At 66.4% G+C, this 56070-nt stretch carries 59 protein-coding genes (3 of these 59 cut by a window edge); 32 read left to right on the forward strand and 27 right to left on the reverse strand.

Annotated features, from left to right (window positions below; all coding sequences use genetic code 11):
* Position 1, forward strand: a 1-nt sliver of a protein-coding gene (locus KY49_RS32880) for a hypothetical protein (protein ID WP_042588419.1). Its footprint begins 380 nt before the window's first position; just 1 of its 381 coding nucleotides falls inside the window; its start codon lies beyond the left edge, outside the window; the stop codon is cut by the window's left edge — 1 of its three bases falls inside, at position 1.
* Positions 1-1575: the 3' portion of a patatin-like phospholipase family protein gene (locus KY49_RS32885; RefSeq protein WP_042588420.1), read on the forward strand. It extends 3 nt beyond the left edge of the window; only the last 1575 of its 1578 coding nucleotides appear in the window; its start codon lies beyond the left edge, outside the window; the stop codon is at positions 1573-1575. Before KY49_RS32880 ends, KY49_RS32885 begins: the two co-directional genes overlap by 4 nt.
* The gene (locus tag KY49_RS32890) at positions 1572-3173 is read left to right on the forward strand and encodes a GMC oxidoreductase (RefSeq protein ID WP_042588421.1); all 1602 of its coding nucleotides are present in this window, start codon (positions 1572-1574) and stop codon (positions 3171-3173) included. Before KY49_RS32885 ends, KY49_RS32890 begins: the two co-directional genes overlap by 4 nt.
* A gap of 69 nt (positions 3174-3242) precedes the next feature.
* The gene (locus tag KY49_RS32895; protein ID WP_052495823.1) at positions 3243-3914 is read left to right on the forward strand and encodes an MlaC/ttg2D family ABC transporter substrate-binding protein; all 672 of its coding nucleotides are present in this window, start codon (positions 3243-3245) and stop codon (positions 3912-3914) included.
* 497 nt (positions 3915-4411) lie between these two features.
* Complete coding sequence (locus tag KY49_RS32900; protein ID WP_042588928.1) at positions 4412-5293, forward strand: M24 family metallopeptidase; 882 nt, start codon at positions 4412-4414, stop codon at positions 5291-5293.
* 35 nt (positions 5294-5328) lie between these two features.
* The gene (locus KY49_RS32905) at positions 5329-7116 is read left to right on the forward strand and encodes an SDR family oxidoreductase (protein WP_042588422.1); all 1788 of its coding nucleotides are present in this window, start codon (positions 5329-5331) and stop codon (positions 7114-7116) included.
* A gap of 42 nt (positions 7117-7158) precedes the next feature.
* Positions 7159-8064, forward strand: a complete 906-nt coding sequence (locus KY49_RS32910; RefSeq protein WP_042588423.1) for a metal-dependent hydrolase — start codon at positions 7159-7161, stop codon at positions 8062-8064.
* 68 nt (positions 8065-8132) lie between these two features.
* Positions 8133-8420: a hypothetical protein gene (locus KY49_RS32915; protein ID WP_042588424.1), complete on the forward strand. Its 288-nt coding sequence runs from the start codon at positions 8133-8135 to the stop codon at positions 8418-8420.
* A gap of 250 nt (positions 8421-8670) precedes the next feature.
* Positions 8671-9045 (forward strand): DUF2917 domain-containing protein, encoded by a 375-nt coding sequence (locus KY49_RS32920; RefSeq protein WP_042588929.1) that lies wholly within the window; start codon positions 8671-8673, stop codon positions 9043-9045.
* A 139-nt stretch (positions 9046-9184) separates the two neighbouring features.
* On the opposite strand, the gene KY49_RS32925 is transcribed toward KY49_RS32920, so the two are convergent.
* Positions 9185-9463: a hypothetical protein gene (locus KY49_RS32925; protein ID WP_042588425.1), complete on the reverse strand. Its 279-nt coding sequence runs from the start codon at positions 9461-9463 to the stop codon at positions 9185-9187.
* Positions 9464-10163: 700 nt separating this feature from the next.
* Between KY49_RS32925 and KY49_RS32930 the strand changes: the two genes are divergently transcribed.
* The gene (locus KY49_RS32930; RefSeq protein ID WP_042588426.1) at positions 10164-11465 is read left to right on the forward strand and encodes an NCS2 family permease; all 1302 of its coding nucleotides are present in this window, start codon (positions 10164-10166) and stop codon (positions 11463-11465) included.
* Between the two features lie 184 nt (positions 11466-11649).
* Here KY49_RS32930 and KY49_RS32935 read toward each other — a convergent pair whose 3' ends face one another.
* Together KY49_RS32935 and KY49_RS32940 are read right to left on the reverse strand one after the other, a co-directional pair.
* Positions 11650-11937, reverse strand: a complete 288-nt coding sequence (locus KY49_RS32935; protein WP_042588427.1) for a DUF1488 domain-containing protein — start codon at positions 11935-11937, stop codon at positions 11650-11652.
* A gap of 243 nt (positions 11938-12180) precedes the next feature.
* Positions 12181-12372 carry a DUF2964 family protein gene (locus KY49_RS32940; protein WP_042588930.1) on the reverse strand — a complete coding sequence of 64 codons (192 nt, stop codon included), beginning with the start codon at positions 12370-12372 and terminating at the stop codon, positions 12181-12183.
* 282 nt (positions 12373-12654) lie between these two features.
* Here KY49_RS32940 and KY49_RS32945 point away from each other — a divergent pair, with 282 nt between their 5' ends.
* The 9 genes from KY49_RS32945 to KY49_RS32975 all read left to right on the forward strand — a co-directional run bounded on the left by KY49_RS32945 (position 12655) and on the right by KY49_RS32975 (position 18841).
* Positions 12655-14559: a sigma-54-dependent Fis family transcriptional regulator gene (locus KY49_RS32945; protein ID WP_042588428.1), complete on the forward strand. Its 1905-nt coding sequence runs from the start codon at positions 12655-12657 to the stop codon at positions 14557-14559.
* Between the two features lie 78 nt (positions 14560-14637).
* Complete coding sequence (locus KY49_RS32950) at positions 14638-14937, forward strand: 2Fe-2S iron-sulfur cluster-binding protein (RefSeq protein ID WP_029226225.1); 300 nt, start codon at positions 14638-14640, stop codon at positions 14935-14937.
* A gap of 59 nt (positions 14938-14996) precedes the next feature.
* Positions 14997-15491 (forward strand): SRPBCC family protein, encoded by a 495-nt coding sequence (locus KY49_RS32955; protein WP_042588429.1) that lies wholly within the window; start codon positions 14997-14999, stop codon positions 15489-15491.
* Between the two features lie 105 nt (positions 15492-15596).
* Positions 15597-15755: a hypothetical protein gene (locus KY49_RS37950; RefSeq protein WP_156162661.1), complete on the forward strand. Its 159-nt coding sequence runs from the start codon at positions 15597-15599 to the stop codon at positions 15753-15755.
* A gap of 626 nt (positions 15756-16381) precedes the next feature.
* Complete coding sequence (locus tag KY49_RS32960; protein ID WP_042588430.1) at positions 16382-16984, forward strand: hypothetical protein; 603 nt, start codon at positions 16382-16384, stop codon at positions 16982-16984.
* A 146-nt stretch (positions 16985-17130) separates the two neighbouring features.
* Positions 17131-17559: a hypothetical protein gene (locus KY49_RS39395; RefSeq protein ID WP_442854664.1), complete on the forward strand. Its 429-nt coding sequence runs from the start codon at positions 17131-17133 to the stop codon at positions 17557-17559.
* A 63-nt stretch (positions 17560-17622) separates the two neighbouring features.
* Positions 17623-17850, forward strand: coding sequence for a hypothetical protein (locus KY49_RS39400; RefSeq protein ID WP_052495824.1), 228 nt, complete (start codon positions 17623-17625; stop codon positions 17848-17850).
* Positions 17847-18107, forward strand: coding sequence for a LysR substrate-binding domain-containing protein (locus KY49_RS39095; RefSeq protein ID WP_052495825.1), 261 nt, complete (start codon positions 17847-17849; stop codon positions 18105-18107). The genes KY49_RS39400 and KY49_RS39095 overlap by 4 nt, the downstream gene beginning before the upstream one ends.
* Positions 18108-18208: 101 nt before the next feature.
* Positions 18209-18841: a LysE family translocator gene (locus KY49_RS32975; protein WP_042588432.1), complete on the forward strand. Its 633-nt coding sequence runs from the start codon at positions 18209-18211 to the stop codon at positions 18839-18841.
* 289 nt (positions 18842-19130) lie between these two features.
* Here KY49_RS32975 and KY49_RS32980 read toward each other — a convergent pair whose 3' ends face one another.
* The 5 genes from KY49_RS32980 to KY49_RS33000 all read right to left on the reverse strand — a co-directional run bounded on the left by KY49_RS32980 (position 19131) and on the right by KY49_RS33000 (position 24097).
* Positions 19131-19832 (reverse strand): ABC transporter ATP-binding protein, encoded by a 702-nt coding sequence (locus KY49_RS32980; RefSeq protein ID WP_010089867.1) that lies wholly within the window; start codon positions 19830-19832, stop codon positions 19131-19133.
* On the reverse strand, positions 19832-20599 hold the full coding sequence (gene livG / locus KY49_RS32985; RefSeq protein WP_042588433.1) for a high-affinity branched-chain amino acid ABC transporter ATP-binding protein LivG: 768 nt from the start codon (positions 20597-20599) through the stop codon (positions 19832-19834). Before livG ends, KY49_RS32980 begins: the two co-directional genes overlap by 1 nt.
* A complete protein-coding gene (locus KY49_RS32990; protein WP_042588434.1) occupies positions 20596-21867 on the reverse strand; it encodes a high-affinity branched-chain amino acid ABC transporter permease LivM in 1272 nt (423 codons plus the stop codon). Before KY49_RS32990 ends, livG begins: the two co-directional genes overlap by 4 nt.
* Before the next feature lie 11 nt (positions 21868-21878).
* The gene (gene livH, locus KY49_RS32995; protein ID WP_010089870.1) at positions 21879-22805 is read right to left on the reverse strand and encodes a high-affinity branched-chain amino acid ABC transporter permease LivH; all 927 of its coding nucleotides are present in this window, start codon (positions 22803-22805) and stop codon (positions 21879-21881) included.
* 170 nt (positions 22806-22975) lie between these two features.
* The gene (locus KY49_RS33000; protein ID WP_042588931.1) at positions 22976-24097 is read right to left on the reverse strand and encodes a branched-chain amino acid ABC transporter substrate-binding protein; all 1122 of its coding nucleotides are present in this window, start codon (positions 24095-24097) and stop codon (positions 22976-22978) included.
* A gap of 882 nt (positions 24098-24979) precedes the next feature.
* Here KY49_RS33000 and KY49_RS33005 point away from each other — a divergent pair.
* The 5 genes from KY49_RS33005 (at position 24980) to KY49_RS36645 (ending at position 29077) form a co-directional block, all read left to right on the forward strand.
* Positions 24980-25564, forward strand: a complete 585-nt coding sequence (locus KY49_RS33005; protein ID WP_042588435.1) for a hypothetical protein — start codon at positions 24980-24982, stop codon at positions 25562-25564.
* The gene (locus KY49_RS33010; protein ID WP_042588436.1) at positions 25564-26163 is read left to right on the forward strand and encodes a hypothetical protein; all 600 of its coding nucleotides are present in this window, start codon (positions 25564-25566) and stop codon (positions 26161-26163) included. Before KY49_RS33005 ends, KY49_RS33010 begins: the two co-directional genes overlap by 1 nt.
* Before the next feature lie 16 nt (positions 26164-26179).
* Positions 26180-26719, forward strand: coding sequence for a hypothetical protein (locus KY49_RS33015; protein WP_042588437.1), 540 nt, complete (start codon positions 26180-26182; stop codon positions 26717-26719).
* 298 nt (positions 26720-27017) lie between these two features.
* Positions 27018-27647, forward strand: a complete 630-nt coding sequence (locus KY49_RS33020; RefSeq protein WP_042588438.1) for a hypothetical protein — start codon at positions 27018-27020, stop codon at positions 27645-27647.
* 437 nt (positions 27648-28084) lie between these two features.
* A complete protein-coding gene (locus KY49_RS36645; protein ID WP_082062491.1) occupies positions 28085-29077 on the forward strand; it encodes a DUF6896 domain-containing protein in 993 nt (330 codons plus the stop codon).
* Positions 29078-29446: 369 nt separating this feature from the next.
* Here KY49_RS36645 and KY49_RS33025 read toward each other — a convergent pair whose 3' ends face one another.
* The 3 genes from KY49_RS33025 to KY49_RS33035 form a co-directional block, all read right to left on the reverse strand.
* A complete protein-coding gene (locus tag KY49_RS33025; RefSeq protein WP_042588439.1) occupies positions 29447-29956 on the reverse strand; it encodes an OmpA family protein in 510 nt (169 codons plus the stop codon).
* A gap of 87 nt (positions 29957-30043) precedes the next feature.
* Positions 30044-31312, reverse strand: coding sequence for a diguanylate cyclase domain-containing protein (locus tag KY49_RS33030; protein WP_042588440.1), 1269 nt, complete (start codon positions 31310-31312; stop codon positions 30044-30046).
* Positions 31309-32010, reverse strand: coding sequence for a YfiR family protein (locus KY49_RS33035; protein ID WP_042588441.1), 702 nt, complete (start codon positions 32008-32010; stop codon positions 31309-31311). The genes KY49_RS33030 and KY49_RS33035 overlap by 4 nt, the downstream gene beginning before the upstream one ends.
* 509 nt (positions 32011-32519) lie before the next feature.
* Here KY49_RS33035 and ampC point away from each other — a divergent pair.
* The 4 genes from ampC (at position 32520) to KY49_RS33055 (ending at position 36549) form a co-directional block, all read left to right on the forward strand.
* A complete protein-coding gene (gene ampC, locus KY49_RS33040) occupies positions 32520-33695 on the forward strand; it encodes a class C beta-lactamase (protein ID WP_042588442.1) in 1176 nt (391 codons plus the stop codon).
* 48 nt (positions 33696-33743) lie between these two features.
* Positions 33744-34457 carry a hypothetical protein gene (locus KY49_RS33045; protein WP_042588443.1) on the forward strand — a complete coding sequence of 238 codons (714 nt, stop codon included), beginning with the start codon at positions 33744-33746 and terminating at the stop codon, positions 34455-34457.
* Between the two features lie 274 nt (positions 34458-34731).
* The gene (locus KY49_RS33050) at positions 34732-36051 is read left to right on the forward strand and encodes a hypothetical protein (protein WP_231636615.1); all 1320 of its coding nucleotides are present in this window, start codon (positions 34732-34734) and stop codon (positions 36049-36051) included.
* 162 nt (positions 36052-36213) lie between these two features.
* Positions 36214-36549 carry a hypothetical protein gene (locus KY49_RS33055; protein ID WP_042588933.1) on the forward strand — a complete coding sequence of 112 codons (336 nt, stop codon included), beginning with the start codon at positions 36214-36216 and terminating at the stop codon, positions 36547-36549.
* 46 nt (positions 36550-36595) lie between these two features.
* On the opposite strand, the gene KY49_RS33060 is transcribed toward KY49_RS33055, so the two are convergent.
* Positions 36596-37147 (reverse strand): GNAT family N-acetyltransferase, encoded by a 552-nt coding sequence (locus KY49_RS33060; protein WP_042588444.1) that lies wholly within the window; start codon positions 37145-37147, stop codon positions 36596-36598.
* 190 nt (positions 37148-37337) lie between these two features.
* Here KY49_RS33060 and KY49_RS33065 point away from each other — a divergent pair, with 190 nt between their 5' ends.
* Entirely contained in the window at positions 37338-38579 is a 1242-nt protein-coding gene (locus KY49_RS33065; RefSeq protein ID WP_042588445.1) for an NAD(P)/FAD-dependent oxidoreductase, read from the forward strand.
* Between the two features lie 27 nt (positions 38580-38606).
* On the opposite strand, the gene KY49_RS33070 is transcribed toward KY49_RS33065, so the two are convergent.
* From KY49_RS33070 to KY49_RS33110, 9 genes are all read right to left on the reverse strand, one after another.
* On the reverse strand, positions 38607-39365 hold the full coding sequence (locus tag KY49_RS33070) for a FadR/GntR family transcriptional regulator (RefSeq protein WP_042588446.1): 759 nt from the start codon (positions 39363-39365) through the stop codon (positions 38607-38609).
* Positions 39366-39476: 111 nt separating this feature from the next.
* The gene (locus KY49_RS33075; RefSeq protein ID WP_042588447.1) at positions 39477-40349 is read right to left on the reverse strand and encodes an amidohydrolase family protein; all 873 of its coding nucleotides are present in this window, start codon (positions 40347-40349) and stop codon (positions 39477-39479) included.
* 30 nt (positions 40350-40379) lie between these two features.
* Positions 40380-41321: an ABC transporter substrate-binding protein gene (locus tag KY49_RS33080; RefSeq protein ID WP_042588448.1), complete on the reverse strand. Its 942-nt coding sequence runs from the start codon at positions 41319-41321 to the stop codon at positions 40380-40382.
* Positions 41322-41360: 39 nt separating this feature from the next.
* The gene (locus KY49_RS33085) at positions 41361-42398 is read right to left on the reverse strand and encodes an ABC transporter permease (protein ID WP_042588934.1); all 1038 of its coding nucleotides are present in this window, start codon (positions 42396-42398) and stop codon (positions 41361-41363) included.
* A gap of 21 nt (positions 42399-42419) precedes the next feature.
* Entirely contained in the window at positions 42420-43976 is a 1557-nt protein-coding gene (locus KY49_RS33090; RefSeq protein ID WP_042588935.1) for a sugar ABC transporter ATP-binding protein, read from the reverse strand.
* A 35-nt stretch (positions 43977-44011) separates the two neighbouring features.
* Positions 44012-44788 (reverse strand): SDR family oxidoreductase, encoded by a 777-nt coding sequence (locus KY49_RS33095; RefSeq protein ID WP_042588449.1) that lies wholly within the window; start codon positions 44786-44788, stop codon positions 44012-44014.
* Between the two features lie 39 nt (positions 44789-44827).
* Complete coding sequence (locus KY49_RS33100; RefSeq protein ID WP_042588450.1) at positions 44828-46105, reverse strand: L-fuconate dehydratase; 1278 nt, start codon at positions 46103-46105, stop codon at positions 44828-44830.
* A 39-nt stretch (positions 46106-46144) separates the two neighbouring features.
* Positions 46145-46987, reverse strand: coding sequence for an ureidoglycolate lyase (locus KY49_RS33105; protein ID WP_042588451.1), 843 nt, complete (start codon positions 46985-46987; stop codon positions 46145-46147).
* Between the two features lie 53 nt (positions 46988-47040).
* The gene (locus KY49_RS33110) at positions 47041-47805 is read right to left on the reverse strand and encodes an SDR family oxidoreductase (protein WP_042588452.1); all 765 of its coding nucleotides are present in this window, start codon (positions 47803-47805) and stop codon (positions 47041-47043) included.
* A gap of 593 nt (positions 47806-48398) precedes the next feature.
* On the opposite strand from KY49_RS33110, the gene KY49_RS33115 reads away from it, so the two are divergent.
* Together KY49_RS33115 and KY49_RS33120 are read left to right on the forward strand one after the other, a co-directional pair.
* Positions 48399-48689 carry a DUF3331 domain-containing protein gene (locus KY49_RS33115; RefSeq protein ID WP_042588453.1) on the forward strand — a complete coding sequence of 97 codons (291 nt, stop codon included), beginning with the start codon at positions 48399-48401 and terminating at the stop codon, positions 48687-48689.
* Between the two features lie 320 nt (positions 48690-49009).
* Positions 49010-49312 carry a DUF4148 domain-containing protein gene (locus tag KY49_RS33120; protein ID WP_042588454.1) on the forward strand — a complete coding sequence of 101 codons (303 nt, stop codon included), beginning with the start codon at positions 49010-49012 and terminating at the stop codon, positions 49310-49312.
* Between the two features lie 163 nt (positions 49313-49475).
* Here the strand turns inward: KY49_RS33120 and KY49_RS33125 are convergent, their stop codons facing one another.
* From KY49_RS33125 to KY49_RS33150, 6 genes are all read right to left on the reverse strand, one after another.
* Entirely contained in the window at positions 49476-50663 is a 1188-nt protein-coding gene (locus KY49_RS33125) for a TauD/TfdA family dioxygenase (RefSeq protein WP_042588455.1), read from the reverse strand.
* A gap of 22 nt (positions 50664-50685) precedes the next feature.
* A complete protein-coding gene (locus tag KY49_RS33130) occupies positions 50686-51621 on the reverse strand; it encodes an alpha/beta hydrolase (RefSeq protein WP_042588456.1) in 936 nt (311 codons plus the stop codon).
* Positions 51622-51636: 15 nt separating this feature from the next.
* The gene (locus KY49_RS33135) at positions 51637-52128 is read right to left on the reverse strand and encodes a thioesterase family protein (protein WP_042588457.1); all 492 of its coding nucleotides are present in this window, start codon (positions 52126-52128) and stop codon (positions 51637-51639) included.
* A gap of 2 nt (positions 52129-52130) precedes the next feature.
* A complete protein-coding gene (locus KY49_RS33140) occupies positions 52131-53096 on the reverse strand; it encodes an L-carnitine dehydrogenase (protein ID WP_042588458.1) in 966 nt (321 codons plus the stop codon).
* A 79-nt stretch (positions 53097-53175) separates the two neighbouring features.
* Positions 53176-54105: a 3-keto-5-aminohexanoate cleavage protein gene (locus KY49_RS33145; RefSeq protein ID WP_010089883.1), complete on the reverse strand. Its 930-nt coding sequence runs from the start codon at positions 54103-54105 to the stop codon at positions 53176-53178.
* A 67-nt stretch (positions 54106-54172) separates the two neighbouring features.
* Complete coding sequence (locus KY49_RS33150) at positions 54173-55126, reverse strand: choline ABC transporter substrate-binding protein (protein WP_042588459.1); 954 nt, start codon at positions 55124-55126, stop codon at positions 54173-54175.
* Positions 55127-55389: 263 nt separating this feature from the next.
* Here KY49_RS33150 and KY49_RS33155 point away from each other — a divergent pair, with 263 nt between their 5' ends.
* Positions 55390-56070, forward strand: partial view of a GlxA family transcriptional regulator gene (locus KY49_RS33155; protein ID WP_042588460.1) — the 5' portion only. The gene runs 264 nt beyond the window's last position; 681 of the gene's 945 nt are visible here — the first part of the coding sequence; the start codon lies at positions 55390-55392; its stop codon lies off the right edge, out of view.

Below are 56070 nucleotides of genomic sequence, written 5' to 3' on the forward strand. Positions count from 1 at the left end.
ACCGGTGAAGCGCTCGCGCACGTTCATTCGCGGCAGGGCGTCATGAGCCCCGCGCATCGTCCCCCGATCGCCGCCGACGATCCGATGGCCCGGCGCGCGCTGGTGCTGGCGGGCGGCGGCATGCGCGTCGCCTATCAGGCCGGCGCGATCAAGGCATTGTTCGATGAAGGCTTGCGATTCAGTCACGCCGACGGCGCGTCGGGCGGCACGATCAACCTGTCCGCGCTGCTGTCCGGCGTGCTGCCGGACGAACTCTGCGCGCGTTGGCGCGCGCTGCCCGTCAAGGCGTTCGCCGCGCTCAGGCCCGTGACCGAATATCTGCACGTGGCCGACATGAGCGCGCTGGGCAGCGCGTCGGGCCTGACGGAGCACGTGTATCCGGCGCTCGGGATCGCCGTCGACCGCATCCGCGCGGCCGTCGGCATCGACGGCTCGTTCAGCGTCTGCTGCTTCGACAACAAGACCGTGGTGCCGATCCCCCACCCGAACCTCGACCTGCAGCGTCTGGTCGCGGCCGCGTCGCTGCCCATCTTCATGCCGGCCGTGATGGCCGACGGCAAGACCTGGACCGACGCGGTGTGGATCAAGGACGCCAACCTGATGAGCTGCGTCGAGCGCGGCGCGCGCGAACTGTGGCTCGTCTGGTGCATCGGCGACACGCCCGCCTACCACAACGGCGCGTTCAACCAGTACGTGCACATGATCGAAATGAGCGCGGTGGGCGCGCTGAACGGGGAGCTGGCCATGATTGCCGACATCAATCGACGCATCGCGCGGGGTGAGACCGTGTTCGGTCACGACCAGCCGATCGTCGTGCACGTGATCAAGCCGGAGGTGCCGCTGCCGCTCGATCCGGATTTCTACCGCGGCCGGATCGATGCCGCGACGCTGATCGACATGGGCTACCGCGACGCGCGGCGCACGCTGCGCGCGGGTACGTCGGCGCCGCTGGACCCGACGGCATCCGCGATGCGCGAGCCTGGCGTGGGCCTCGGCTTCCGCGAGACGATGGCGGGCGGCTTTTGCCTCGGCGCGACGGACCCGCAAGCAGGCGAACGCGATGGCCGTGCGTTCGTGCTGACCCTGCACGCGACGATCCACATCGAGGATATCGCGGCCTTCATCGACGATCCCCGGCACGTGGGCGGCCTGACGGGCCACATCGACTTCGCGCCGCTGGGCGCCGCGATGCCTTCGGAGTCCGGTGTTTTCGGCCTGTTTACGCCGAGCGGCGATCCGCGGCTGACCTATATGGTCTACGAGATCGGCTTTCGCCATGAAGGCCGCTCGTACTACCTCGCGGGCAAGAAGCATGTGCGCATCGGCAGCCCGTTCAGGATGTGGAGCGAGACGACGACGCTCTATACGACGCTGCACGAGGGCTGCGACGCGAGCGGCAAGGTGGTCGGCGCCGGCGTGCTGCATCTCGGCGTGCCCGAGCTCGTGCGGCTGATGGGCACGGTGCATGCGACGAACGCCAGGACGTCGGGCCGGGCGGCGAATGCGATCTGGCGGTTCTTCCGGTTTTTCGCATCGGAACTGTGGCGCACCTATGTCAGGAGATCGCCGTCATGAGCGCGATGGAATACGACGTCATCGTCATCGGGAGCGGCTTCGGCGCGGCGGTGGCGGCCTGCCGTCTCGCGGAGGCCGGACACAGCGTGCTGGTGCTGGAGCGCGGTCACCGCTGGACGCCCGATACGTATCCGCGAGACGAGTCCGACCCGTGGCTCTGGAACCAGTTGCACCCGCAACGATTCCACGGCTGGGCCGACCTGCGCGTGTTTTCCAATATGTCGGTGGTCGCGGCCGCGGGCGTGGGCGGCGGCTCGCTGATTTACGCGAACGTCTCGGTCGAGGCCAAACCCGACGCCTTCGACCGAGGCTGGCCGCCGGAGATCACCTACGACGCGCTCAAGCCTTACTACGAGCGCGTGGGCCGGATGCTGTCGGTCCAGGAGGTGCCCGACAACCAGATCAGCGAACGCACCCGCTTGCTGCGCGATGCCGCCGACGCCTGCGGCTGGGGCGATCGCTTTCGCAAGCTGCCGCTCGCGGTGTCCTTCTCGCCGACCTTCGATCCGTCCTTGCCCGATGCGCGCGACGACCGGCATTCAGTCAGGTACGTCAACGTCCACGGCGTCACGCAAGGCACGTGCGTGCACTGCGGCAATTGCGACATCGGATGCCAGGTGTCGGCGAAGAATACGCTCGACCTCAACTACCTGGCCGTGGCCGAGCGCCACGGCGCAAGAATCCTGCCGCTGCACGTGGTGCAAAAACTCGAGCCGCTCGACGAGGGATGGCGCGTGCATTTCGACGTCATCGATCCCGCCGCCGGCAGTTGCGCACCCGGCACCGCCACGGCGGCCAAGGTGATCGTCGGCGCCGGCTCGATCGGCAGCACCGAATTGCTGCTCCGCTGCCGCGACGAGCATCGCACGCTGCCGAATCTGTCGCCTCGGCTCGGCTGGGGCTGGGCCTTCAACGGCGACTTCGTCACCCCCACCTTCTACAACCGCCGCAAGATCTCGCCGTCGCACGGCGTCACCATTTCCGCCGCGATCGACCTGCTCGACCGGAGCGCCGCCAATGGTCAGGCGCTGTTCGTGGAGGACGGCGGCGTGCCCGATCTCGCGCACGACTTCGTGCGCAGCCGCCTGCGGCGTTCGCATGGCAGGGTCATGCGAACGTTCTGGCGGGCGTTTGCGCGCCATTTCGATTGCGATGATCCGGTCGACGGCATGATGCCGTGGTTCGGCCAGGCGATCGATCCGGGGGACGGACGCATGCGTCTCGGTCGCAGCTGGCTTGCCCCATGGCGCCGCGAGCTGCGGCTCGACTGGTCGTATGCGCGATCGAAGCCTGTCGTCGACGCGATGGTCGACGTGCATCGGCGCCTGTCGGCCGCCACCGGCGGCGAACCGTTCGTCCCGCCGACGTGGAGCGCTTTCCACAAGCTGATCACGCCGCATCCGCTCGGCGGCTGCAACATGGGGCTGACGCGCGCGGACGGCGTGGTGGACGCGGACGGAAAAGTATTCGGCTACGACGGGTTGTACGTGATGGACGGTGCGACGATCCCGCGTGCGCTGGGACTGAATCCTTCGCGCACGATCGCCGCGCTGGCCGAGCGCAATGTCGCCCGGCTGCTCGCCGCGAGCAAAGCTTGATTTCACGAACACATCCGGCGACGACATTTTTAGTATGCTCAATCAGGTGAGCCACTCGTCGGATCAAACATGTCGAAACATGCACGAATCATCACGTTCGCCACGGCATTGGTTCTGGCCGCGCCACTGGTTGCCTGGTCGACACCGGCGTGTTGCGAAACGGCCGACGTTCACATCGACGATCAGTCCGCCGCACAGTCGCTGATCCAGACCGTCACCCGCGAGATCCAGCAGGAAATGCGCACCCGCGCGATCGCGCCGAACGACACCGCGCGAATCATGGAGATCGTCAATCGCAACATCCTTCCGTACACGGATCTGCGCCGCACGACCCGACTGGCGATGGGCCCGTCCTGGAAAAAGACGACGCCCGAGCAACAGGACGCGATCACGAAACAGTTCGAGCAATTGCTGATCCACACGTATTCGGGCGCGCTCGGGCTCGTGACGCCCAACCTGGAGTTCCGGTATCCGCCCTCCCACGGGCCGGCCGACGCGACCGACACCGTCGTCAGGACGGTGGCCGTCTACAACGGCGAACCTGTCGAAATCAACTACCGCCTCTACCGCTCGCCGACGGGCTGGCGCGTGTACGACCTGAACGTGATGGGCGTGTGGCTCGTGCAGATCTACCGGCACCAGTTCAACGAGATCATCCAGCAGAAGGGCGTCGACGGGCTGATCCAGGCGCTTGCCGAGCAGAACAAGCGGCTCGCCGTGTCGCCGCGATCGTGGCAGTGACTCGAACCTAGGGTCTGTTTACATGCGGAACGCACATGCGTTGCCACGAGAACGGCCGCTCGCGAGGCGTGCGACGCCGCGAATACTGGACGTATTCGCAAGGAGCACAACGCGGCGAGCGGCCGTTCTCGTGGCAACCCCAAATTAAAAAATTCATTCCAGGGGAATGCCCGAAATCGCCCGCATGGCGGCGTCGCGCGTCGCTTGTTTGGCTCGGCCAAACGGCGCTCCTTCCTCCTTGCCCTGCGAGCGATTTCGGGCATTCGCATGTGCGTTCCGTATGTAAACAGACCCTAGAGCTTCCCCTCCAATTCCCCGCTCCATTGGGAGAAATCCTCATCTCCAGGGGCTGGCGCGTCCGGCGAAACCGTCTATGATCGTTACATCGAATAATGGCACATTAAAAGCTGACTGAATAACCCGGCGGCGGCGGCGACGCCCGGCGGGCGCGTTCCGGATCAGCGACGACACGCTTGCACGAAACCGGAGACGCCACGATGACCGACCATCCCCTGCCGGAAGTCCACCTGGACGAACTGCCGCAGTTCCGCGCCGTCCAGCAGCTCGCGTACCGCTGCGTGGAAACCGTCGGCGGCCTGCTCTACCCCGGGATCACCGAGAAGGAAGCCGCGCGCCTGCTCGCCGAATGGCTGCAGGACCACGGCGTGCGCGACTGGCTGCACAAGCCGTTCGCGTGGTTCGGCGAGCGCACCGCATTCGAGGGCTTCTCGGGCCTCAGGCACCTGGGCGGCTTCAATCTCGCATTCTTCCCGAGCCATCGCCAGCTCGAAACCGGCATGCCGGTGATCCTCGACGTCGCGCCGGTGCTCGACGGCATCGTCGCCGACGTCGGCTATGCGCACTGTCTCGGCGAGAACCCGATCCTCGAGCAGCTGCAGGACGACCTGATGGCGCACCGCGAGTTGATCGTGCGGCTCGTCAAGGCGCGCCGGCCGATGGCCGAAGTCGCGCAGGAAGTCGACGCGCTGTGCCGCCGCCAGGGCGTCGAGCCGCGCCACAAGGCGTATCCGTTCAAGGTGCTCGCGCATCGCGTCGCGAAGATCCACAAGCTTTCGAAGCCGCGCTTCGTCGCGCGCTTCGGGCTGAACGCGACCCGCAACCTGCTGCTCGACCAGGGCCGCGCCGCGAAGCGGCAGGGCTGGTCGCCGCTGTGGTCGATCGACCGCCGCTCCGAGCATGCGCCGGTGCCGGGCCTGTGGGCGGTCGAGCCGCACCTCGGCTTCGCGGGCGTCGGCGCGAAATTCGAGGAGCTGCTCGTGATCACCGACGACGACGCGTACTGGCTCGACGACGACCTGCCGCACGTGCGCCGCTGGCAGCGCCGCAAGGCCGGGCACGCGCACCCGGTCACGGCCTGACACCCCACCCTTTCCCGAACCTGAGCGGACCCACGATGCAGCCACTTTCCGACGAAGCGCCGCTGGCCCTGTTCGATTCCGTCTGCACCGAAACCGCCGTCGCGTCCGGCGACCTGACGCTCGCGGTTCGAACCTGGGGCGACCCGGCCCGCACGCCGGTCGTGCTGTTGCACGGCTATCCGGACAACAGCAGCGTCTGGCAGCACGTCGCGCCGCTGCTCGCGCGCCAGCACTACGTGATCGCGTACGACGTGCGCGGCGCGGGCCTGTCGGGCGCGCCCCGGCGCACGGCCGACTACCGGCTCGCGAAGCTGACCGACGATTTCGTGGCGGTGATCGACGCGCTCTGCCCCGGCCGCCCCATCCACCTGATCGCACACGACTGGGGCTCGATCCAGGGCTGGGAATGCGTCACCGAGCCGCGGCTCGCGGGCCGCATCGCGTCGTACACGTCGTGCTCGGGCCCGTGCCTCGACCACGTCGGCTTCTGGCTGCGCGAACGCCTGCTGCGTCCGACGCCCGCGTCGCTGGCCAGGCTCGGCGGCCAGCTCGTGCGGTCGTGGTACGTGGTCCTGTTCCACCTGCCGTTCATCCCCGAGCTGAGCTGGCGGCTGTGGCTCGGCCGCGCGTGGCCGGGCCTGCTGCGCCGCGTCGAGAGGACGCGCGTCGCGCCGCGCGCGACGCAGGCCGACGACGGCGCGCGCGGCGTGCGGCTCTATCGCGCGAACTTCATCCGCTGCCTGTTCACGCCGCGCGAGCGCTACGCGCATGCGCCGGTGCAGGCGATCGTGCCGCTCGGCGACAAGTACGTGAGCCCCGCGCTGTCGGAGAACCTGTCGCGCTGGGCGCCGCAGTACTACCGGCGCGAAGTCGCCGCCGGACACTGGCTGCCGCTCACCGATCCCGCGCGCTTCGCGGGCCTCGCGCAGCAGTTGATCGACGCGGTCGAGCGCGGCGCAGAACCGCCGGCGCTCGCCAACGCGCGGCGCCGCGCGACGAGCGGCCGCTTCAGCGGCAAGGTCGCGGTCGTCACCGGTGCGGGCAGCGGGATCGGCCGCTGCGCGGCGCTCGCGTTCGCACGCGAAGGCGCGACGATCGTCGCGGTCGACATCGACACGGCAAGCGCCGAGCGCACCGCGCTGCTGGTCCGCCTGATCGGCGCGCAGGCCCATGCGAAACGCGCGGACGTCGGCTCCGCCGGCGAGATGGAAGCGCTCGCCGGCTGGGTCGGCAGCGCGCTCGGCGGCGCGGACGTCGTGATCAACAACGCGGGCATCGGCATGGCGGGCGGCATCCTCGACACCAGCGCCGCGCACTGGGCGCGGATCCTGCACGTGAACCTGTGGGGCGTGATCCACGGCTCGCGGCTGTTCGCGCAGCAAATGGTCGCGCGCGGCGCGGGCGGCCACATCGTCAACACCGCGTCGGCGGCCGCGTTCGGGCCGTCACGCGACCTGCCCGCGTATGCGACGACCAAGGCCGCGGTGCTGATGCTCAGCGAATGCATGCGCGCGGAGCTGGCCGGGCAAGGCATCGGCGTGACCGCCGTGTGCCCGGGCTTCGCGGAAACCGGAATCATGGCGTCGACGCAATACGCGGGCGCCGATGCGCAGGACGAAGCGCGCCTGCGCAAGCGCGCGACGAAGCTCTACCAGATGCGCGGCCTGAAGCCGGAAACCGTCGCGCAGGCGATGGTCGACGGCGTGCTGCGCAACCGGCCGGTCGTCGCGGTCGGGGCCGAGGCTCACGCGCTGCGCTTCGTCGGCCGCTTCATGCCGTGGCTCGGCCGGATGATCGCCCGCGTCAGCATGGCATCGCACTGACGGCACAACGACACGGCAACGACGCCGCACAGGGAGACGCACATGACCGCTACCGCCGACTACCACAAGATCAAGGCCCGCCACGTGAAGTTCGACTTCAGCGACACGCCGGTCACGTGGGTGCCGGACGATCCGGGCAGCACGCACATCATCAACACGCTGAACCTGCTGTTTCCGGAAGGCGAGCTGTGGTTCTGCCGCGTGTACAACAAGGCGCTGCCGCTGATCACCGACGCGCGGCTGCGCGACGAGGCCGAAGGCTTCCTGCGGCAGGAAGCCGTGCATTCGCGCTCGCACGGCGGCGTGCTCAAGCACTACTACGACCGCCACGGGATCGACACGAAGCCGTTCACGCAGAAGCTCAACTGGCTGTTCACGCGCGTGCTCGGCGAGGCGCCGCTCGGGCTGAAGATCGGCCATACGCGGTTCTGGCTGCGCCAGCAGCTCGCGGTGATCGCATCGCTCGAGCACTTCTTCGGCTATCTCGGCAACTGGGTGCTCAACGCGCACGGGCTCGACGAAGGCCGCGCCGATCCGACGATGGTCGACCTGCTGCGCTGGCACGGCGCCGAGGAAGTCGAGCACCGCACCGTCGCGTTCGACATCTACCGCCACCTGGGCGGCACGTATCCGGAGCGCTGCATGCACATGGCGTTCGTGATCGTGCTGCTGCTCTACTACATCACGAAGGGCGCGAAGTTCATGTACCGGCGCGACCCGGGCGCGGGCCGCTATCCGGGTTTCGTGCGGTCGTGGTGGCAGGGCTCGCGGCGCGGACACCTGCCGTCGTTCTGGAAGGTGATCGGCGCGGCGCTGCGCTATTTCAAGCCGGGCTACACGCCGCACCACGAAGGGTCGACCGAGCAGGCGCTCGCCTATCTGGCGCGCTCGCCGGCCGCGCAGGCGGCCGCGCACGGCGGCAACTGGGGGGCGACGAAGGGCGCGTGACGCGCGGCAGCGCGCGGCCCGCGCCGAAATGCGTACAATCGCGGCTTCATTTCCCCGGAGGTGCCGCGATGGCCATGAAAAAAACCGATCTCGAAAAGAACAAGGCGCTCAAGCTGACGCACGCGATGAAGCAGTCCAGCTCCGCGCGTTTCGGCAAGGGCAGCGAAGCGCCGGCGACGCTCGACCGCCGCGCACAGCGCAAGCTCGACCAGGAACAAGGGCTCGTGCCGTTCGCGTGCAAGCTCAACGCGGAGCTCGTCGAGCAGCTGAAGGCGCGCGCGGCGACGCATCCGAACGGCATGACCGGCCTGCTGTCCGAACTGCTCGTCAACGGGCTCGCGCAGCGCGACGCGTGACCCGCGCCTGTCTCGAAGATTTCCGTTGACAACGCCGCGCCTGCACGACAAACTCGTTCGCATGCCTACGTTCAAGCTCATCGCCATCGCGATCAATCACCGAGTGAACGCCCATGCGGGCGAATCACCGGGGGCGCTTGTGCGTTAGCATCCAGAGCAGCACTGCATGTCACAAGGCCTCGCCGGAAACGGATGAGGCTTTTTTGTTTTGGTGCGCGTCATCCGCCCGGCTCAACGGATGGAGATGACGATGGACCAAGCAAGCCAGCTGTTTGTTCGTCCCGATCTGCGCTGCCCCGGCGCGATCGCATTGCCGAGAGTCGTGATTCACTTCGCCGTCGCGCCGCGCAAGACGCTGACGTGGCGCGCGCCGAACGACGCCGAACTCCGGGCGCACGACGCGACGCTGTGGGTCACGCGGCTCGCAAGCATCGACGATTATTGGATGCGCCCCGGCGACGTGCTGCGCATCCCGCGCGGCGAACGCATCTGGCTGAGCGCGGACGGCAACCTGCCGGCCGAGGTGTCGATCACGACCGCGTACGTGAAACGCGGCGAGCGGCTGCAACGCGCGCTCGCGCAGATGCGGCGCATGCTGCGCGGGCCCTGGCGAAGTCGGGAATGATGCGGCCGTCGTCACGCGCGATCCAACATGAGCGACGTGAGGAAACGCGCGCGCCTGCGACTCAACCCATCGCAGGTGCGCACCGAATGACGCGGCGCGCCGCTGCGTGCCGCGTGCGATCACGCGCCGCGCGCGACCATCAGGTGCTGGCGGCAAGGCGCGGGCCCGTGCCGCGCGGACTGGATTCGATTTCAGGTCGTTGCGACGGCTGCGCGCTCACCCAAGGTTCGATGCCCTGCCGCTGCACTTCCTCGAGAAACGACACGCGCGTACGCCAGTAATCCGCTTGTAATTTCGCGTCGATGACGCGCTGCTCGGCCGCGAACAGTTCCATGCGTGCCGTGATGATCATCGACGCAGCGGTTTTCTCTGGCGTGGGGGCGTGCCGCAACGCCCAACGGCTGATCCAGTTCAACATGCTGACCTCCGTGATAACGGATGAACCCGCATCGGGCAATCGCAATCGGCCGCCCGGCGCCCGCGTGCGCAACGGCCGCCGTGCTCTACCACCAGGCGCGCCACGGGCCGCCGACTCCCCGCGTCAACGACCATCGGCCCGGTGCGCATGCACGGTTTATCTATCCTAGGAAGAGTTGCCGGTTAACGCGATGGGGTCTTGCACTCTTTTACACAGAAACCACAGTCCGCATTGCAATACGCGATGACAGTTGCGCGCGGAACGGCTTCAGCGCAGGATAGCCCGATGCCCGCTCAGCGCTGGACTGACGAATCGGTTCACCCGTGCATTCGCGTCTCCACACGTGCACGCGAGGCGGCGCATGCACAGTTCGCGTGCAGCATGCGCACGCTCCGTTTCGCCCGCACGTCGGCGCCGCGCCCCCTCGTTTTGTCCCGTTTCGTCCGGTTTTGCCGCCCTTTCCCGTCCGAACCGGTAAAATGCGCGCCTTCCCGCAGCCGGCCCTGCCGACCGCCCGTGCCCGGCCAGCCGCCGATCGCGCCCCGCCACTATATCGTCCGACCTATCCCGGCTATTACAATCCGCCGATAGTCACGCAATAGTGGCTGGTTACAGTACGCCGGCCGCACCCGGCTGGCTGCGCAGCTACAAAAAATCAACGTAACAAGCAACACGACAAACCGACCGGAGAAACGCCTACATGGAATCCATCAAGCGGTATTTCGGCTTCGCTGAAGCCGGCACCGACTTCCGCACCGAAATACTCGCGGGCGTCACCACGTTCCTGACGATGGCTTACATCATCTTCGTCAACCCCGCGATTCTCGGTGACGCCGGCATGCCGAAGGAATCCGTGTTCGTCGCGACCTGCCTCGTCGCGGCGCTCGCGTCGATCATCATGGGGCTGTACGCGAACTATCCGATCGCGTGCGCGCCCGGCATGGGCCTGAACGCATACTTCGCGTACACGGTCGTCAAGGGCATGGGCTTCACGTGGCAGGCCGCGCTCGGCGCGGTGTTCGTCTCCGGCTGCCTGTTCCTGCTCGTCACGCTGTTCCGCGTGCGTGAAGCGATCGTCAACGGCATCCCGAAATCGCTGCGCATCTCGATCACCGCCGGCATCGGCCTGTTCCTCGGCATCATCTCGCTGAAGACCTCGGGCGTGATCGTCGGCAGCCCGGCCACGCTCGTCACGCTCGGCGACCTGCACAAGCCGACCACCATCCTGTCGATCATCGGCTTCTTCGCGATCGTCACGCTCGACCACCTGCGCGTGCGCGGCGCGATCCTGATCGGCATCATCGGCGTCACGATCCTGTCGTTCTTCTTCGGCGGCAACGAATTCCACGGCGTGTTCTCCGCGCCGCCGTCGATCGATGCGACGCTGTTCAAGCTCGACATCGGCGCGGCGCTGTCGACCGGCGTGATCAACGTGATCCTGGTGTTCTTCCTCGTCGAGCTGTTCGATGCGACCGGCACGCTGATGGGCGTCGCGAACCGCGCGGGCCTGCTGGTCCACGGCAAGATGGACCGGCTCAACAAGGCGCTGCTCGCGGACAGCACCGCGATCGTCGCGGGCTCGGTGCTCGGCACGTCGTCGACCACCGCGTACATCGAGAGCGCATCCGGCGTGCAGGCCGGCGGGCGCACCGGCGTGACCGCGATCACCGTCGCGGTGCTGTTCCTCGCGTGCCTGTTCATCGCGCCGCTCGCGGGCGTCGTGCCGGGCTATGCAACCGCGCCGGCGCTGCTGTACGTGTCGTGCCTGATGCTGCGCGACATGGTCGACGTGCCGTGGGACGACGCGACCGAGGCCGTGCCGGCCGCGCTGACCGCGCTGCTGATGCCGTTCACGTACTCGATCGCGAACGGCGTCGCGTTCGGCTTCATCGCGTACGGCGGCCTCAAGCTGCTGACGGGCCAGGTGCGGCTGGTCAAGCCGATCGTATGGATCATCGCCGCCGTGTTCCTGTTCCGCTTCTTCTATCTCGGCAGCGAATGAGCGTCGCGCAACCCGCCGCATAACGAAAAACGCCACTTTCGAGTGGCGTTTTCATTGGTGCGCGGGCATCGGGTGGCCGCGAGACGGCGACGCCAAACCCCGGCGCGCCCGGGCGGCGCGCGTGGACTCGACGACGACCGGGCCCGCTGCGCTCAGCGGCGCCCGCTCGACACGCGCTCGGCGTTCAGCGCCAGTTCGCCTCGTAGAAGCGCACGTAGCCGCTGCGCAGCGTCACGCATTGCGCGCGCGTTTCCGACAGCAGGCGCCGGGTCGCGGCCTCGATGCGGTCGCGGTGCATGTCGAACGCGCCGACCATGTCCTCGAAACGCGGGGATGCCGCGCCGAAGTGGTCTTCCAGCGCCTCCGCGGTGATGTGGCATTGGACGCGCTCGCCATTGACCAACGCCGGAAACGCCAGCATCAGTTCGCGTCCCGAATACTCGGGCGCCTCGTTCGGGAAATGGATCTGCATGGGAGCCGCCTCGACCGTCCGGTAGAAGATGAGTGACCGCGTACGTCGTCCGCTACCGGCCGGACGAAATGTTCGCGGGCTGGCCGGCAACGACACGGGCCGCGGCGTTTGGCGCGGACAATGCATGCCGGTTGCATTCACTTTAGACGGTTTGGCGCAGGAGGCAAATTTTGCGCGCGCGGCGTTCCGCCGCGGTTTTCGTCTGGTCAATCCCGCGCCGGGCGAGCCGAATCAGGTCCGGCATCAATGGGGATCTTTCGGCCACACGTTGAGCGCGACCGCGGTCGTCGCGACGCCCAGCCCGATCGCCGCCGCGCCGTAGAGCAGCGCGTCCTGGATATCGAAGAGCAGGCCGTGGATCGCCACGCCGATGCCGCCCAGCATCACGAAGGTGGCGATGGCCGCCAGAATGACCCTCAGTTCCGTCCGAACCATGATGCGTCTCCCGAACGGATGCATGTCGCGGCGCATGCATGCTGCAATGCGGAACGAAGCGCGGCGTGATCCAATTTCATGATTGCATGCGCCCGCTTAAAAACAAGCAGAATTTGCCCGCAGTCGCGCATCTCGCGCGGCGCTTGTATGATGGAGCGTTCCTGCGTGGCCGGCCTGCGCCGAACGTCGCGCGAGCGGGGAACGCACCCCGCCGGCGGCTGCAGATCAGCATGAGATCGGAGCGCGCGCCACCGCGCCCCCTCCGGTCACTGGAGACACGTCATGCCTCAATCTTCCGTGCTGCCCGCCACCACGGGCCGCACCGACCTGCTTGCGCAAGCGCACGTCCGCTCGACCGCGGTCGGCCTGCGCACGAACGACCTGCCCGATTTCTCGCCGCTGTCGGGCGTCGCGCTGCGCGAACTGATCTCGACCCATCACTCGCTCTACACGCACGCGCGCCCGGTGATGGAAAACCTGCACGCGCAGATCGCCGACACGCAAAGCCTCGTGCTGCTGACCGACCCGGACGGCGTGATCCTGCACAGCATCGGCGACGCGGACTTCATCGAGAAAGCCAACCGCGTCGCACTGTGCCCGGGCGTGTCGTGGGCCGAAGGCGCGCGCGGCACCAATGCGATCGGCACCGCGCTCGCGTCGGGCCAAGCGCTCGCGGTGCACGGCGCCGAGCATTTCCTGCGTGCGAACCGCATCCTCACCTGCTCGTGCGCGCCGATCGTCGATCCGTTCGGGCGCACGCTCGGCGCGCTCGACGTGAGCGGCGACCCGCGCGGCTTCAGCTCGCACACGCTGGCGCTCGTGCGCATGTCCGCGCAGTTGATCGAGAACCAGCTGTTTGCGAACCAGTGCGCGGAAGCGCTGCGCGTGCGCTTTCACGCGCACGAGGAATGCGTCGACTCGCTGTTCGCCGGGCTGGTCGCGCTCGGGCCCGACGGCGGGCTGATCGCCGCGAACCGCAGCGCGCAATTCCAGCTCGGCGCGCCGCTCGACGCGCTGCAGCACCGGGGTTGCGATGCGCTGTTCGGCATGTCGTTCGGCCTGCTCGCGCAGCAGGCCGCCCGCGCGCCGGGCGCGACGTTCCGGCTGACGCTGGCGAGCGGCGTGCGCGTGCTCGCGCGCTGCGAATTCGCCGACGCGCAGAAAACGGCCGTCGCCGTCACGCCAGCCGCGCCGTCCGTCGCACGCGCCCCCGCGACCGATCCCGACGCGATCACGTTCGCGACGCTCGACACCGGCGACGCGCGCATGGCCGCGGTGCTCGAACGGGTCGCGAAGATTCGCGGGCGCGACCTGCCGCTCCTGATCCTCGGCCAGACCGGCACCGGCAAGGAATGGCTCGCCCGCGCGCTGCACCATGCGTCGCCGCGCGCGGACGGCCCGTTCGTCGCGGTGAACTGCGCGGCGCTGCCCGATTCGCTGATCGAGGCCGAGCTGTTCGGCTACGAGGACGGCGCGTTCACCGGCGCGCGCAAGCGCGGCAGCCCCGGCAAGATCGCCCAGGCCGACGGCGGCACGCTGTTCCTCGACGAAATCGGCGACATGCCGCTTGCGCAGCAGGTGCGGCTGATGCGCGTGCTGCAGGAACGCGCGGTCATGCCGCTCGGCGGCACGCGCGCGGTGCCGGTGGACGTGCGCGTGGTGTGCGCGACGCACCGCGACCTGCGCGCGATGATCGCCGCCGGCACGTTCCGCGAGGACCTGTTCTACCGGATCAACGGGCTCGCGGTGACGCTGCCGCCGCTCGCGACGCGCACCGACCTGCCAGCGCTCGTCGAGCGGATTCTCGCGCGGCTCGCGCGCAGCGAACCGATGCCGCGCCGGATCGCGCCCGACGTGCTCGATGCGTTCATGCGCCATCGCTGGCCGGGCAACCTGCGACAGATGACCAACGTGCTGCGCACCGCGGGCATGCTCGCCGACGACGAAGCGGAAATTGCGCTCGCGCATTTGCCGGACGACTTCTGGCTCGATTGCGATGCGGCGCACGACGCGCCGGAGGCATCGGCAACGCCGGCGAAACCGCTGCGTCAAGCGGCGACGCTGCAGGACCACCAGACGGCGGTGATCGACGCGGTGCTCGCGCGCCACCGCGGCAACGTGTCTGCGACCGCGCGCGAGCTCGGGCTCGCGCGCAATACCGTGTACCGGCATCTGCGCCGGCACTGACGGCGAACGCGGCGAACGCGCGGACGGCATCGGGTATGCTTGGCGGCTTGCCGTTGTGATCCGCCGTTTTCTTCCGACATGACCGATTCCGAACGTCCTCCCCTCGTCCGCGTCGAACCGCTTGGCGTGAGCTTCGACGCGCCCGACGCGCTGACGCTGCTTGAAGCGGCCGCGTTCGCGAACGTGTCGCTGCCCCGCTCGTGCCGCAACGGCACATGCCGGACGTGCCTGTGCAGGATCGTCAGCGGCAGCGTGCGCTATACGATCGAATGGCCCGGGCTGAGCCGCGAGGAGAAGGCCGACGGCTACACGCTGCCGTGCGTCGCGGTCGCGACGTCGGACGTCGTGATCGACGTGCCGGACGCGGTCATGGCCTGACGCGCGCGGCGCGCGATCCGTGCGCAACGGCAACGCTTCACACACCCTTGGAGGTCGTCATGACCCAGCAAACCGATCGCATCGAGAAGCAGGCCGTATTGTCCGCGCCGCTGGAGCGCGTATGGGAAGCCGTCAGCAACGCCGGCGAGTTCGGCAGCTGGTTCGGCGTGAGCTTCGACGGGCCGTTCGTCGCCGGCCAGCGGCTGTTTGGACGGATCACGCCGACGACCGTCGACGCGGACGTCGCGAAGGCGCAGGAGCCGTATGCCGGCGCGGTGTTCGAGATCGTCGTCGACCGCGTCGAGCCCCAGCGCCTGTTCTCGTTCCGCTGGCATCCGTTCGCGATCAATCCGGGCATCGATTATTCGAGCGAGCCGATGACGCTGATCACGTTCACGCTCGACGCGAGGCCGGACGGCACGCTGCTGACGATTACCGAGGCCGGGTTCGACCAGCTGTTCGCCGAACGCCGCGCGAAGGCGTATGAGATGAACGACCAGGGGTGGACCGCGCAGATGATGCTGATCGGGAAGTATCTGGCGAAGCACGCGTGAGGTTCGAACGGCAGCGGCAAATCGAAAAACTCACGGCCGAATCCCCGGACTGAATCGCGCCTTTCATCAGTCAACTCTGCGGCAAGTACGTCATCGAGATTCTCGATGACGTCGAGCAACGCCTGCCGCGCGTCGATCGCGACGCGCACGGCGCATTCGTTCGGGAAAATCCCGCGTTCTACCGGAAAACGCGCGACCGCATGGTCAGCTACCGGGATTGCTATTACCAATGGCTGTACGAGCGAAAGCATGACCATGCTTTGATCAGCCGAAATGGCTCCATTCCGCATATGAAAATTTCGCGACGTGCATTGTTGCCTGCGACCCCTTCAGCATTTTCCGTGGAAATGTAAAAGGAGCGATTCGCCGATCGGCGCCCCGATCGAAATGGCGACACTACGCTGCACTCCTGATCGTGGGAACCGCGCCCGGGTCGGTCCCTTCGCCGCCCTCGTTTCTCGCCCGTAACCGCCTTTGCATTTCGTAACAAGTTGGGTTGATTCGTCGGGGCCACCTGCCGTAAATTTTGCAGGTCGTCCGGCGGCATCCGGCAGTTGGGCGATGTTTCATTCTGCATATCACGCATGCCGGATACCTGGATGGCCCGCCATCCGACACTGCAAGTCCGCACGCCGTACGGACTTGTTCAAGCGGTCGAACTCGCACTGAGTATCGATTCGACAACATGTAGACCAATCGAACCCGACGCGCCGCAGCAGGCTCGCCGAGTCGTTCCTGTCATTCCGGACTGAAGCCCGCGTGACAGGGTGGAACATGGTCGAATCACGCTATTTGCATCGCACTCCTACCAATATATTTGGGAGACTCAACCCGACTTTCGATCGGCATAAATCAACTTTGCGCAACTCGCGAAAGGAAAAGGACAGAAAATGGAATTCGTACGGATGGGAATCGTCTTTGTTCATCTCATCGCCTGCTGTGTCTCGATTGGTCTCGTGCTGACCAGTGACATTGCGATGGTCAAACGGCTTTTGGATTCTGATGCGCCCGCCGATCTTGCCCAGGTCCACCTGCCCAGCCTGCAGCGCACCATCTCGTTGGCGCTGATGGTGCTTTGGGTCACCGGCATTGCGATCGTTGCGTTCGATATGCGGACCCAGGGGCTCACGTATCTCCACAATCCCAAGCTGCAGGCCAAGATTGCCATCGTCGCCTTGCTGACTTTCAACGGCATCGCTTTGCACTCTACGGTCCTCCCGGCACTGGAGAAAGCGGGCTCCCTGCTGAAGCTTTCCTTTGAACGGCGCATGGTTGCCATCTTCCTGGGCGTGGTTTCCGCAGTCTCGTGGTTCTACGCGGCCATGCTGGGCGTCGGGCGCCCGTTGAGCTGGAAGTATTCGTTGTTCCAGATCCTCGCAGCCTACCCGGCACTGATTGCCGGCGGAATCGCCACCATGTTGTTCATCACGGCGCTGGCGAAATCCAGGAAGGCCGTTGAGCGTCACAACACCGAAGAGGTCGCGGCCTATTGATCGCCGACACCGGGGGATGCGTACTGCCCGCAGCAGTACGCATCCCGTTGTCGCACAAGCCGCGCGCCGGCTTGTGCGATTGTTTCCCCACCGTCATGCAGCGCTGAATATTCACCCAAGATAAGACTCCGGACAGTGAATACGCTGTGAGGCCCTCCCGCCTCACGAGCCCGTATCCCATACCCGAGGTCGCTGCTCCGCCCCGCCCCCTGTCCATCGCGCTGCTGGCGATTTCCGCATTCGTCATCGTCACCACCGAATTCCTGGTCGTCGGCTTGCTTCCCGCGCTCGCGCGCGAACTCCGCATTTCGATTTCAACCGCCGGGCAACGCGTCACGCTGTTCGCGTTCACGGTGATGCTGTTCGGCCCGTTCCTGACCGCAGCCTCGTCGCACGTCGAGCGCAAGCGCCCGTTCATCGCGATCATGCTCGTCTTCGCCGCCGCCAACACGCATGCGATCGGCTGGCGCGGCGCGTTCGCCGGACTCGCGATGCTGTTGCTCCTGATGACCGCGCTCCTCGCCGCCTTGATGCCCGCCCGCGGCCCGACAGCCTGCGCATCGCGGCGCAGCTGAGCACTGCATGCGTCGTTCACCGACCGCTTCGTCGATCCGGTCGAGGAAGGCATCGACGTCGCGGTGCGGATCGGCAGCGTCGAGTTCCTTTCCGGCCTGCTCGCGCATCGGACCATCGGCCGCGAGCGCGTGATCTTCTGTGCGGCGCCGCGCCATCTGCAGCAGCGTCCGGCGATTCGCGAGGTGGCGGATCTCGAACGCCACGATTGCGTGACCTACGGCCGCGCGGACGGCAGCGTGAGTCCGTGGGTCGTGCCCGGCCGAACGGGCAAATCGAACGCAGAACGATGAACGGCCGGATCGTCGTCGGCAGCGGCAAAGCGCAGGTCCAGGCGGTGAAGGCCGGTTACGGGATCGCGCAGCTCGCGACCTGGATGATCCGCGACGCGCTGCGCAGCGGCGAACTGGTCGACGTGCCGCCTGCATGCGCGACGGCGGGATTGCCCGTCAACCTGATCTGGACGCGCCACCGGGAACGCCTGCCGAAGTTGGGCACGACGCTGGAGTTCCTGGATCACGCATTGCGCGCCGTCTGCTCGGAACACTGAACGCGCATCGCGGCGATGCGGGGCAGTCCCGCGCAGCTTCGGCGCCGGCGTGGCATCATCCCTGCATCTACACGCGCGGTATCGACTTCACGGAGCGACGCATGTCCGTTCAGACCTGGATTCTCTTTGCTGCGGCCTATCTTGTCACCACGCTGTCGCCGGGCCCCAACGTGCTCCTCGTCATCCGGAACACCGTGCGGTACGGCAGCCACGGCACGGCCGCGACCATCGCCGGCAATCTGGTTGCGCAACTGTTCGTAGTCGTGCTCGTCGCGCTGGGCGTCGGCGCGGTGCTGGCCGCGATGCCGCCGTTGTTCGTTGCGGTGAAGATCGTCGGCGCGCTGTATCTGATGGTGCTGGGCATCCGGCAATTGCGCAGCGCGCGTACCGGCGCCGATGCGCGCAACGGCCTGCAGCCGCACGAGATGCCGGACCGGAACAAGCTGTTCCGGGAAGCGCTGTTCGTGTCGGCCAGCAATCCCAAGACGCTCGTCTTCCTGTCCGCGTTCATGCCGCAGTTCATCGCGCACGACCGCCCGCTGCCGATGCAATTCATCGTGATGTACCTGACGATCGCGTGCATGGTGATGCTCGTCCACAGCGTCTACTCGGCCGGCGTGCGCAAGTTTCATCGCGGCTTCGGCATGACCCGCTGGGTGCGCGCGCTGAAGCGCGCGAGCGGCCTGCTGTTCGTCGGGCTGGGAATCCGGCTGCTCGCGGCCCGGCAGGCCTGAGCGCTCACGCGACGCAAATCCCTTCCATCCAGCACATCGCCGTCGCTGCCCTTGCCGAGCTCGTGCACTTCCAGCATGTCGACCCGCTCGCGCAGCGCCGAATCGGGCGGCGCGTCGTCGCAGCCGTAGGCGAGGTTGTCGCGCAGCGTGCAGCTGATTTGACTACGATCGAAGTCAAATCAGCTGCACATTTCCTGCAAACCGCCGTGCCGGCGCGCCGCCAGCAAGATTCCGCAAGCAAACACCCCGGCCAGGCCGCCGGCCCGTTGCAGGCCGGCGGCCTCCTTCATCACCCGCCCAGGTAAGCCTGCTTGATCCGGTCGTTCGCGAGCAGGTTCGCGCCGGTATCCGCGAGCACGACCCGCCCCGTCTCCAGCACGTACCCGCGATCGGCAACGTGCAGCGCCTTGTTCGCGTTCTGCTCGACGAGAAACACCGTCACGCCCTCGTCGCGGATCATCCGGATGATGTCGAAGATCTGCGCGATCACGAGCGGCGCGAGGCCGAGCGTCGGCTCGTCGAGCAGCAGCAGGCGCGGCTTGCTCATCAGCGCGCGGCCGATCGCGAGCATCTGCTGCTCGCCGCCCGACATCGTGCCCGCGCGCTGCGACGAACGCTCCTTCAGGCGCGGAAACAGCCGATACACGTGCTCGACGCCCGCGTCGATCTCGTCGCGGCTCGCGAAGAACCCGCCCATCTTCAGGTTCTCGAGCACCGTGAGGCTCGGGAACACGCGCCGCCCTTCCGGCGAGATCGCCATCCCCTGCCGCATGATCTGGTGCGTCGACATCCCGGTGATGTCCTTGCCCTCGAACAGCACGCGGCCCGACGACGCGCGCGGCGTGCCGCACACGGTCATCATCAGCGTCGTCTTGCCGGCGCCGTTGCTGCCGATCAGCGTGACGATCTCGCCCTTGTTCACTTCGATCGACACGCCCGCGAGCGCCTCGACCGCGCCGTAGTGCGTATGGACCTGTTCCAGCTTCAGCATCACTCTTCCCCCAGATACGCCTTGATCACGCGCGGATCGTTGCGGACCGCCTCCGGCGTGCCGATCACGATCGGCCGGCCGTGCTCCATCACGAGAATGCGGTCCGACACGCCCATCACGAGGCTCATGTCGTGCTCGATCAGCAGCACCGCGACGCCGAACTCGCGGCGCAGCCGGTCGATCAGGTGCTGCAGCTCGATCTTCTCCTGCGGGTTGAGGCCGGCCGCCGGCTCGTCGAGCATCAGCAGGCGCGGCTCGGTGATCATGCAGCGCGCGATCTCGAGCCGGCGCTGGTGGCCGTACGACAGCGTGCCCGCCGGCCGGTTGGCGACCGACGTCAGGTTCATCCGCTCGAGCCACACGGCCGCGCGTTCGAGCGCCTCCTTCTCCGCGCGCCGGTAGGCCGGCGTCGCGAACAGGCCGTGCAGCAGGCCCGACTTCACCTTGCGGTGCTGCGCGACGAGCAGGTTCTCGACCACCGTCAGCGACTTGAACAGGCGGATGTTCTGGAACGTCCGCACGAGGCCTTTCACCGCGATCTGGTGGCTCGCGAGCCCGGCAATCGGATGACCGTCGAGCACGACGTTGCCCCCGGTCGGCTTGTAGAACCCGCCGACGCAGTTGAACACGGTGGTCTTGCCCGCGCCGTTCGGCCCGATGATCGCGAACACCTCGTCGCGGCGCACGTCGAAATCGATGCCGTCGACGGCGAGCAGCCCGCCGAAGCGCATCTGCAGCCCGGCGACCTTCAACAGTTCTGCATTCATTGCGGGAGCTCCACGTGCGGACGGCTCGCGGGCAACAGGCCCTGCGGACGCCACATCATCATCAACACCATCACCAGGCCGAAGATCAGCATCCGGTACTCGGCAAAACCGCGCGCGACTTCCGGCAGCACGGTCAGCAGGATCGCCGCGAGAATCACGCCGAGCTGCGAGCCCATCCCGCCGAGCACGACGATCGCGAGGATCAGCGCCGACTCGATGAAGGTGAACGATTCCGGGTTCACGAGGCCCTGGCGCGCCGCGAAGAACGCGCCGCCGATGCCCGCGAACGCCGCGCCGAGCGTGAATGCCGACAGCTTGATGCGGGTCGGGTTCAGGCCCAGCGAACGGCACGCGATCTCGTCGTCGCGCAGCGCTTCCCACGCGCGGCCCATCGGCATGCGGATCAGGCGGCTCGTCACGAACAGCGTGAAGCCGACCAGCAGCAGCGCGAGCAGGTACAGGAAGATCACCATGTGTTCGCCGCTGTACTCGAGGCCGATCAGCTCGTGGAAGGTCTTCGCGCCTTCGACGCTTGCGCTGCGCGCCATCTCGAAGCCGAACACGGTCGGCTTCGGAATGCCGGAGATGCCGTCCGGCCCACCGGTGAGGCTCGTCAGGTTGTTCGCGAGCAGGCGGATGATCTCGCCGAAGCCGAGCGTGACGATCGCGAGATAGTCGCCGCGCAGCCGCAGCACCGGGAAGCCGAGCAGGAAGCCGAACGTCGCCGACGCGATCGCGGCGAGCGGCAGGCACTCCCAGAACGTGAGCCCGAAGTACTGGTTGAGCATCGCGTACGTGTAGCCGCCGACCGCGTAGAAGCCGACGTAGCCGAGGTCGAGCAGGCCCGCGAAGCCGACCACGATGTTCAGCCCGAGGCCGAGGATCACGTAGATCAGTGCGAGCGTCGCGACGTCGACCGCGCCGCGCGACCCGAAGAACGGCCATACGAGGCCGACCGCGAGCAGCGCCCAGACGATCGCGCGCTGCTGCCGCGCGCCCATCGCGGGCAGCGCCGGCAGCGTCACCGCGGCTTTCGCGCGCGTGAGCCACGGCTTGAACAGCTGGAACAGGAACACGGCCGCGACCGCGATCCACACGGGGCGCCAGTGCGGCTCGAGCACGACCTGGTAGCCGTCGAGCTTCAGTTGCAGGCCGAGCACGGGCACCGTGAGGATCGCCGTCAGCAGCGCGGCGGCCACGGCGTTCTTCAGCGTGTCGCCGAACGATGCGCCGGCAGCCGGCCGGCGGACGGAAATGACTTGACTCATCTGCGCCTCCCTCAAACCTTTTCGATGTCCGACTTGCCGAGCAGGCCGGTCGGGCGGAAGAGCAGGATCAGCACGAGCAGGCCGAACGCGACGACGTCCTTGTACTCGGCCGGCATGTAGCCCGCCGCGAAGGTTTCGGCGAGGCCGAGCAGCACGCCGCCGAGCATCGCGCCCGGAATGCTGCCGATGCCGCCGAGCACCGCGGCGGTGAACGCCTTGATGCCCGCGACGAAGCCGATGTATGGGTTCAGCTTGCCGATCGTCAGGCCGATCAGCACGCCGCCGACGGCCGCGAGCATCGCGCCGAGCACGAACGTGAACGAGATCACGCGGTTCGTGTCGATGCCGAGCAGGTTCGCCATCTTCATGTCCTCGGCACACGCGCGGCATGCACGGCCCATCCGCGAATGCGAGATGAACAGCGTGAGCGCGATCATCAGCGCGATCGTCACGCAGACGATCAAGAGGCGCGCATACGGCACCGTGACGTCGAAGTCGCCGCCGAGGTGGATGTCGAACGCGCCGGAGATCAGCACGGGCACGGACACGTCGCGCGCGCCCTGGCCGATCTGCACGTAGTTCTGCAGGAAGATCGACATGCCGATCGCGGAGATCAGCGGCACGAGGCGCGGGCCGCCGCGCAGCGGGCGGTACGCGACGCGCTCGACCGCGAAGCCGTACAGCCCGGTGACGAGCACCGACACGATCAGCGCCGCGCCGAGCACGAGCGGCAGCGGATAGCCGGCGGACACGCCGATCGCCGTGAGGGTCACGAGGCCCACGTACGCGCCGATCATGTAGATCTCGCCGTGGGCGAAGTTGATCATGCCGATGATGCCGTAGACCATCGAGTAGCCGATGGCGATCAACGCATAGATCGCACCCAGCGTCAGGCCGTTGACCAGTTGCTGGGCGAATTGCGGAAAGAAATCAGTCATGTGCGGGAAGCTCCCGGTAGCGCCGCGCCGGGCGCCGCCGCCGGATCGCGGCGGGGCTGCGGGCAACGCACGGTGTCGTCACGAGCCGCCCGATGGCCGCTCGCGCGGCCAAATACACACCCGCCCCGCTCGGGTTTCGAGCAGGGCGGGTGCGCGGGCGGGTACTCCGTTTAGTTGGCGGCGACCGTCTTGGTCGCGTCCTTGTGCCACGTGTAGACGACGAACTTGAACGCCTTCAGGTCGCCCTGCGCGTCGTAAGCGACCTTGCCGATCGGCGTGTCGAACGTCGACTTGTGCAGGTACGCGGCGACCTTCGTCGGGTCGGTCGACTTCGCTCCGGCGATCCCGTCGGCGATGATCTTCACCGCCGCGTATGCCGGCATCTGGAACGGGCCGTTCGCGTCGCGCTTCTTGTCGGCGAACGCCTTCACGAGCGATGCGTTGGCGGGGTCGGCCGTGAAATCGGCCGGCAGCGTGACGAGCATGCCTTCCGACGACGGGCCGGCGATCGCCGTCACGTCCTTGTTGCCGACACCCTCAGGCCCCATGAAGGTGGCCTTCACGCCCTGCTCGCGCGCCTGGCGCATCAGCAGGCCCATTTCCGGGTGGTAGCCGCCGAAGTAGACGAAATCGACGCCTTGCGACTTCAGCTTCGTGATGATCGCCGAGTAGTCCGAATCGCCGGCGTTGATGCCTTCGAACAGCACGACCGGAATCTTCGCGGCTTCGAGGTCCTTCTTCACCGACGACGCGATGCCCTGGCCGTACGACTGCTTGTCGTGCAGCACCGCGACCTTCTTCGGCTTCACTTGCGTGATGATGTACTTCGCCGCTGCCGGGCCTTGTTGGTCGTCGCGGCCGATCGTGCGGAAGATGAAGTGGCGCTTCTTGCCTTCGGTCAGTTGCGGCGCGGTGGCCGACGGCGTGACCATCACGATGCCTTCGTTCTCGTAGATGTCGGACGCGGGAATCGTCGAACCCGAGCACACGTGGCCGATCACGTACTTGATCTTCTGGCTGACGATCTTGTTCGCGACCGCGACGGCCTGCTTCGGCTCGCACGCGTCGTCCATCATCACCACCTCGAACTTGTTGCCGCCCGCGCCGCCCGCCGCGTTGATCTGCTCGATCGCGGTCAGTGCGCCAGCCTTCACCATGTCGCCGTACTGGGCGACCGAGCCGCTCATCGGCCCGGCGATGGCGATCTTCACGGTTTCCGCTTGCGCGGCGGCGGCACCGGCGGCGAACAGCACGGCGGCGACGGAGATGGACGTAAGACGGGACAGCGTCATCAGGAGCTCCTCGATGTTGTTAGTCATACGGGCAAAGGCGGCATGACTTGCGCAATCGAACAGCACCCGGGGCGAGGACATGGGACACGCCCGAGACACATGAAGACGGACCTGCGGCGGAATGATGCGTAGCGGGGCCCGGCTCTTGCAGTCCCCGAGGGGACGTCTGGTTCGGAAAGACATCGTGATGCGTCTTGCATTGCGCAAGCGTTTCGCCTGCCCCGCTTGCCAAAGCGCTCGCCGGATGGATGGTCCGACAGCCGTTGGCAAGGCAGCCGAAATTATATGGGCGTTTTTCTTTCATCTGTCAAAAATGCCGACCAACCAAGGGAAAACACGTAGGCGAAAACGGGGCGCGGTAGCGATGGAGGAGCAACCGGTTTTAAAAGGGCCCGCTTGCGTGGAGTGCAATCGGGTTGCGACAGCGAGCGGGGTTTCGCCGTTCAGCGAGGCGGGGCAAGGCGTTCGGGAATCCGTGGCATTCGACCGCGCGGGGACGTGATTTAAAGGGAGATATCGGGCGGACAGGACAACCGAACGGAAGGCGTGTGACGCACCATTTCCGGGAATAGGGGCCGGACCGACAGCCATACAATTTACAGACCGAAGGCGTTGTTTAGAAAGATATTTGTTGTTTTATTGAAATGATTTGAAACCGCAGCCCGGCCGACTCCCGACGCGCGCGGCGCAGCCTCGATCGGCACTCCGTATCCGTCCGCTAAAGAACCCCCGACGCCCACCGTTAACTACAAGACGCCATCTCGTGGCGTGGTCGATTCTTGCATCGGCGCGCCCCTGCTCGATCGGCGCATTCCGGGGTGCGAGCTCGCTCGCTGACAACAATAGAAACACGAGACCTTTATATTCAATACCAAACGCCTGATGACCGTTGCCGGCACGTTCTGCCTTGCGCTGTCGCTGTCCGCCTGCATGTCGATGCATTCCTACGTGGATTCGTCGCTCGGGGAGCCGCACTACTCCGACCTGAAGAAGCCGGCCAGCCCGCAACCCGTCCAGCTGCTGGTCGAATTCCAGACCAAGGGCGTTCCCAATGCACGCGCCACCGAGGCCTTCAAGCCGCGCGTGTACGAGCAGGTGTCGCAATCTGGCCTGTTCAGCCAGGTGTCGTATGAGCCGGTCGCGTCCGGCCGCAAGCTGTCAATCACGATCAACAACCTGCCACAGACCGAAAACGCGAGCGCCCAGGGGTTCGGCACCGGCCTCACGTTCGGCCTCGTCGGCACGATGGTCACCGACGGCTACGTCTGCACGGCCACCTATGCCGCACCCGGGCACGACGCCGTGACCAAGGTCGTCAAGCATGCGATCTACACGACGATCGGCAATGCGTCCGGGCCCGAGGGGCTGAAATCGATGACCCTGCAGGATGCATCGAGCACGATGATCCGGCAGATCGTCGCGAAGAGCCTCGAGGAAATCGATCAATCGTCGGATCTCGCGCAGTGATGCCGGTCCGGATTGCATGCCGGAACGTCGTCGGCGCGCTCGCCGCGCCGGCAGTTCTGGCCGTCACGCTGGCTTTGGGCGGCTGCGTCACGCAGCCGGTGCCGCATTATCAGGCGAGCGTCGCCAACCAGATGACGCTAGCCAGGCTGCCGCGGGACGCGCGCTTTCGCGTGACGACCGGCCCCGACCCGGCCGGCATACAGGCCCAGGTCCGGTCGATGCGTTACGCCGCGCCCGGCAACGGTTCCTGGTCGGACTATCTGAACGAGGCCATCCGTACCGAGCTGACGACGGCCGGACACTACGATGCGAACGCACTGGCCACGCTGGATGCGACGTTGACGGACGTCCGGATATCAGACGGTCAGGCTGAACTGGGCGGACGGTTCGTCATCCGACGCGATCAATCGATCGTCTACGACAAGGCATTGCGCGCGAATGCGCAGTGGGATACGCACTTCATCGGCATGCTCGTCGCGGCGGACGGACTCAATCAGGCGTCTGCGATCTTCCAGAGCCTGCTGCGCCAGCTGTTCGATGACCCCGAGTTCGCCGCCGCAGGCCGGCGCGTGGCGAACGCCGAGGCCAAGATCCAATAGCAGGGCGGCACTTGGCATGCAACTCGACACACAATTTGGCGTAGTCACGATCGTGAATGAGCCGACTTATACATTCCGATCGCAAGACAATATTCGCGCCTATCCTCTCGAATTACTTCTTGGGAACTACGGACCGTCTTCCGTTCATGGAGTCGAGCTGAATGGATGTCGCGTTGCGGTCGTCGGTGCGGATGGCGGATGCACGGCAGTACATGCGCGTTCGGCTGTCGCGATCGACGACAAGCTGTACCTGGCGGTAGGCAATCATGTCGCCTGCCTGTCGTTGAGTTCACCGCACCCGCTGGTCTGGTCGACCTGCGTCGATATCGCGACCTGCTTCGGCATTTACTGGGAAAGCGACCGGGCGACCCTGATCTCGCACGGGGAACTCGAGATTGCGCGCCTGTCGCTGCAGGGTAATGTCATGTGGTCGGCATCCGGTGCAGACATCTTCACCGAACGCGTCCGCTTGCTGCCCGACTGTATCGAGGCTATCGATTTCAATCACGATATTTATCGGTTTGACTACGCGACCGGAGCGTCGCTCATGCGCTGACAGCGACGAACACGGTTGAAACTGCTTTCGCTGCATTGCGCGGAAAAAACACCGACCAGCCAAGGAAAAGCACATAAGCGAAATCGTAGTGCGGTAGCGATGGCGGAGAAGAGGACTTAAAAAGGCAAGTTTGCGTGCAGGGCAGCCCAAGGCGTTGATTAGAAAGCTCACTTTTATTTTTATGAAATAATGTGCGGCCGTTTCCGCAGTCCAGCCAGCCCCCGCCGCGATGCGCGCCTGCCGCCAGCCAGCGATCTGCCCGTTTCTTTCAACGCATGTCGCTTGCCTTGCATCGCCCATGAATCACGCCTTTCGCTTCGTTCCCGCCGCCGCGCTCGCCGGTGCGCTTTTCGCCATGACTGCCTGCGCGTGGAGCCAGGGCATCCCCAACCGGGACGTGACCGGCACAAACGTGTTCCGTGCCGAGCGGCGCGCGACGAACGGCGTGCGCATCCCGCGCGACGCGCATGCCGGGCGCTACCCCGCGTCCGCGACGCGCGGCCCGTTCGAGACGAACGATACCCGCGAGCTTCGGATGTCCGGCGGCCGCCTCGTGCGCCGCGCGCAGGACAAGCGCGCCGGCGAATCGCACTGGCCCGCGAACCGCATCACACCCGGCGTGGATGGTCTCGGCCGCCGCGTGCCGGAGTATGAACGGCGCACGCTCAATTGGGATGCGTATCTGAAGGCCAACGGGACGCCGTACGGCACCGGTCTGCACGCGACGCAGATGTTCCCGCCGTCGAACCCGCGCATGCCGATGCGTCCGTACGGCCGCGCGCACGGGCTGCCCGGCGTGCCGAATCCGTACGACCCGTCGGTGCCGCAGCCCGAGACGCGCGCGTTCTACGACAACGGTGCCGGCACGCGTTGCACCGCGACGGGTGGCGCGGGGACGTCGCGGTCGTCGTGCGATCTCCGGTGGTGATGACGCGCGCGGCGCGCGATCGCACCGCCTCACACCCAATTGATCCGGACGCTACTTGGGCTCCTGACACGCAAGTTAGACGTTAGTTGCCGTTCGCAGTCCGGATGTTGTCAAAGTTTAGTGGCACGCTCTCCCTGACACCGCGTCGCCGCCCCTCTGACATACTCGTCGAAACGCACTCGCTCTGACGATCTGAAACGATCAATATTGAACGGCAGATTCGTCCCCTGCTTACAATTCGCGCGACATCTATCGTCAATCAATGCCCCCTCACATTTGCATATGCACACATAACACGAATAACCAAGCCTCGCCCACAGATAGACAATCTCATTATCCTCAGATAGTCAACAGTTGCGCACTCCCATCGAAATCGATTACCCTCAACACTCCCCGCAACAACAGCGACACTTTAATTCCACTCCGAGTCAAGATTCGTGAATAATAAACTTGCCCGCTTGATCTGCGACTATCAGGAAAGTACGCGTACTGCTTTGGTGCTCATGCAGCGATCCGGCATCAGAATGCCTTTCTCCAGTGCAGATTGGATTGAAACTGAAATCCCGGTACACGGCGAGCTTGAAGGCGGTGTTCACTACTTCAAACATGGCAGCGGATGTGCAGTAAAGCTACCCACAGGTGAAGTAGATTTCGATTTTGGTAAGGATGGGGAAATTGGTGGATTCGACGAATGGAGATTGACACGTTTTGCGAAGAATAAACTAGAAGAATACGGCTTTGAAACGGAAGATTTATTAAAAAAGTACTTCACCGAAGCCGTCATTAAAGGATCATTAATTCGCTCAGAAGACTTCCTTTACTACGTCGCAAATACCCCGCGCTCGTTAGCAATGGATGTAGATAGTCGATTACCAGGCGATAACCTCCCATGCCGACACCTGGATCCCATTTTAGTGCTCCACAGTGGCTACTTTCTAGCTGCTGATCTGATGCGGGAAAATTACGAAAAGCTCAACAAAAAATTGGAAAAAAACGACTACCTGAGTGACGGCGATAAGATAAAATTTAGGATTTATCTATCATCTTGGCTAGGATTTCTCCGCACAACCTGCGAGGGCCTCCAAAAACTTAGGATACGCATCCTGATTCAGGAAAATCGCCCAGCACGTTTTCGAGAGCTCATTCCTAAAGTTGATGCATTGGGCCAGATGATGAAGCAGCACTCTGACCCGCTCAGAAAATTTCGAAATGACACCTTCCATCTTCGCAACAACATCGAGGCCACACGAAATTTCTTTGCAAAGGGCGAGGAGCGCCTTCAATGGGCAGAAGATCTACATTTCGCCATCGATAAATTATTTTCAGAATATCGAATTTTATGTGAAGTTCATTACCTTATCAATGGCCGCACAAGCGAAATAAGCATCAGAAAAAAACGCACATATCGCCGAAAAATCAGCAAACATTAACTTGATCATCAATAAATTTTCATATTTTATCCAGCCACCCTAACCGAAAGCGGGCTCGCCATGTTCTGGTGAATTCATTATCTGCGCCGGCTCAGCCAAACCAAGCATGAAAGTCGTTCGGCCTTTGTGGCAGCTCATATGCACAGGGAACGCTTGTCTTCAGTATCTGAAGCCTATCTCAATCGCCCCTAAGCTGTGCGGAACAGACGTTCACGTGTCTGCGTGACGATGATTGCAACCAGCCGTGCCGGGATATTCGCGTATCCGTGCTGGCCGGATTGCCCATGGCAAGCTACCACGCGCAACTACTGCGCACAGATGCGCAATTTGCGTCGAGACCTCCCGGCCGTGCCCAGAAACTAAGCTCCCTCACCTCGGCGAAACCACGATCGCCGCTCTTCGATTCTGCGCCCTGCCCGCCGGCGTCCGGTTATCCCCCACCGGTTCGCGCTTCCCTCTCCCCACGATCGCAATGCGCTTCGCATCCAGCCCGACGTCGACGAGTTCGATCGCCACGACTTCGGCACGACGCCTGGACAATTCCAGGTCGTACGCATCCGCGCCCTCCTCGTCCGAGTACCCATAAACGCGCACCCCGTTGATCCCCACCGAACTGAGCGTGCGCCCGATCCGCTCGACGATCCGGCGAACGTCGGGCTTGAGGTTGTAGCGGTCGAAATCGAACAGGATCGGTCCGGTCGAGCCGAACTCGAAACCTTGCTCGGTCTCATGGAACCCGGCCGACTTGAGCGCCGTGACCTGCGTCTGCGTCAGTCCGCGATAAGGCGGCGGCGTCTTGCAGCCGCCGAGCAGCATGCACAGCATCAGCGCGCCGCCGATGCACATCCGCCCAATGCTCACAGGAAACGGGTTTTCCATCATCGCATCCCCTTAAAACGCGCCCGCCATGCACGCACGGTTTCAAACCGCTGCGACAACCCCGCCCTCTGCACGACGCGATAACCCTCAAGCCGGCCCGGCGACCCCTTCAGCCAACTGCCACGACCCCGGCCGTGTGCGCTTGGCCCGGTACATCGCGGCATCCGCCGCACGCAGCAAGCCGCTCGCGTCCGACGCGTGATCGGGATACAGCGCAATGCCGATACTCATCATCGTGGGCACCGCGCGGCCATCGGCCAGCACGATCGACGGCGTCATGCCGGACAGGATCGCATCGGCGATCCGGACGACACTGTCCGCTTCGCGCACGGGCGCCAGCATCACGGCGAATTCGTCGCCGCCCAGGCGAGCGACCAGATCGGCCTCGCGCAACTGCGCGCGCAGCCGCGTCGCGATGCCGATCAGCACCACGTCGCCGGCTTCGTGGCCGAAGCCGTCGTTGATCTCCTTGAAGCGATCGCAGTCGAGATACAGGACGGCAACCCGCTGGCTCGTCACCGCGGCCTCGCGGAGGGCGAGCGTGAGGCGTGATTCGAACTGCGCGCGGTTCGGCAGGCCCGTGAGGGCATCGTGCGTCGCTTTGTGTTCGAGCGACGCGTTTTCGTCGCGCAGGGTGTTCTGCCAGTCTTCCAGCTCGTCGAGCAACGCATTGAAGTCGTCGCCGAGCTGGTTCAGTTCGGCGATCGCCGCGGGCTCGACCCGCTGCTCGAACGCACGCTCGCGCCGCACGGCGTGAGCGACGCCGGCCAGCGCGCGCAACGGCGAAACGATGCTGCGCAGCAGGCGCTTTGAACTGACATAAGCGCCGAACACGCTGACGGCCAGGCAGCCGAGAATGCCGCCGACACCTCCCAGCAGGAAACCGAAGAACTGGTGCCCTCGCCCGCGCACGACGACGCGACCGACGACGCTGCCGTCGTGCACGACCGGAATGGTCACCGGCCCAGGCAGCGCAAGGTCGGCGACGCTTCGCTCGAGCCGGGCGATCTTGCTGCCGGCGGGCAACTGCCACGTCGCGAACGGCTGCCCCTTGCCATCCGTGACCACCACCTGCGCCACGTCCTCGTCGCTGGCGATCAGCGCGATCGCCTCGGCCGCCGCGACGCGGTCGCCGAACACGAGCGCCGCCTCCACCGTGTAGCCGAGCGAGCGGGCCAGCAGGTTCAGATTGTTGCCGGCATAGGCACGCAATGCGATCACGGCGACCACGATCAACGACACGGCGGCCATCGCGACGGCGACGAACGCCAGGCGCAGGTGCGCGCGGCGCAACACGCTTTGCAGCGTCGGGCGCGACATGCGTGAAGGGGAAACGGGGAGCGCGGACCGTGTCATGGCGTCACCGGCCGCCGCGCAAGGTTGAGCACATTCGGGTGAACGCGCACGCCGCTGCGCGCCACGGCGTCGAGATTGACGTCGAACGTGACGCGTTCGCCGTCGACATTGAGACAGAACATGCTGCCCGCGGTGCAGGGCGGATCGTGTTCCGCAATCGTCAATACCGGATGGCCGGCCACCGCGGCGCTCACCCGCGTTCGCTCGTCGTCGCTCAGGGTGCCGAAATAGACGATGTCGCAGGCCATGCCGAGCGACGCATCGTCGGAGCGAACGCGCTGCACGTCGATCTGCGTCGAGCCGGCCTGCAGCGTGTCGATCAGGCCGCGCGCGTAGTCGGGCCGGCCCGTCACGCACAGATGCAGGCTGACGGGCGTTGTCGGCCAGCGCGTGAAGCTGACGATGCCCAGCACGACCTGACGTACGGCGGCGTCGAGTGTCGAAATGGCGGAATCGGCGCGGCTCGCGACGGCGACGATGCGCACGGTGTCGGCCGAATCGACCGCACTGGCGGGAGCCCCGGCGAGTACGGCGAGCGCCGCGCCCAGCACGCAAGCCACCGTGAGCAACGCTTGGCGGCGCAACGAGGCGGCCCGGCCGGGCCGGCCGGACGTCGTCCGCGCGGCGCTCGCCGCCGCGCCCGTTGGCGTCGTTGCAGTCGCAAGACTGGCAGACGCCGCGCACACTGTCGCATCCATGATCGAAACATCCGCTGGCGCCGCTCCCGGCGCCGCCTCCTGCCCCCGCCCTGCGCGTGCAGACACCGCATCATGCGCACGATTGCTTCATATTAGGTACAAAGTCGCGCGGACGACCAGTGAGAAACACCCGCCACAAGCGTCCGATAGCACGTTGAACAAGTGCAGTGCGCGATTTATACAGGCGAATGCCGAACCCGCCGTCGACCCGGTCCAGACGTCGGCGAATTGTTCAGCGGATTGGACGCCCGTATCTGGCGTTCCGCGCCCCGGGGCGCACGAGCAAGAATTTCTTTTGTCTCCAACAAAATATCCTCGCTTGTCGTCGTGCACTCCCCACACGACAATCACCCATCCGCCGCATGCCTCAGGAGTTCGTTGAATCAGAAACCGGCATCGGCAGGGATGCAAGACAACGGCTTTCCAGATTTTCTCCATATGGCATCGTGAATTTGGCAAGCCGCCGCGCAATTTCCAACTTGGCATCAATCTAAAGGAATCCAAAAAATATGAAGCACGGGATCAAGCGCATCATGGCGGCCGCATTATTTTCCACGTGTGCAACGGCAACCATCGGCTACGCGGCCAATGATCGGCGGGACACCGTCAAGAGCGTATCGGACAGCGTCGTCTTGCCGATCATGGCGAAATACGGCATCCCGGGAATGGCAGTAGGAATCGTTGCAGACGGGCAGACGTACGTTTTCAACTATGGCGTCGCATCGCGGCAATCCCGGCGGCCCGTCACGCGCGATACGCTGTTCGAGATCGGGTCCGTCAGCAAGACGTTCACCGCAACGCTTGCATCCTGGGCGCAAGTCACCGGCCATCTTTCGATGTCGGACAAGGCCGGAAAGTACCTGCCGAACCTGCAAGGCAGCCCGTTCGGCAACGTCAGCCTCGTTGAACTCGGCACACACACGCCTGGCGGAGTGCCTTTGCAGGTTCCAGGCAACATCCGGAACGAAGATCAGTTGATGCGGTATCTGAAGGACTGGCGCCCCACCTACTCGCCGGGCGCCTATCGAACCTATTCCAACGTGAGCATCGGGACGCTCGGCCTGATTACGGCGACCAGCATGGGGCAGCAGGACTTCGCCGTGCCGTTGTCCCGTCATCTGCTATCGCCGCTGGGGATGAAGAGCAGCTACGTCGACGTGCCGCGCTCGCGTATGGCCGATTATGCACAAGGCTATACAAAGGACGGCGCGCCGACCAGGATGACCACCGACGTGTTGTCTTCGAAGACGTACGGGATCAAGACGACCGCCGCCGACCTGCTTCGTTTCGTGCAAGCCAACATGGGCGAAGTGAAGCTGGACAAACCGCTTCAGCAGGCAATCACCGACACGCACACCGGCTACTTCAACGCAGGTCCGATGACCCAGGACCTGATCTGGGAGCAGTATCCGTATCCGGTCGCATTGAAGACGCTGACCGAAGGCAATTCCTTGTCGATGGCACTCAATGCAATGCCGGTCGAGGAGATCAAGCCCCCTCAAGCGCCTCAGCAGCAGGTCTGGATCAACAAGACCGGTTCGACCGACGGGTTTGGCGCATACGTGGCTTTCGTTCCTGCCCGGCACATGGGCATCGTCATCCTGGCCAACCGGCACTACCCGAACGAGGAACGGGTCACGGCCGCGTACCGGATACTGACGTCGCTTGGCCTTGACGGTCGATAAGCGCACACCCCGAATATACTGTCCCGTTTCTTCTCGACGCTTACCGCCATGTACTACTGGAACCAGCACAATTTCGAAGGGCTCCTGAAGCTGGCGGAAACGTTCGATGCCTGCCCCGAACTGAAGCCGCTCGCGGACTATTGCCGCTTCCGCGAGCAAGGGTTGCGTCGATATGCATTCGCCGCGCTCGAATGCTTTCTCGACGCTTCGCACTCGTTTGACAGCACGACGGCCCGGCGCGCCGCCATCGACATCCTCGAGGCCAATGCGCGGACTTCGGAAGCGCATCAGTTCCTCGCGCAACCGCTGACGGCCCGATTCCTGCTGCCGACGTTGCAGGCGTGGATGCACGAGGAGCCGGATGCGAACCTGCCGGTCCGGTGGCTTGGCATCCTCGAGCGCGACGATGCACTGCTGGCCGACGCGCTCGCGATGTGCCCCGACGACATGCCGGTCCGGACGATGCTGATCGGGCGTGCACTCGACTCCGTCGACTTCGCGACCCATCATCTCGACGAGTCGCGCTTCATCGGCAGCGTCGATCACGCGCTTGCAAAACTGGAGCGCGCAAGGCGCCTCATCGCCGATGCGCCGGATGCCGCCGCGTTCGCTCGCCTCGCATCGGAAGTGGACCATTTCGCCCAACTCGTAGCGGACTGGCAAGCGTGGTCACGGAATCCGGTCGGCTCGTTTCCCGAATGGTGCGCGGCGCAAGGGCGGGATTATCGATACGCGGTCAAGATCTACTACAGCCAGTCGTGATGCGGCGTTGTCTGGATTGTGCCGGCCCGCTGTCACTCATCGATGAAGACGGCTATCATCCGGCGACCAGGATCAAAAAAGCACAATGAATCTAATCGAGAGAATCTTCCGCAGGCGGCCGTCTTCCACTGCAACCGTATCCACTGCACCTGAGCCAGTGCCAGCGCCAACATCAGTGCCGGCGCCGGCGCCTGTGCCTGTATTCGCACCTATCCCCACGTCCGACCCAAAGCCCAAGCCCGCGCAAACAATCTATTTGGCGCAAGGCCGGCAAATGCAGCTGTGCACCGCGCTCGAAATGCTTGCCACCAGCACCGATCGCGAGCTGATCGCTATGTGCATCTCGCACTACTCGGGTTATGTCCGGGAAGCGTCGATCAACCGGGCGGTCGAGCTCGGCGGCAGCGAGTTTCTCGAGCCGATCGCCAAGCGCGTGAACGATTGGGTGCCCGTGGTTCGCAACGCGGCAACGGACGCGCTGAACAAGCTCCTTGCAACCGTCGCCGCCGTGCATTTCGTCGCCCTGCTTCCCGGACTGCGCGATCTCTTGTCGGCCACACGCATCGACCACAGTGCATGGCTGCTCGGGTTCGAGAAGCGCATCGTGCACGCCGGCGGCGCCGAGGCGATCATCACGGCGATGGCAAGCGCGGATTTCCGCCTCAAGCGCACGGCCTATCTGCTGGCGATCGACCATCAACTGTTGCCACTCGCCGATCTGGTCAAGCGTGCCCTGCGATCCGGTGACATCATGACCGCACAGCGTGCAGTCGCACTGCTCGAACGCGTGCCGATGCAGGATCGTGAGCGGTGCATCGAGCTCGCCGCGGCGTCTCCGTTCGGACCGGTCCGGTATGCGGCGTTCAGATACGTGACGAGCGATCGGCTCGACGCCGATCAGGAACCCTTCCTGTGGCGCGCGATATTCGACTCGCAAGGCTGCTTGCGGTCCGCCGCCGCGCGCTTGCTCGACGAGCGTGGACGGGATGTCGTGGGACGATGCATCGCGATGCTCGAAAGCGGGAAGCTGTCGGGTACGCAAATCCGCGCCGGCTTGTCGCTGCTCGCGGAGCGACACGCGCCGGAAGCCACTGCAATTTTGGAGAAATTTTCCGGCGACCCGCGCGCGCATCTTCGCGCGCATGCCGTCGTGCTGCTGGCCCGGTTGACGCCGTCGCTCAAGGACGAAATCGCGGCGCGTGCGCTGCTCGATCCGGCGCGCAGGGTGAGAAAAGCCGGGGTTCGCCAGTGCGCGCTCGGTGCATTCGTTTCGCTCGAACAAATCGAAACGATGCTCGCCCGGCACGGAGATCGTTATGCGGCGCTGGCGATCTGCGCGAGGAATCCGTGGGATTACCTCGCTTGTCTCGTGCTCGTTGCGGAACACCGGACGCCGTCCGAAGGCGCCGATGACGACCTCGCCCTCGCATTGCGAAAATGGATCGACAACTCGATTTCCGCCTGGACGAAGCCCGGTGCTCAGCATCGGCAGATCCTGTCGCGTCCGAATGCCGGTTCGCGGCTCGTCGAACTGGCCCGGGATCGACATCAAGCATTGCGTGACCTGTTGAGAGAAGCAGGAATAGAGATGTGATCGGCATCCTTGCCGGACGTCACGTCGAAAGCGGTAGCGGCGACCGACCATGCGCGGTCGATCGACATCTTGGGGTGAATCGCTAACAATCATTTACTCGCTTGGAACGTCGAGTAAGCACTCGTCGGTATTTGAACCAGGAAATTGACGGAGTCGGTCACCATGAGTTTTCACACGCAGGTTTGGGTTCATCCTTTCGATGGCGAGCCGTTGAATGTCGCCGCCGCTCGGGAAGTGCTGTCGAAGTTTCTTGACGAATATGCACTTGGTCACGACGTCTTGAGCGACCTGTCCGAAGCATGTGGCTCGGCTCTGCCAACTTCGACGCTTTTCTTTCTGGACAGCATGTCGGTCATCATGCTTTTCGACAAACTGGCCGAATGCCTGCCCCACACGTCATTTGCAGTAAAGGGCTCCGGGGAAGATCCCCGTGATATATGGACACGAGAGTACGCTGACGGAGCCGCGACGTTCGAGGCCGGCCCCTTCCATGACTAAGCCGGCGGCCCAAAGCAGGCAGGTGTTGTCAACACCCAACAACCACCTACTCCCGCCGCTCCCGCTTGAGCAACCCATACAACGCGCTATCCGACACCTCGTCCCCAACCATCCACCGCTCCCGCAGCAGCCCCTCGCGAACGAATCCGAGCCGTTCGAGCACGCGCGCCGACGCCGCATTGCGCGGGTCGATATCCGCCTCGATCCGGCGCAGATCCAGCGTGCCGAACGCATGCCCGACCAGCGCGGCAGCCGCTTCACTCGTATATCCGCGGCCCCAATGCGTGCGCTTCAGGCTAAAGCCGATTTCCGCCCGCCGACAGGATTCGTGCACATTGAAGAGCGCGCATTCGCCGAGCACTTCACCGGTTGCCCGCAATTCGATTGCACAAGTGAGGTCCTCCCCGCCGGCGGCAGTCGACAACTTGCGAGCCACGCGCTCCGTTGCCTGATCCAGGCTCGTCATCGGCGGAAACGAGAAATAGCGCATCGCCTCCGCATCCGACCAGATCGCGAACAGCGCGTGTGCGTCATCTTCCTGAATCGGCCGCAGGTTCAAGCGGGCGGTGGTCAGCGTGACGGGCTCGAACAATGACATGGCGGTGGGCAGGCATGAAAAATGGCGGCCCATTAAAACATCTGGGCCGCCGGCCGACAACTGTATGAAGAAGCAGTATCGGCATCCGCTATCGGGCACACTTGGCCCTCCGCCCCGGTCCCGGGTATGCTTGATCCCCACACGTGCTCCTCGCCCCCCATCTCCCGACCACTCGCTTCAGCAAACATCGATGGATTTCGACGTCATCGTTCTAGGCGCAGGCATCGTCGGCGTCTGCGCCGCCCTCCATCTGCAGGATCGCGGCCGCAAGGTCGCCCTCGTCGATCGCGGCGCACCGGGCGAAGGCACGAGCTTCGGCAACGCTGGGCTGATCGAGCGCTCGTCCGTCGAGCCCTACCCGTTCCCGCGCAGCCCGTTCACGCTGCTGCGCTACGCGTTGAACCGCTCAACCGACCTCTACTGGCACGGCGCGTCGCTGCCCGCGTTCGCGCCGTGGCTCGCGCGCTTCTGGTGGGAATCCGCGCCGCAGCGCCACGCGGCGGCCGCGCGCGACATGCTGCCGCTGATCGAGCGCTGCATCGTCGAGCACGACGCGTTGATCGCGCGCGCGGGCGCCCACGCGCTGGTACGCGCGAGCGGCTGGCTGGAAGCGTTCCGCTCGCCCGCCGCGTTCCAGCGCGGCCTTGCCGACGCGCAGCTCACCGCGCGCCGTCACGGGCTCGGCGTGACGCCGCTCGACGCGGCGGCGCTGCTCGCACAGGAACCGAGCCTCGCGCCGGGCTTCTGCGGCGCGCTGCATTGGCTCGATCCGAAAAGCGTCGTCGATCCCGCCGGCCTCGTCAAAGCATACGCGCGGCTCTTCGAGCAAAGCGGCGGCACGCTGCTGCACGGCGACGCCACGAGCCTCGACGCGCTGTCGCCCGGCTGGCAGGTCGCGACGCGCGACGGCGCGGCAGCGGCGCCGGCGGTCGTCGTCGCGCTCGGCCCGTGGTCGGACACCGTGTTCGGGAAATTCGGCTATCGGATTCCGCTGCGCGAGAAGCGCGGCTATCACATGCACTACGCGCCATCGGCACGCGGCGTGCCGTCCGCGCCGATCGTCGATCGCGAATACGGCTACGTGATCGCGCCGATGCAGCGCGGGCTGCGCCTGACGACCGGCGTCGAGATCGCGCGCCGCCACTTGCCGCCGACCGGCGTGCAGCTCGACCGCGCGGAACGGCTCGCGCGCCCGCTGTTCGGCTTCGGCGAGCGGCTCGATCCGCAGCCGTGGCTCGGCTTCCGGCCGTGCACGCCGGACATGCGGCCGGTGATCGGCCCCGCCCCCGCGCATCGCGGGCTGTGGTTCGCGTTCGGGCACAACCATCACGGGCTGACGCTCGGCCCCGTCACGGGCCGCCTGCTCGCGGAAATGATGACCGGCGAGACGCCCTTTACCGACCCGTCGCCGTATCGCGCCGACCGCTTCTGAACGGCGCGCGGCAGCGCCGCGTCAGGCTCAATCGCAGGCTCGCCCGAAGATGCGGATCACCGAATCCAGATGCTCGGCCATCGCGCGCCGCGCGGCGTCCGCGTCGCGCGCGCGAATCGCGTCGAGAATCGCGCGGTGCTCGCGCTCCGAACGGTGCGGCATGTCGCTCGGCATATAGAGCGACTGCAGCCGCTGGAACATCGGATCGTACTTGTGCGCGAGCAGTTGCTTGATCATCAGCGCATAGGCCGGGTTGTCGCTCGCTTCGGCGATCCGGATATGGAACAGGCGGTCGCCGGGATGCGTGCGCGAGCCGCTGCGGTTGTCTTCCTCGTTGCGCAGGAAGGCCTCGTGGATGCCGGCGATCTGCGCGTCCGACCCGTGCGTCGCGGCCAGCGCCGCAGCCTCCGGCTCGATCAGCCGGCGCGCCTGCAGCAACGCAAACGGCGGGATTTCCGTATCGAGATCGAGCGCGATGCCGAGCTCGGGGTCGATCTCGACCACCGCAAGCGCGCCGGGCTGCGAGCTCCGTTCGGGCGGCAGCGCGGCCGCTTCGGGATGACGGACCTTCACGCCGTCGCCGACGCGCACGCTGACGAGCCCGCTCACCTCGAGCGCGATCAGCGCCTCACGCACCGACGTGCGCGACACGCCGAACTGCTCGGCCAGCTCGCGCTCGGGCGGCAGATAGCTGCCCGGCGGAAAATCGCCGGACGCGATCATCGAGCTCAGCCGGTCGGCGATCTGCTGGTAAAGGCGGCGGTTCTGAATCGGCTGGATGGACATACGCTGAAGCGGGTCGTCGGTTTGGGTGGAGCGCAGCGGCAGGGACACATTCCCAGGCCGCAAACGCTATCGTAATTCTGTAATTCTATATGCCGGCATCGAGGCCGCGCGTCACGCCGCCACCCCGTAGCAACGCGCCGCCGTGCCGCCCCACACCGCACGCCGCTCGGGCTCCGACAAGCGCGTCGCCGCCCATCGCTCGACCAGCGCGACGACCTGGTCATACGAAGCCGCCAGCAGGCACACGGGCCAATCGGAACCGAACATCAGGCGCTGCGGACCGAACACCTCCAGCGCGGCGTCGAGGCATCGCTCGATCCGGCTGAAGTCCTGCGGCCTCAGGCCCTGCGCCCAGTCCGCTTCCGTCACGAGCCCGGACAGCTTGCACGCGACGTGCGGCAGCGCGCCCAGCTCGCGCAATGCGTCGCGCCAGCGCGGGAAGGCCGTTTCGTCGCGCTCGAATTCGGCGAGCGCGGGCTTGCCGAGATGATCGAGCACGAGCCAGTGCGCATCATGGCGTGCGCAGAACGCGCGCACGTCCGGCAACTGGCGCTGAAACACCAGCACGTCATACACGTAGCGCTGCGCCTGCAGCCACGCGATGCCGCGCTCGAACACAGGCCGGGAGACGAACGCGGCGACGTCGCCTTCATCCTGGACCTGATGCCGAAAACCGAGCAGCTTGTCCCGGCCCCACTCGGCCACATGGTCCGCGAGCGACGGGGAACCGATATCCTCCCAGCCGACGACGCCCGCGATGCGCGCGTCGCCGCGCGCGAGGCCGAGCAGGAACGAGGTTTCCTCGCGTCCGGCGCGCGCCTGCACCGCGATCGACCGGTCCAGCGCGTGCGCGCGCAGGAGCGGATGCAGTTCGTCCGGCAGGCGATCGCGGGCGAGCGCGTCCATGCCCGCGCAGATCCACGGGTAGTCTTCCGCGCGATAACGCCAGAAGTGCTGATGAGCATCGATGCGCAAGTCGGTCATGGGAGAAATGTCGGAGTGCATTGGTCCCGCTCAGTCATACAGCGCCGCCGCCACCTTCGGATCGTCGATGTTGGTCTTGTCGTACCAATAGAAGCCGGTATCGATGATCTTCGGCAGCTTCTCGCCCTTGATCGCCTTCACGGCCGCCTCGACGGTCCGGTAGCCGATGCCGACCGGGTTCTGCGTGATCGCGCCGGCCATCAGCCCGCTGCGGATCGCGTCCTTCTGCTGCTTGCCGGAGTCGTAGCCGACGATCACGACCTTGCGCTTCATCTCCCGCACGCCGTTGACGACGCCGATCGCCGATCCTTCGTTGGTGCCGAAGATCCCCTTGAGCTTCGGATACGCCTGCAGGATCGACTTCGTGACCTCGGTCGACTTGAGCTGGTCGCCTTCGCCGTACTGCACGGTCACGACGCGAATCTTCGGATAGGCGGACTTCATCCGCTCGACGAAGCCGTCGCGCCGATCGATGCCGGTGCGGCTCGTCTGGTCGTGCGCGACGACCGCGACCTCGCCTTCCTTGCCGATCAGCTCGGCGAGCTTGTCCGCCGCGAGCGACGCGGCGGCCTTGTTGTTGGTGGCCGCGGTGGTCACCGGAATGTCGCTGTCGACGCCGGAGTCGAACGCGACCACGGGAATCTTCTCGGCCTGCGCCTTCTTCAGCAGCGGCAGCGCGGCCTTGCTGTCGAGCGCCGCGAAGCCGAGCGCGGCCGGCTTCTTCGCGATCGCGGCCGACAGCATGTCGATCTGCTTGTCGATCATCGCCTCGGTCTCGGGGCCCTCGAACGTCACCTTCACGTGATAGTCCTTCGCCGCCTGCACCGCGCCTGATTTCACGGCCTGCCAGAACTGGTGCTGGAAGCCCTTCGAGATCAGCGGGATGTAGGCTTCCTGCGCGTGCGCGGCGGCCGTGAGGCCGATGGCGAACGTCACGCCGACGATCGCGTTCAACAGCGGGTTCCTGATCACTTCGCGTCTCCTTGTCGTATTGCGGTATTGCGCGTCGGGTCAACGGCGCCGCCGGCGCAGGATGTCGAGGTAGACGGCCAGGATGATGATCACGCCGGTCACGACCGTCTGCCATTCCTGCGCGACCGACATGATGCGCAGGCCGTTGGTCAGCACGCTCATGATGAACGCGCCGATGATGGTGCCGAGTATGCTGCCCGCGCCGCCCGACAGCGACGTGCCGCCGATCACGACCGCCGCGATCGCGTCGAGCTCGTAGCCCTGGCCGAGCGCGGGCTGCGCGGAGTTCAGGCGCGACGCGATCAAGAGGCCGGCGATCCCGCACACGGCGCCGCTGAACGTATAGACGCCGATCTTCCACGCGTCGACCTTCACGCCCGACAGCCGCAGCGCCTCCTCGTTGCTGCCGAGCGCGAACGCATAGCGGCCGAAGATCGTCTTGTTCAGCACGACCGACGCGCCGATCGCGACCAGGAACAGGATCAGCACCGCGTTCGGGATCGGCAGCGCCGGAACCAGGCTGCCGATCAGCGAATCCTGCGCGATCGACGTGAAGCCCGGCGTGTCGTTGAAGTAGATCGGGCGCGTGCCGGATATCACCAGCGACAGCCCCTTCAGCAGCATCATCATGCCGAGCGTCGCGATGAACGGCGGCACTTTCATCTTCGCGATCACGATGCCCGACACGCAGCCGGACAACGCGCCGAAGCCGAGCGCGGCGACGATCCCGACCGGCAGCGGCATCCCCCAATAGGTGAGCACGACGCCGGTCATCACCGCGCAGAACGTCATCAGCGTGCCGACCGACAGGTCGATGCCCGACGTGATGATCACGTAGGTGCACGCGACCGCCAGCACGCCGTTGACGGCGGTCGCCTGCAGGATCGTGACGAGGTTGTCGACCTCGAGAAAGTTCGGCGATGCGACGCTGAAGAACGCGATCAGCAGCAGCAGGCTGGCGAACGCCAGCAGCCGCTGCCGCGCGGCCGGGTTGAAGAAGCGTGCGCGCAAGCCGGACGCGCCGGCCGGTGCGTCGCCGGAGGCGATCGGAGGAACGGGATGCGTATCGTTGGACATGGTCATCGGTCAGCGTCGGATTCAGGGGATGACGGTCGACTCGCGCTGCGTGGCGAGCTGCATGATCTTTTCCTGGGTGGCCTCGGCCGCGCTCAGCTCGCCGGTGACGCGGCCTTCGCACATGACGAGGATGCGGTGGCTCATGCGCAGCACTTCGGGCAGCTCGGACGAGATCATCACGATCGCCTTGCCGTCGGCCGCGAGCGCATCGAGCAGCTTGTAGATCTCGCTCTTCGCGCCGACGTCGATGCCGCGCGTCGGCTCGTCGAAGAACAGGATGTCGCAGTCGCGCAGCAGCCATTTCGCGATCACGATCTTCTGCTGGTTGCCGCCCGACAGCAGCCGCGCCGGCTGCGCGACCGACGGCGTGCGGATCGCGAGCCGCCGCACGTACGCATGCGCGGCGTCGCGCATCGCGCGCGCGTCGAGGAACACGCCGCGGCGCACGAAGCGGCGCAGGCTCGGCAGCGCGATGTTGTTCTGCACGTCCATGCCGACCGCGAGCCCGAAATGCTTGCGGTCTTCCGACAGATAGCCGATGCCGTGCGCGACCGCGTCGGCCGGCGTGCGGATCGTCGCCCGCGCGCCGTGCACGCGGATCTCGCCCGCATCGACGGGGTCGGCGCCGAAGATCGCGCGCGCGACCTCGGTGCGGCCCGCGCCCATCAGGCCCGCGAACCCGAGGATCTCGCCGCGCCGCAGCGTGAAGCCGACGTCGCGGATCGCGCGGCCGCGCGACAGGCCGCGCACGTCCAGCACGACGTCGTTGGCCGACGTGTCGGGCGGCGTGCGCAACGGCGCGTCGAGCTGGCGGCCGACCATCATCGCGATGATCGCGTCCATCGACGTGCCCGCCATCGGCACGGTCGCGACGTACTTGCCGTCGCGCATCACGGTCACGCGGTCGGCGATCCGGCGCAGCTCGTCCATCCGGTGCGAGATGTAGACGATGCCCACGCCGTGCGCGCGCAGGTCGCGGATGATCCGGAACAGCTCGGCGATCTCCGCGTCGTTCAGCGCGGCGGTCGGCTCGTCCATGATCAGCACGCGCGAGTCGAACGACAGCGCCTTCGCGATCTCGACCATCTGCTGGCGCGCGACCGTCAGCCGGCCGACCGGCATGCGCGGGTCGAGATCGAGCCGCATCCGCGCGAAGATCGCGGCGGCGTCGCGGTTCAGCCGCTCCTCGTCGATGAACGCGCCGAACCGGCCGCGCGGCTCGCGCCCGATGAAGATGTTCTGCGCGACGCTCAGGTGGTTCATCAGGTTCAGCTCCTGATGGATGATGCCGATGCCGAGCGCCTGCGCGGCGCGCGGCTCGGCGACGTCGACCGCGCGGCCGTCCAGCAGGATCTCGCCGCCGTCCTTCTCGTAGACGCCCGCGAGGATCTTCATCAGCGTCGACTTGCCCGCGCCGTTCTCGCCCATCAGCGCGTGCACCTCGCCCGCCTGCAGGTCGAAGCGGCAGTCGTCGAGCGCCTGCACGCCGGGGAAGCGCTTGCTGATGCCGCGCAGCTCGACGAGCGGCGCGCGCGCGTGCGGCGGCTGGATGGGTTGCCGGGTCGGGTCGGATTGCATGTCGGCGTCCTGGGTGCGGGCCACGTTCGCGCCGTTCAGCCGAGCGCGCGGTCGAGGTGCGTATAGCCGCCGTCGACGAACAGCCATTGCCCGGTCGTGTGCGACGCGCGCTCCGACAGCAGGAACACCGCCGTGTCGGCGATCTCGTCGACGGTCGTGAAGCGCCGGCCGAGCGGAATCCTGCCGGCGATCCCGGCCAGCTTCGCGTCGGGATCGTCGAACCCGGCGATCCAGTTCCGGTAGAGCGGCGTCATCACTTCGGCGGGCACCACGGCATTGACGCGCACGCCGTCGTCGCGCAGCGACGCCGCCCATTCGCGCGTCAGCGCGAGCTGCGCGCCCTTCGCCGCGCAATAGCCGCTCGTGTCGCCCTGGCCCGTGACGGCCGTCTTCGACGACACGTTGACGATCGCGCCGCGCGCCGCCTTCAGGTGCGGCACGCAGTAATGCGCCATCACGTAGTAGTGGATCAGGTTGCGTTCGAGCGACGCGACGAACGCGTCGCGCCCCGCGTCGAGGCCGACACGGTCGTTCACGCCCGCGTTGTTCACGAGGCCGTCGAGCCGGCCGAAGCGCGCGACGGCCTGCTCGACCGCGGCGCGGCACTGCGCGTCGTCCTGCAGCTCGACCGCGAAGAACGCCGCGCGCGCCTGCCGGCGCTGCAGGTCGCGCCAGAACGCGTCGTCCGGCGCGTGGCGCGCGAACACCACCGGAATCGCGCCCTCGTCGGCGAGCCGCGTCGAGATCGCGGCGCCGATGCCCGACGCGCCGCCGGTCACGATCACGACCTTGTGCTGCAGGTTCAAGTCCACGTTGCGTCTCCGTCGTTCCTGTTGTCGCCGCGTGCCGCGTCAGCCCCGGAAGCGATACTGCTCCAGCGACTCGGGCTTCATCTCGATCGAGAAGCCCGGCGCCGTCGGCGGCAGGTAGGCCGCGCCGCGCACCACGCACGGCGTGACGAAATGCTCGTGCAGATGATCGACGTACTCGGTCACGCGCCCCTCCTTCGTGCCGGAGATGCACACGTAATCGATCATCGACAGGTGCTGCACGTACTCGCACAGCCCGACGCCGCCCGCGTGCGGGCAGACCGGCAGCCCGTATTTCGCGGCCATCAGCATCACCGCGAGAATCTCGTTGACGCCGCCCAACCGGCACGCGTCGATCTGCACGACGTCGATCGCGCCGCGCGCGATGAACTGCTTGAACATCACGCGGTTCTGGCACATCTCGCCGGTCGCGACCTGCACCGGCGCGATCGCCTCGCGAATCTTGCGATGCCCTTCGACGTCGTCGGGGCTCGTCGGCTCCTCGATGAACCACGGCCGCGCGAACGCGAGCTCATGCACCCAGTCGATCGCCTCGTCGACTTCCCATACCTGGTTCGCGTCGATCATCAGCTTGCGGTCGGGGCCGATCACGTCGCGCGCGATCGTCACGCGGCGGATGTCGTCCGCGAGGTTCGCGCCGACCTTCAGCTTCACGTGGTCGAACCCGGCGTCGACCGCTTCGCGGCACAGGCGGCGCAGCTTGTCGTCGCTGTAGCCGAGCCAGCCCGCGGACGTCGTGTAGCAAGGGTACCCCTCCCGCTCCAGCGTGGCGATGCGTTCCGCCCTGGCCGGCGCCTGCCGCCGCAGGATCGCGAGCGCCTCGTCCTCGGTGAGGCAGTCGCGCAGGTAGCGGAAATCGATCGCGCGCACGAACGCCTCCGGCGACAGGTCGGCGACGAGCCGCCACAGCGGCTTGCCTTCCACCTTCGCCCACAGGTCCCACACCGCGTTGACGACCGCGCCGGTCGCGAGATGGATCGCACCCTTGTCCGGCCCGATCCAGCGCAGCTGGCTGTCCGACGTCATGCGCCGCCAGAACCGCCCCATGTCCTCGCGAATCCAGTCGAGGTCGAGACCGACGACGAGATGGCGCATCGCGTCGATCGCCGCGCAACAGATCTCGTTGCCGCGCCCGATCGTGAACGTGAGCCCGTGCCCTGCGAGGCCTGCGCGATCGGTCTCGAGCACGACGTAGGCGGCCGAGTAATCGGGGTCCGGGTTCATCGCGTCGGAGCCGTCGAGCGCGCGCGAGGTCGGAAAGCGCACGTCGATGACGCGCATCGATCGAATGATAGGCATGGCGAACGATCCGGGAAAAGGGGTCCGGCGGGTCCGGAATCAGGCCTGCACGGTGCGCTGGCGCTGCTCGCCGAGCCCGTCGATGCCGAGCTTCATCACCTGGCCCGCGCGCAGGTAGACGGGCGGCTTCTGCCCGAGCCCGACGCCCGGCGGCGTGCCGGTCGAGATCACGTCGCCCGGCTGCAGGCTCATGAAGCGGCTCAGGTAGCTGACGAGGAACGGCACGCGGAAGATCATCGTCGCGGTCGAGCCGTTCTGGTAGCGCCGGCCGTCGACGTCGAGCCACAGCCGCAGCGCGTGAGGGTCGGGCACCTCGTCGGCCGTCACGAGCCACGGCCCGAGCGGGCCGAACGTGTCGCTGCCCTTGCCCTTGTCCCAGGTGCCGCCGCGTTCGAGCTGGAATTCACGCTCCGACACGTCGTTCACGACGCAGTAGCCGGCGACGTGCGACAGCGCGTCGGCCTCGTCGATGTAGCGGCCGCCCCGGCCGATCACGACGCCGAGCTCGACTTCCCAGTCGGTCTTCTCCGACCCGCGCGGAATCTCGACGTCGTCGTTCGGCCCCGCGATCGCGCTCGTCCACTTGCCGAACACGACCGGCTCCTTCGGCACCTCCATCCCGGATTCGGCCGCGTGATCGGAATAGTTGAGCCCGATGCAGATGAACTTGCCGACCCGGCCGACGCACGCGCCGAGCCGCGGCGCGCCGCCGACGAGCGGCAGCGTCGCCGGGTCGATGCCCGCGAGGCGCGCGAGCGACGCGGGCGCCAGCACGTCGCCGGCGATGTCGTCGACCACGCCGGACAGGTCGCGCAGGCGGCCCTGCGCGTCGAGCAGGCCGGGTTTTTCATGATGCTTCGCGCCGTATCGGAGCAGTTTCATGTCGTCGGGAATGAGGAAGGTGAAGGTTGCGACGTGCGGTCAGTTGGACACGGTCAGTTGGACCAGCCGCCGTCGATCAGATGGATCGCGCCGGTCGTGAACGACGACTCGTCGGACGCCAGGTACAGCGCGAGCGCGGCGACTTCGTCCGCGCGGCCGATGCGCCCCATCGGCTGGCGCGCGATGAACGCGTCGCGCACCACGTCCGCCGACACCTGGCGCACGCGCGCCTGTTCCGCGATGCGCGCCTCCAGCGACGGCGACTCGATCGTGCCGGGGCAGATCGCGTTGCAGCGAATGCGCTGCTCGACGAAATCCGCGGCGACGGACTTCGTCAGGCCGATCACCGCGGCCTTGGTCGCGCCGTACACGAAGCGGTTCGGCACGCCCTTCACGCTCGACGCGGCGGACGCCATGTTGACGATCGACGCGCCGCCCGCGGCGATCATCGCGGGCAGCAGCGCGCGGATCAGCCGGTACATCGACGTCACGTTCAGGTTCCACGAGAACACCCACGCGTCTTCGTCGCAGTCGAGGATCGTGCCGTGGTGCACGTAGCCGGCGCAGTTGAACAGCACGTCGAACGGGGCTTGCGCGACCGCCAGCCCGGTCACGTCGCGCGCGCTCGTCACGTCGAGCCGCTGCGTCGACAGCGCGCCGCCCGCGCCCTGCGCGTCGGCCGCGAGCCGCGTCAGCGACGCCTCGTCGATATCCGTCGCCAGCACGTCGGCGCCCTCGCGCGCAAACCGCAGCGCAGTCGCCCGGCCGATGCCCTGCCCCGCCGCCGTGACGAGCGCACGCTTGCCCTGCAATCTCATGAGCACCTCTCCCGATGGAGGCCGGCAGCGCGGCCGGCTGATTGGCACAAAGGACTAATGGTCCAACCAATCATAGGAAGCGATCGGCGATTTGTCACGGAACTGGGATTCAGTGTTTTCCCGGGGAAGGAAATGGGGATTTCGGCGGGCATTCGCCTTATTCGCTGCGGCCCGCCGCGTCAACCTGTCAGAAACGTCATGTTCGCGTCAGCGTCGCAACGGGCGCGCCGCGCGATCATGCCGATGCCGGGTCGCGCTGCCGGCGACGCCACGCTTTTCCGCCCGCCGACGATCGTCGCGGGCACTCCGTCCTGCGCGGCGCCGCGCCGTGTCTGAGCGAGCAGACGCGGCGGCGCGACCCGCTTTTTTCGCCCCGGACATCCGTCCGGGGCGCTTTTGTCAACGATTTCTCACGAAAATAAGCGTCGATTGTTTCTGAATCGGCAAAAGGTAATTCGAACGAAGCAGGATGTTTTTTCCGGTCACAGACGCTTACATTTAGCGCACCACTACTGGAAACCGCTACGGAATCGACTTTGGCCAGTGCCATCCACTGCCGGCGCCGATACCGCACGAGCTTTAGGAAACGGCAAATGAAGTCCTCCCAATCCCTGCCTGCGCTCGATCCCGCTGACGTTCACGTCGAAATCCTCGAACGTTCCGATACGCTGCTCGTCGTCCGCTGGGTCGAACCCGGCCGCTGCCATTACGGCGAACAGCGCTGGCGCCGCCGCTTCGCGCAACGCACCGGCACCTGCGCGCTGTCGCGCCAGGTGATCCAGCGCGGCGACGAAGTGTTTCGCCCCGCCGAACGCCCGGCGCCCGCGAACGCCGGCGCGATGATCTCCGCCGCCGAAGTGCTTGCGCTGGCCGGCGGCAAGTAACGCCCCGATCCGGCGTTGAAAGCGCCGATCCATTTCCCCCGTTTGTCTGTTCCGCGGACGCGCATTATCGTTACATCGAACAATGTAATGATTGCGCGGCGCGGCGCATGGCTCCGTCGGCGCGCATTTTCGTCATGCTTGTTGCGCCGTTTGAAACGAAAGCTCATTGAAAGCGTTGTCCGACGCTTTATTTTTACTGCCCAGTAAATAATCTTTAATCAAAATCAGCGTTTACCCTGAAGATCCCGGTGACTAAGATTTCATCAATCGCTTAAGACATCGAGTCGAACGCGAAACCCAATAAAACATCGGAGGTCATCATGAAATCGCTCATTACCGCAGTCGTTGCCGCTACCGCCCTGTCCGCTTCGTTCGGCGCATTCGCGCAAAGCACCGTGACCCGCGCGCAAGTGCGCGACGAGCTGGTCCAGCTCGAGAAGGCCGGCTACAAGCCGGGCGTGTCGAGCCCGTACTACCCGCAGGACATCCAGGCGGCCGAAGCGCGCGTGCACGGCGCCGACAACAGCGGCTACGGCGCGCAAGCCGCGCCGGTCGTCCGCGCAGGCAGCCCGGCCACCGCGACGTCGTCGAACCCGCGCGACTCGATCTTCTTCGGCCAGTAAGCCGACGCGCCCCGCGCGGGCGCCGCGCTTCGCGCGATCCGCATCCGGACGAGCCCTCGAACAGGGCTCGTCTTTTTTGTGAACGACATACCTCCGCCGCCTGGCAACAGGTGGCTTCGCCCGGGCGTTCCGCGTCCGGGCGCTTTTTCGCCGGCGCGACCGCTCATGCCGTGGGCGTCGCCGCGCGCGACAGCACCCGCCACCGCGACAGCAGCTCGTCGCGATCGACGTAACAGCCCTGCAGGTGCCGGCGTCCGGTCGACGGATCGAACTCGGTGCGCGCATGCAGCACCCGCCGGTTGTCGAACGCCCACATGTCGCCCGCGCGCAGCCGCCGCTGTACCCGAAGGCGCGGCTCGCGCGCCAGCGCGAGAAAGCGCCGGTACGCACGGTAGATCGCCGGCATCGACGCGGCCGGCGCGTCGACCGGCCCGCGCAGGAAATTCGCGTGGCGCACCTCGATCACCTCGCGGCGCGCGTTCAGCCCGATCACCGGCGCCGAGCAGCGATAGTCGCTGGCCGCGCTCTTGTTCCAGAATTCGAACGGCGTCGTCGCGAGCAGGGCGAAATCGTCCGGATATGCGTCGCGCAGTGCGTCGGCGAGCGCGAAGCCGTCGATGAAAATGCTGTCGCCGCCCGTCGCGTCGTTCGCGAGGCAATGCAGGAACTGCACGCCCGGCTGCAATTCGCGGGTCGGCAGGTCGGTATGCGGCGGCAGGTTGATCGACGTGTACGCGTTGCTGTCCGGGCGCGGCTTCGACTCGACGTCGAACAGCGCGCCGAAATTGGTCTCGCGCACCAGCCCGACCCGCCGCGCGATCTCGTCCACCCGCCCGCGTTCGGGCGGCACGCCCTCGACCAGCGTCAGCCCCGTGCGCTGCAGCGCGCCGAGCCACGCGCGCAGCGCCGCGTCGTCGTGCATCACGTCGCGCCATGCGAATCCCGCGATCGCGTCCGGATCGTCGCCGCTCCATACATGGCGCCCCTGCGCCGCGTGACGCTCCGCGCGCGACGCGTCGTCGTAGGCGTGCGCCCGGAGCCAGCCGGGCGGCCACGCGCTGCGGTGGCCGTCGCGCCATTCGACGTGCAGCGCGCCGTCGTGGCCCACCTGCACGCCGCGCACCGCGAGCGCGTCGGGCGCGTCGACGATCTCGAACACCTGCTCGCGGGTCTGCGCATGCACGCAGGCCGGACACGAACAGGTGTCGCGCAGCCAGTCGAAGTGAAACGGCGAGCGGCGTCCGTCGCTCCACGCGACGCTCACCAGCCCGTCGCCGAGCGTCGCGGCCGCGATCGTCACGTCGGTGGGAAACGTCCGCCAGTCCTCGATACGCGATGGTGCTGCCTGCATCGTTGCCTCCTCGAATCGAACGCTACGCGCTCGGCGCGCGCAGGAAATCGCCGACCATCCGGTGCATCCGCGCCGCCTGCGGGCTCGTGTCGAGCGCGCGCCAGCAGCCGTGCACCAGCCCCGTTCCCAGCCAGAAGCGCGCGGCGCCGCCCGCCGAGCGAATCCGCTCGACGTAGACCCGCGCATCGTCGCGCAACGGGTCGTGCTCCGCGCCGATCGCGAGCACCGGCGGCAACCCGTCGAAGCGCGCGGCGTCGAGCGGCGCAAGCGCGTCCGACCGGCCGTCCAACTGGCCGTTCCAGTACAGCGCGCGATAGCGATAGACGTCGTCGAGCGTCAGCATCGGCGCATGCGCTTCGGCATCGCGCGCCGGCGGCTGCGGCTCGAAGCCCAGCATCGGGTAGACGAGCGCGACGCCGTCGATGCCCTCCTCCCCCGCATCACGCAGCGCCGCCGCGACGGCCGCGGCGAGCATGCCGCCCGCGCTGTCGCCCGCGAGCGTCAGCGGCCGCGCGCACGGCCCGAACGGCAGCCGTTCCGCGAGCGCCGCGCGGACGACGGCAACGCAATCGTCGAGCGCGGCCGGCGCCGGATGCTCGGGCGCGAGCCGGTAATCGACCGCGATCACCGCGAGCCCCGTGTCGGCCGCGAGACGCGCGGTGATCAGCGCATGACTGTCGAGCGAGCCGACGACGAAGCCGCCGCCGTGAAAGAACAGCACGGTGCCGCGCGGCGCCGCGTGCGCGTGCCGGTAGCGGCGCAGTGCAATGACACGGCCGTCCGGCGCGCGCCACGCGCCGTCGTCCTGCACGATTCCCGGCGGCAGCCCGGCAGGCGTCCACGCCGCCGCGAACCGTTCGTAGATGCGCCGCTGCTCCGCCGGCGAACGCGTGGCCGCATCGGCCGGATACCACGCGTCGACCGCCGCGACGAACGCCGAGATTTCCGTTTCGAGCATCGTTCGCGCGCCGCGCTAGCGGCGTGGCGGCAAGCCGATCACGCGCCCCGCATAAGCGGGCGGCGGGCAATCGCGCTGCAACGCGTGCAGCGCGGCGAGCTGCACGGCGACGTCGTCGTCGAACGGCGTCGACTTCGGGCCGTCGCGCGTATCGACGTGCAGCAGCATCTGCTCGCTCGCCGATACCGCGTCGTCGCGCCCGTCGGCGAACAGCTCCAGATACAGATGCAGCCGCTTCGCGTCGTGCGCGACCACGCGCGCATCGACGCGCACGCGGGCGCCCTCCTTGATCTCGTGCAGATAGTTGACGTGCGCCTCGAGCGTGTAGACCGAGCGCCCCCGCGACTTGCGCGCCGCATCGTCGAGGCCGATCCGGTCCAGCAGCGCATCGGTCGCGAAGCTGAAGATCAGCAGGTAGAACGCATCGCGCAGGTGTCCGTTGTAATCGACCCATTCGGGCCGCACGACGTCGCGGTATATCGTCAGCGGCGTATCGCCCTTCGTCATATCTAGTCCTCGAATCGCATGCCGTGCCGCGCCTTCACCGCGGCGATCGCGCGCAGCACTTCGGTGATGCACTCGTCGCGATAGCGCTCGAGTTCCTTGATGCTGCGCGCGCCCTGCTGCTCGGCCGTGCCGTCGACCACGCGGTCGATCAGCGCGTCGGTCAGCCGCGGCGCGACGAGCTTCGTCCACGGCAATTCGAGCGCCGGGCCGAACTGCCGCATGAAGTGTCGCATGCCCGCGTCGCCGCCCGCGAGCGTGTAGGTCAGGAACGTGCCCATGAACGACCAGCGGATGCCCGCGCCGAAGCGGATCGCATCGTCGATCTCGCCGGTCGTCGCGACGCCTTCGTCGACGAGATGCAGCGCCTCGCGCCACAGCGCTTCGAGCAGCCGGTCCGCGATGAAGCCCGGTACTTCCTTGCGCACGTGCAGCGGCCGCATGCCGAGCTTGCGATAGATCTCCATCGCGGCGTCGACCGCTTCGGGCGCGGTGCGCGCGCCGCCGAGCACCTCGACGAGCGGCAGCAGGTACACCGGATTGAACGGATGGCCGACGACGCAGCGCTCCGGGTGCGACGCGCGCGCGTAGAAATCCGTCGGCAAGAGGCCGGACGTCGACGATGCAATGATCGCGTCCGGCTTCGCCGCACGGCTGATCTGCTCGTGCAGTTCGAGCTTCAGCGCTTCGCGCTCGGGCGCGCTTTCCTGGATGAAATCGGCGTCGGCGACGCATTCCTCGATCGTCGCGACGAAGCGCAGGCGCGCGGGAGAGGCGCCCGGCGCGAGGCCGACGCGTTCGAGCGCGGGCCACGCGTTCGCGACGTTCGCGCGCAACTGATGTTCCGCGCCGAGCGCGGGGTCCCATACGACCACGTCGAGGCCGTGCGCGAGCGCGCGGGCGACCCACCCGCTGCCGATCACGCCGGTGCCGATCGCGGCGAACGTCTTGATGTCGGTGATCACTGCCATGTCGAACGCATCCTTGAAATCGGGTGAAGTGAGACGGCGGGCTTCGCGTCGAAGCCGCCGCCGTCCTGCAATGGAAAGATCAGGCGAACTCGGCGATCGCGCGGCGTTCGAGCAGCCGTTCGCCGCGCGCCGGCAGGCCGAGCTTGCGGCGCCCTTCGGCGGGCGTCAGCACGCGGCCGCCGAGACGCTCGACGATCTCTCTCGCGCGCTCGACGAGCGTGCCGTTGCTCGCGTGCACGCCGCGATCGAGCCACAGGTTGTCCTCGAGGCCGACCCGCACGTGGCCGCCGAGCAGCATCGCCTGTGCGACCATCGGCATCTGCATGCGGCCAATCCCGAAGCCGGCCCAGTGCGCGCCGGGCGGCAGGTTGTCGACCATCGCCTTCATCGTGCCGGTATCGGCCGGCGCGCCCCACGGAATGCCGAGGCATAGCTGGAACAGCGGCGGATCGTCGAGCAGCCCTTCCTTCAGCAGCTGCTTCGCGAACCACAAATGCCCGGTGTCGAAGATCTCCAGCTCCGGCTTCACGCCGAGCTCCTGGATGCGCTTCGCGCCGGCGCGCAGCTGCGCGGGCGTCGACACGTAGATGTAGTCGCCGTCGCCGAAATTCAGCGTGCCGCAATCGAGCGTGCAGATCTCCGGCAGCAGTTCCTCGACGTGCACGAGGCGCGTGAGCCCGCCGACGAGATCGGTGCCCTTGCCGAAGCGCATCGGGTCCTCGCCGGGGCCGATCTCGAGATCGCCGCCCATGCCGGCCGTCAGGTTGATGATGACGTCGACGTCCGCCGAGCGGATCCGGTCGACCACCTCGCGATACAGGCGCGGGTCGCGGCTGCCGCGCCCGGTCTGCGGATCGCGCACATGGCAGTGCGCGACCGTCGCGCCGGCCTTCGCCGCTTCGATCGCGGCGGCCGCGATCTCCTTCGGCGTGACCGGAATCGCCGGATGCTTGCCGACCGTATCGCCCGCGCCGGTGACGGCGCACGTCACGATGACTTCGTGATTCATGCTGATTGCCTCGTTGTGTTCGGGTTGTGTCGTGTGTCTGGTGGATCGTCGCTGCGCGCCGCGGCCGTCACAGGCCGAGATAGGCCTTCACCGCCGGCAGGCCGTCCTTGCCGTCGAACGTCTTCACGCCCGCGAGCCACGGATCGAGCACCTGCGGATTCTTCTTCAGGTACGCCTTCGCGGCCTCGGCCGGCTTGGTCTTGTTCATCACCGCCTGCATCAGCTGGTTTTCCAGTTGCGTGGAGAAGCGCAGGTTCGTGACGAGCTTGCCCGCGTTCGGGCAGCGCGCGATGAAGTCGGGCGCGGTCAGCGTGTAGACGCGCGCTTCGCCGTAGTTCGGGCCGAACGCGGCATCGCCGCCCGACAGGTAGTTCATGCTGATCTGGATGTTCATCGGATGCGGTTCCCAGCCGAGAAACACGACCCACTTCTTGTCGCGGATCGCGCGCTCGACGGTGACGAGCATCCCGGCCTCGCTCGATTCGACGAGCTTGAAGCCGCCGAGCCCGTACTGGTTCGTGTCGATCATCTTCTGGATCGTCGCGTTCGCGCTGCTGCCCGGCTCGATCCCGTAGATCTTGCCGTCGAGCTCCGCGCGATGCTTCGCGATGTCGTCGAACGTCTTCAGGCCGGCCTGGTATGCGTAGCTCGGCACCGCGAGCGTCGCCTTAGCTCCAGACAGGTTCGGCGGCTCGACGACGTTGATCGACTTGCTGTCGAGGAACGGCTGGAGCTGCTTCTGCTGCACGGGCCACCAGTAGCCGAGCGACACGTCGAGCTGCTTGCTCTTCAGCCCCGCGAACGAGATCGGCACCGACGCGATCGTCGTCGTCGGCTTGTAGCCGAGCGCCTCGAACACCGTCGACGCCATCGCGGTGGTCGACGTGATGTCGGTCCAGCCGATGTCGGCGAAGCGCACGGTGCGGCAGGTCGCGGGGTCCGCGTCGGCCTGCGCCGCGCTCGACCACACACCCGCCGCCAGCAAAGCCGCGCCGAGCGCGGCGATCGTTCTCGACTTCATGGTTCCCTCCCGGTTCGACTCAGTGAGCAGCGGGTGTGCGGGATGCGTCCCGGCCTGCATCGTGGACTCAAAAGTAACGGGCCATATTCGCCGCAAGGCGACCGCCGGCGACATTTTCTTGACTGGGTGCGACTATGCGGAGAAACCACTAGATCGAGTGGCGGCCTTGTCAGGCGGGGCCGAGCGGCCGGTCGAATATTGTCCACGCTTGTCCCGTTGCGCCGCCGGCGCTACGCTGCGGTCGTCCAACCCTGCCCGCCACCATGCCCGAGGATTTCCACTTCCTGCTGCTGCCCGGCTTCTCCGCACTCGGCTTCATGTCAGCGGTCGAGCCGCTGCGCGTCGCGAACCGCTTTCGCGCGCAGCTTTACCGCTGGCACGTGCTCAGCGCGGACGGCGGCCCGGTGGCCGCCAGCAACGGTATCCCGGTCGCCGCGGAGGCCGCGTATGCGGACGTGGAGCGCGTCGGCACGGTGTTCGTCGTCGCGGGCTTCGACCCGCTCGTCTGCTACACGCGCGCGCTCGGCGACTGGCTGCGGCGCCAGCACCGGCACGGCGCGACGCTCGGCGGCATCGATACCGGCAGCTTCGTGCTCGCCGAGGCCGGGCTGTTCGATTCGTCGCATCCGCTCACGCTGCACTGGGAAGCGTTGGCCGCGTTCCGCGAGCGCTACCCGGGCCTGAGGGCGACGCAGGAGCTGTTCGAGATCGGCGAGCGGCGCATCACCTGCGCGGGCGGCACCGCGTCGATCGACATGATGCTCGACCTGATCGGGCGACGGCACGGCGCGGACCTCGCGGCGGCGATCTCCGAGCAGTTCGTCGTCAGCCGGATCCGCCAGCGCTCGGACAGCCAGCGGCTCGAGATCGCCGCGCGCTACGGCGTGCACAACCGCAAGCTGATCCAGGTGATCGGCACGATGCAGCGCCACATGGAGACTCCG

This window comes from Burkholderia sp. MSHR3999, from assembly GCF_000833595.1.
Lineage (GTDB): Bacteria > Pseudomonadota > Gammaproteobacteria > Burkholderiales > Burkholderiaceae > Burkholderia > Burkholderia ubonensis.

Excerpts from the sequence above, each read along its gene's own strand:
- KY49_RS32890 (WP_042588421.1), top strand. The coding sequence starts at position 1,572 with ATGAGCGCGATGGAATACGACGTCATCGTCATCGGGAGCGGCTTCGGC.
- KY49_RS32895 (WP_052495823.1), top strand. The coding sequence starts at position 3,243 with ATGTCGAAACATGCACGAATCATCACGTTCGCCACGGCATTGGTTCTG.
- KY49_RS32900 (WP_042588928.1), top strand. The coding sequence starts at position 4,412 with ATGACCGACCATCCCCTGCCGGAAGTCCACCTGGACGAACTGCCGCAG.
- KY49_RS32905 (WP_042588422.1), top strand. The coding sequence starts at position 5,329 with ATGCAGCCACTTTCCGACGAAGCGCCGCTGGCCCTGTTCGATTCCGTC.
- KY49_RS32910 (WP_042588423.1), top strand. The coding sequence starts at position 7,159 with ATGACCGCTACCGCCGACTACCACAAGATCAAGGCCCGCCACGTGAAG.
- KY49_RS32915 (WP_042588424.1), top strand. The coding sequence starts at position 8,133 with ATGGCCATGAAAAAAACCGATCTCGAAAAGAACAAGGCGCTCAAGCTG.
- KY49_RS32920 (WP_042588929.1), top strand. The coding sequence starts at position 8,671 with ATGGACCAAGCAAGCCAGCTGTTTGTTCGTCCCGATCTGCGCTGCCCC.
- KY49_RS32925 (WP_042588425.1), bottom strand. The coding sequence starts at position 9,463 with ATGTTGAACTGGATCAGCCGTTGGGCGTTGCGGCACGCCCCCACGCCA.
- KY49_RS32930 (WP_042588426.1), top strand. The coding sequence starts at position 10,164 with ATGGAATCCATCAAGCGGTATTTCGGCTTCGCTGAAGCCGGCACCGAC.
- KY49_RS32935 (WP_042588427.1), bottom strand. The coding sequence starts at position 11,937 with ATGCAGATCCATTTCCCGAACGAGGCGCCCGAGTATTCGGGACGCGAA.
- KY49_RS32940 (WP_042588930.1), bottom strand. The coding sequence starts at position 12,372 with ATGGTTCGGACGGAACTGAGGGTCATTCTGGCGGCCATCGCCACCTTC.
- KY49_RS32945 (WP_042588428.1), top strand. The coding sequence starts at position 12,655 with ATGCCTCAATCTTCCGTGCTGCCCGCCACCACGGGCCGCACCGACCTG.
- KY49_RS32950 (WP_029226225.1), top strand. The coding sequence starts at position 14,638 with ATGACCGATTCCGAACGTCCTCCCCTCGTCCGCGTCGAACCGCTTGGC.
- KY49_RS32955 (WP_042588429.1), top strand. The coding sequence starts at position 14,997 with ATGACCCAGCAAACCGATCGCATCGAGAAGCAGGCCGTATTGTCCGCG.
- KY49_RS37950 (WP_156162661.1), top strand. The coding sequence starts at position 15,597 with ATGACGTCGAGCAACGCCTGCCGCGCGTCGATCGCGACGCGCACGGCG.
- KY49_RS32960 (WP_042588430.1), top strand. The coding sequence starts at position 16,382 with ATGGAATTCGTACGGATGGGAATCGTCTTTGTTCATCTCATCGCCTGC.
- KY49_RS39095 (WP_052495825.1), top strand. The coding sequence starts at position 17,847 with ATGAACGGCCGGATCGTCGTCGGCAGCGGCAAAGCGCAGGTCCAGGCG.
- KY49_RS32975 (WP_042588432.1), top strand. The coding sequence starts at position 18,209 with ATGTCCGTTCAGACCTGGATTCTCTTTGCTGCGGCCTATCTTGTCACC.
- KY49_RS32980 (WP_010089867.1), bottom strand. The coding sequence starts at position 19,832 with ATGCTGAAGCTGGAACAGGTCCATACGCACTACGGCGCGGTCGAGGCG.
- livG (WP_042588433.1), bottom strand. The coding sequence starts at position 20,599 with ATGAATGCAGAACTGTTGAAGGTCGCCGGGCTGCAGATGCGCTTCGGC.
- KY49_RS32990 (WP_042588434.1), bottom strand. The coding sequence starts at position 21,867 with ATGAGTCAAGTCATTTCCGTCCGCCGGCCGGCTGCCGGCGCATCGTTC.
- livH (WP_010089870.1), bottom strand. The coding sequence starts at position 22,805 with ATGACTGATTTCTTTCCGCAATTCGCCCAGCAACTGGTCAACGGCCTG.
- KY49_RS33000 (WP_042588931.1), bottom strand. The coding sequence starts at position 24,097 with ATGACGCTGTCCCGTCTTACGTCCATCTCCGTCGCCGCCGTGCTGTTC.
- KY49_RS33005 (WP_042588435.1), top strand. The coding sequence starts at position 24,980 with ATGACCGTTGCCGGCACGTTCTGCCTTGCGCTGTCGCTGTCCGCCTGC.
- KY49_RS33010 (WP_042588436.1), top strand. The coding sequence starts at position 25,564 with ATGCCGGTCCGGATTGCATGCCGGAACGTCGTCGGCGCGCTCGCCGCG.
- KY49_RS33015 (WP_042588437.1), top strand. The coding sequence starts at position 26,180 with ATGCAACTCGACACACAATTTGGCGTAGTCACGATCGTGAATGAGCCG.
- KY49_RS33020 (WP_042588438.1), top strand. The coding sequence starts at position 27,018 with ATGAATCACGCCTTTCGCTTCGTTCCCGCCGCCGCGCTCGCCGGTGCG.
- KY49_RS33025 (WP_042588439.1), bottom strand. The coding sequence starts at position 29,956 with ATGGAAAACCCGTTTCCTGTGAGCATTGGGCGGATGTGCATCGGCGGC.
- KY49_RS33030 (WP_042588440.1), bottom strand. The coding sequence starts at position 31,312 with ATGACACGGTCCGCGCTCCCCGTTTCCCCTTCACGCATGTCGCGCCCG.
- KY49_RS33035 (WP_042588441.1), bottom strand. The coding sequence starts at position 32,010 with ATGGATGCGACAGTGTGCGCGGCGTCTGCCAGTCTTGCGACTGCAACG.
- ampC (WP_042588442.1), top strand. The coding sequence starts at position 32,520 with ATGAAGCACGGGATCAAGCGCATCATGGCGGCCGCATTATTTTCCACG.
- KY49_RS33045 (WP_042588443.1), top strand. The coding sequence starts at position 33,744 with ATGTACTACTGGAACCAGCACAATTTCGAAGGGCTCCTGAAGCTGGCG.
- KY49_RS33050 (WP_231636615.1), top strand. The coding sequence starts at position 34,732 with ATGCAGCTGTGCACCGCGCTCGAAATGCTTGCCACCAGCACCGATCGC.
- KY49_RS33055 (WP_042588933.1), top strand. The coding sequence starts at position 36,214 with ATGAGTTTTCACACGCAGGTTTGGGTTCATCCTTTCGATGGCGAGCCG.
- KY49_RS33060 (WP_042588444.1), bottom strand. The coding sequence starts at position 37,147 with ATGTCATTGTTCGAGCCCGTCACGCTGACCACCGCCCGCTTGAACCTG.
- KY49_RS33065 (WP_042588445.1), top strand. The coding sequence starts at position 37,338 with ATGGATTTCGACGTCATCGTTCTAGGCGCAGGCATCGTCGGCGTCTGC.
- KY49_RS33070 (WP_042588446.1), bottom strand. The coding sequence starts at position 39,365 with ATGTCCATCCAGCCGATTCAGAACCGCCGCCTTTACCAGCAGATCGCC.
- KY49_RS33075 (WP_042588447.1), bottom strand. The coding sequence starts at position 40,349 with ATGACCGACTTGCGCATCGATGCTCATCAGCACTTCTGGCGTTATCGC.
- KY49_RS33085 (WP_042588934.1), bottom strand. The coding sequence starts at position 42,398 with ATGTCCAACGATACGCATCCCGTTCCTCCGATCGCCTCCGGCGACGCA.
- KY49_RS33090 (WP_042588935.1), bottom strand. The coding sequence starts at position 43,976 with ATGCAATCCGACCCGACCCGGCAACCCATCCAGCCGCCGCACGCGCGC.
- KY49_RS33100 (WP_042588450.1), bottom strand. The coding sequence starts at position 46,105 with ATGCCTATCATTCGATCGATGCGCGTCATCGACGTGCGCTTTCCGACC.
- KY49_RS33105 (WP_042588451.1), bottom strand. The coding sequence starts at position 46,987 with ATGAAACTGCTCCGATACGGCGCGAAGCATCATGAAAAACCCGGCCTG.
- KY49_RS33110 (WP_042588452.1), bottom strand. The coding sequence starts at position 47,805 with ATGAGATTGCAGGGCAAGCGTGCGCTCGTCACGGCGGCGGGGCAGGGC.
- KY49_RS33115 (WP_042588453.1), top strand. The coding sequence starts at position 48,399 with ATGAAGTCCTCCCAATCCCTGCCTGCGCTCGATCCCGCTGACGTTCAC.
- KY49_RS33120 (WP_042588454.1), top strand. The coding sequence starts at position 49,010 with ATGAAATCGCTCATTACCGCAGTCGTTGCCGCTACCGCCCTGTCCGCT.
- KY49_RS33125 (WP_042588455.1), bottom strand. The coding sequence starts at position 50,663 with ATGCAGGCAGCACCATCGCGTATCGAGGACTGGCGGACGTTTCCCACC.
- KY49_RS33130 (WP_042588456.1), bottom strand. The coding sequence starts at position 51,621 with ATGCTCGAAACGGAAATCTCGGCGTTCGTCGCGGCGGTCGACGCGTGG.
- KY49_RS33135 (WP_042588457.1), bottom strand. The coding sequence starts at position 52,128 with ATGACGAAGGGCGATACGCCGCTGACGATATACCGCGACGTCGTGCGG.
- KY49_RS33140 (WP_042588458.1), bottom strand. The coding sequence starts at position 53,096 with ATGGCAGTGATCACCGACATCAAGACGTTCGCCGCGATCGGCACCGGC.
- KY49_RS33145 (WP_010089883.1), bottom strand. The coding sequence starts at position 54,105 with ATGAATCACGAAGTCATCGTGACGTGCGCCGTCACCGGCGCGGGCGAT.
- KY49_RS33150 (WP_042588459.1), bottom strand. The coding sequence starts at position 55,126 with ATGAAGTCGAGAACGATCGCCGCGCTCGGCGCGGCTTTGCTGGCGGCG.